At 69.7% G+C, this 55,406-nt stretch carries 54 protein-coding genes and 3 tRNA genes (1 of these 57 running past the window's edge); 36 read left to right on the top strand and 21 right to left on the bottom strand.

Going from position 1 to position 55,406, the window contains the following annotated elements; translation table 11 throughout:
* Positions 1–345 carry the 3' portion of an MmcQ/YjbR family DNA-binding protein gene (locus tag VKQ35_RS17165; protein ID WP_324363805.1) on the top strand. Its footprint begins 33 nt before the window's first position, so the window shows 345 of its 378 coding nt (coding positions 34–378); its start codon lies beyond the left edge, outside the window; its stop codon occupies positions 343–345.
* Positions 346–348: 3 nt separating this feature from the next.
* Here VKQ35_RS17165 and VKQ35_RS17160 read toward each other — a convergent pair whose 3' ends face one another.
* The 3 genes from VKQ35_RS17160 to VKQ35_RS17150 form a co-directional block, all read right to left on the bottom strand.
* Entirely contained in the window at positions 349–906 is a 558-nt protein-coding gene (locus tag VKQ35_RS17160) for a DUF2059 domain-containing protein (protein WP_324363803.1), read from the bottom strand.
* A gap of 76 nt (positions 907–982) precedes the next feature.
* Positions 983–1,606: a PEP-CTERM sorting domain-containing protein gene (locus tag VKQ35_RS17155; RefSeq protein WP_324363801.1), complete on the bottom strand. Its 624-nt coding sequence runs from the start codon at positions 1,604–1,606 to the stop codon at positions 983–985.
* A 91-nt stretch (positions 1,607–1,697) separates the two neighbouring features.
* Complete coding sequence (locus VKQ35_RS17150) at positions 1,698–2,972, bottom strand: amidase (protein WP_324363799.1); 1,275 nt, start codon at positions 2,970–2,972, stop codon at positions 1,698–1,700.
* A 92-nt stretch (positions 2,973–3,064) separates the two neighbouring features.
* Here VKQ35_RS17150 and ppc point away from each other — a divergent pair, with 92 nt between their 5' ends.
* From ppc to VKQ35_RS17100, 10 genes are read left to right on the top strand one after another with little or no spacing between them, the layout of a single operon-like run.
* Entirely contained in the window at positions 3,065–5,770 is a 2,706-nt protein-coding gene (ppc, locus tag VKQ35_RS17145; RefSeq protein WP_324363798.1) for a phosphoenolpyruvate carboxylase, read from the top strand.
* A gap of 37 nt (positions 5,771–5,807) precedes the next feature.
* Complete coding sequence (locus VKQ35_RS17140; protein ID WP_324363796.1) at positions 5,808–6,935, top strand: NAD-dependent epimerase/dehydratase family protein; 1,128 nt, start codon at positions 5,808–5,810, stop codon at positions 6,933–6,935.
* Between the two features lie 6 nt (positions 6,936–6,941).
* The gene (locus VKQ35_RS17135; protein ID WP_324363794.1) at positions 6,942–8,351 is read left to right on the top strand and encodes an AMP-binding protein; all 1,410 of its coding nucleotides are present in this window, start codon (positions 6,942–6,944) and stop codon (positions 8,349–8,351) included.
* Between the two features lie 12 nt (positions 8,352–8,363).
* Complete coding sequence (locus tag VKQ35_RS17130; RefSeq protein WP_324363792.1) at positions 8,364–8,588, top strand: GDCCVxC domain-containing (seleno)protein; 225 nt, start codon at positions 8,364–8,366, stop codon at positions 8,586–8,588.
* A gap of 22 nt (positions 8,589–8,610) precedes the next feature.
* On the top strand, positions 8,611–9,381 hold the full coding sequence (locus VKQ35_RS17125; RefSeq protein ID WP_324363790.1) for an SDR family NAD(P)-dependent oxidoreductase: 771 nt from the start codon (positions 8,611–8,613) through the stop codon (positions 9,379–9,381).
* 10 nt (positions 9,382–9,391) lie between these two features.
* Positions 9,392–9,967, top strand: coding sequence for a hypothetical protein (locus VKQ35_RS17120; protein ID WP_324363788.1), 576 nt, complete (start codon positions 9,392–9,394; stop codon positions 9,965–9,967).
* Between the two features lie 13 nt (positions 9,968–9,980).
* Entirely contained in the window at positions 9,981–11,639 is a 1,659-nt protein-coding gene (locus VKQ35_RS17115) for an FAD-dependent oxidoreductase (RefSeq protein ID WP_324363786.1), read from the top strand.
* A gap of 47 nt (positions 11,640–11,686) precedes the next feature.
* The gene (locus VKQ35_RS17110) at positions 11,687–12,874 is read left to right on the top strand and encodes a CoA transferase (RefSeq protein WP_324363784.1); all 1,188 of its coding nucleotides are present in this window, start codon (positions 11,687–11,689) and stop codon (positions 12,872–12,874) included.
* Positions 12,871–13,623 carry an enoyl-CoA hydratase/isomerase family protein gene (locus VKQ35_RS17105; RefSeq protein ID WP_324363782.1) on the top strand — a complete coding sequence of 251 codons (753 nt, stop codon included), beginning with the start codon at positions 12,871–12,873 and terminating at the stop codon, positions 13,621–13,623. Before VKQ35_RS17110 ends, VKQ35_RS17105 begins: the two co-directional genes overlap by 4 nt.
* A 12-nt stretch (positions 13,624–13,635) precedes the next feature.
* Positions 13,636–14,736, top strand: coding sequence for a pyridoxal phosphate-dependent aminotransferase (locus VKQ35_RS17100; RefSeq protein WP_324363780.1), 1,101 nt, complete (start codon positions 13,636–13,638; stop codon positions 14,734–14,736).
* Here the strand turns inward: VKQ35_RS17100 and VKQ35_RS17095 are convergent.
* The gene (locus VKQ35_RS17095) at positions 14,733–15,608 is read right to left on the bottom strand and encodes a pirin family protein (RefSeq protein WP_324363778.1); all 876 of its coding nucleotides are present in this window, start codon (positions 15,606–15,608) and stop codon (positions 14,733–14,735) included. The genes VKQ35_RS17100 and VKQ35_RS17095 overlap by 4 nt on opposite strands.
* A 173-nt stretch (positions 15,609–15,781) precedes the next feature.
* Between VKQ35_RS17095 and VKQ35_RS17090 the strand changes: the two genes are divergently transcribed.
* From VKQ35_RS17090 to VKQ35_RS17080, 3 genes are all read left to right on the top strand, one after another.
* Complete coding sequence (locus tag VKQ35_RS17090) at positions 15,782–16,348, top strand: glycine zipper 2TM domain-containing protein (protein ID WP_324363776.1); 567 nt, start codon at positions 15,782–15,784, stop codon at positions 16,346–16,348.
* A 107-nt stretch (positions 16,349–16,455) separates the two neighbouring features.
* A complete protein-coding gene (locus VKQ35_RS17085) occupies positions 16,456–17,274 on the top strand; it encodes an acyl-CoA thioesterase (protein ID WP_324363774.1) in 819 nt (272 codons plus the stop codon).
* Positions 17,271–18,212, top strand: coding sequence for a 2OG-Fe(II) oxygenase (locus tag VKQ35_RS17080; RefSeq protein WP_324363772.1), 942 nt, complete (start codon positions 17,271–17,273; stop codon positions 18,210–18,212). The genes VKQ35_RS17085 and VKQ35_RS17080 overlap by 4 nt, the downstream gene beginning before the upstream one ends.
* Positions 18,213–18,233: 21 nt before the next feature.
* Here the strand turns inward: VKQ35_RS17080 and VKQ35_RS17075 are convergent, their stop codons facing one another.
* Complete coding sequence (locus tag VKQ35_RS17075; protein ID WP_324363770.1) at positions 18,234–19,511, bottom strand: cytochrome P450; 1,278 nt, start codon at positions 19,509–19,511, stop codon at positions 18,234–18,236.
* 101 nt (positions 19,512–19,612) lie between these two features.
* Here VKQ35_RS17075 and VKQ35_RS17070 point away from each other — a divergent pair, with 101 nt between their 5' ends.
* Together VKQ35_RS17070 and VKQ35_RS17065 are read left to right on the top strand one after the other, a co-directional pair.
* Positions 19,613–20,431 (top strand): RNA methyltransferase, encoded by an 819-nt coding sequence (locus VKQ35_RS17070; RefSeq protein WP_324363768.1) that lies wholly within the window; start codon positions 19,613–19,615, stop codon positions 20,429–20,431.
* A 123-nt stretch (positions 20,432–20,554) separates the two neighbouring features.
* Positions 20,555–22,930, top strand: coding sequence for an ATP-binding protein (locus VKQ35_RS17065; RefSeq protein ID WP_324363766.1), 2,376 nt, complete (start codon positions 20,555–20,557; stop codon positions 22,928–22,930).
* A gap of 3 nt (positions 22,931–22,933) precedes the next feature.
* Here VKQ35_RS17065 and VKQ35_RS17060 read toward each other — a convergent pair whose 3' ends face one another.
* Together VKQ35_RS17060 and VKQ35_RS17055 are read right to left on the bottom strand one after the other, a co-directional pair.
* Complete coding sequence (locus VKQ35_RS17060) at positions 22,934–23,725, bottom strand: class III extradiol ring-cleavage dioxygenase (RefSeq protein WP_324363764.1); 792 nt, start codon at positions 23,723–23,725, stop codon at positions 22,934–22,936.
* A gap of 5 nt (positions 23,726–23,730) precedes the next feature.
* Positions 23,731–24,288 carry an NAD(P)H-dependent oxidoreductase gene (locus tag VKQ35_RS17055; protein WP_324363762.1) on the bottom strand — a complete coding sequence of 186 codons (558 nt, stop codon included), beginning with the start codon at positions 24,286–24,288 and terminating at the stop codon, positions 23,731–23,733.
* Positions 24,289–24,403: 115 nt separating this feature from the next.
* Here VKQ35_RS17055 and VKQ35_RS17050 point away from each other — a divergent pair, with 115 nt between their 5' ends.
* Positions 24,404–25,321, top strand: a complete 918-nt coding sequence (locus VKQ35_RS17050) for a LysR family transcriptional regulator (protein WP_324363760.1) — start codon at positions 24,404–24,406, stop codon at positions 25,319–25,321.
* Here VKQ35_RS17050 and VKQ35_RS17045 read toward each other — a convergent pair.
* Both VKQ35_RS17045 and VKQ35_RS17040 read right to left on the bottom strand, forming a co-directional pair.
* Positions 25,318–26,106, bottom strand: coding sequence for an enoyl-CoA hydratase (locus tag VKQ35_RS17045; protein WP_324363758.1), 789 nt, complete (start codon positions 26,104–26,106; stop codon positions 25,318–25,320). The genes VKQ35_RS17050 and VKQ35_RS17045 overlap by 4 nt on opposite strands.
* A gap of 48 nt (positions 26,107–26,154) precedes the next feature.
* Positions 26,155–26,685 (bottom strand): hemerythrin domain-containing protein, encoded by a 531-nt coding sequence (locus VKQ35_RS17040; protein WP_324363757.1) that lies wholly within the window; start codon positions 26,683–26,685, stop codon positions 26,155–26,157.
* A gap of 131 nt (positions 26,686–26,816) precedes the next feature.
* Here VKQ35_RS17040 and VKQ35_RS17035 point away from each other — a divergent pair, with 131 nt between their 5' ends.
* From VKQ35_RS17035 to VKQ35_RS17025, 3 genes are read left to right on the top strand one after another with little or no spacing between them, the layout of a single operon-like run.
* The gene (locus VKQ35_RS17035; RefSeq protein WP_324363755.1) at positions 26,817–27,845 is read left to right on the top strand and encodes an FAD-dependent oxidoreductase; all 1,029 of its coding nucleotides are present in this window, start codon (positions 26,817–26,819) and stop codon (positions 27,843–27,845) included.
* Positions 27,842–29,011, top strand: coding sequence for an acyl-CoA dehydrogenase family protein (locus VKQ35_RS17030; protein WP_324363753.1), 1,170 nt, complete (start codon positions 27,842–27,844; stop codon positions 29,009–29,011). Before VKQ35_RS17035 ends, VKQ35_RS17030 begins: the two co-directional genes overlap by 4 nt.
* Positions 29,012–29,025: 14 nt before the next feature.
* Positions 29,026–31,149, top strand: a complete 2,124-nt coding sequence (locus VKQ35_RS17025; RefSeq protein ID WP_324363751.1) for a S9 family peptidase — start codon at positions 29,026–29,028, stop codon at positions 31,147–31,149.
* Between the two features lie 38 nt (positions 31,150–31,187).
* On the opposite strand, the gene VKQ35_RS17020 is transcribed toward VKQ35_RS17025, so the two are convergent.
* Entirely contained in the window at positions 31,188–31,883 is a 696-nt protein-coding gene (locus VKQ35_RS17020; RefSeq protein WP_324363748.1) for a TonB family protein, read from the bottom strand.
* A 207-nt stretch (positions 31,884–32,090) separates the two neighbouring features.
* On the opposite strand from VKQ35_RS17020, the gene VKQ35_RS17015 reads away from it, so the two are divergent.
* From VKQ35_RS17015 to VKQ35_RS17000, 4 genes are all read left to right on the top strand, one after another.
* Positions 32,091–33,866: a hypothetical protein gene (locus VKQ35_RS17015; protein ID WP_324363746.1), complete on the top strand. Its 1,776-nt coding sequence runs from the start codon at positions 32,091–32,093 to the stop codon at positions 33,864–33,866.
* Between the two features lie 61 nt (positions 33,867–33,927).
* The gene (locus tag VKQ35_RS17010; RefSeq protein WP_324363744.1) at positions 33,928–34,455 is read left to right on the top strand and encodes a sigma-70 family RNA polymerase sigma factor; all 528 of its coding nucleotides are present in this window, start codon (positions 33,928–33,930) and stop codon (positions 34,453–34,455) included.
* Positions 34,452–35,027 carry a hypothetical protein gene (locus VKQ35_RS17005; RefSeq protein WP_324363743.1) on the top strand — a complete coding sequence of 192 codons (576 nt, stop codon included), beginning with the start codon at positions 34,452–34,454 and terminating at the stop codon, positions 35,025–35,027. Before VKQ35_RS17010 ends, VKQ35_RS17005 begins: the two co-directional genes overlap by 4 nt.
* 91 nt (positions 35,028–35,118) lie before the next feature.
* Entirely contained in the window at positions 35,119–35,949 is an 831-nt protein-coding gene (locus tag VKQ35_RS17000) for a transglycosylase SLT domain-containing protein (RefSeq protein ID WP_324363741.1), read from the top strand.
* A gap of 164 nt (positions 35,950–36,113) precedes the next feature.
* Here the strand turns inward: VKQ35_RS17000 and VKQ35_RS16995 are convergent, their stop codons facing one another.
* From VKQ35_RS16995 to VKQ35_RS16985, 3 genes are all read right to left on the bottom strand, one after another.
* On the bottom strand, positions 36,114–37,310 hold the full coding sequence (locus VKQ35_RS16995) for a CoA transferase (protein WP_324363739.1): 1,197 nt from the start codon (positions 37,308–37,310) through the stop codon (positions 36,114–36,116).
* A 340-nt stretch (positions 37,311–37,650) separates the two neighbouring features.
* Entirely contained in the window at positions 37,651–38,520 is an 870-nt protein-coding gene (locus VKQ35_RS16990) for an ice-binding family protein (RefSeq protein ID WP_324363737.1), read from the bottom strand.
* Between the two features lie 373 nt (positions 38,521–38,893).
* Complete coding sequence (locus VKQ35_RS16985) at positions 38,894–39,268, bottom strand: response regulator transcription factor (protein ID WP_324363735.1); 375 nt, start codon at positions 39,266–39,268, stop codon at positions 38,894–38,896.
* A 283-nt stretch (positions 39,269–39,551) separates the two neighbouring features.
* On the opposite strand from VKQ35_RS16985, the gene VKQ35_RS16980 reads away from it, so the two are divergent.
* From VKQ35_RS16980 to VKQ35_RS16970, 3 genes are all read left to right on the top strand, one after another.
* Positions 39,552–40,700 (top strand): DUF2336 domain-containing protein, encoded by a 1,149-nt coding sequence (locus tag VKQ35_RS16980; protein ID WP_324363733.1) that lies wholly within the window; start codon positions 39,552–39,554, stop codon positions 40,698–40,700.
* 64 nt (positions 40,701–40,764) lie between these two features.
* On the top strand, positions 40,765–41,562 hold the full coding sequence (locus tag VKQ35_RS16975; RefSeq protein ID WP_324363731.1) for an NUDIX hydrolase: 798 nt from the start codon (positions 40,765–40,767) through the stop codon (positions 41,560–41,562).
* Between the two features lie 89 nt (positions 41,563–41,651).
* Entirely contained in the window at positions 41,652–42,221 is a 570-nt protein-coding gene (locus VKQ35_RS16970; RefSeq protein ID WP_324363729.1) for a GIN domain-containing protein, read from the top strand.
* A gap of 185 nt (positions 42,222–42,406) precedes the next feature.
* Here the strand turns inward: VKQ35_RS16970 and VKQ35_RS16965 are convergent, their stop codons facing one another.
* The 3 genes from VKQ35_RS16965 to VKQ35_RS16955 form a co-directional block, all read right to left on the bottom strand.
* Positions 42,407–42,868 carry an Hpt domain-containing protein gene (locus VKQ35_RS16965; RefSeq protein WP_324363728.1) on the bottom strand — a complete coding sequence of 154 codons (462 nt, stop codon included), beginning with the start codon at positions 42,866–42,868 and terminating at the stop codon, positions 42,407–42,409.
* A 132-nt stretch (positions 42,869–43,000) separates the two neighbouring features.
* Complete coding sequence (locus VKQ35_RS16960) at positions 43,001–43,768, bottom strand: NAD kinase (RefSeq protein ID WP_324363859.1); 768 nt, start codon at positions 43,766–43,768, stop codon at positions 43,001–43,003.
* A 51-nt stretch (positions 43,769–43,819) separates the two neighbouring features.
* Entirely contained in the window at positions 43,820–44,926 is a 1,107-nt protein-coding gene (locus VKQ35_RS16955) for a DUF2336 domain-containing protein (RefSeq protein WP_324363726.1), read from the bottom strand.
* 178 nt (positions 44,927–45,104) lie between these two features.
* Here VKQ35_RS16955 and VKQ35_RS16950 point away from each other — a divergent pair, with 178 nt between their 5' ends.
* Positions 45,105–45,878 carry a class II aldolase/adducin family protein gene (locus VKQ35_RS16950; protein WP_324363724.1) on the top strand — a complete coding sequence of 258 codons (774 nt, stop codon included), beginning with the start codon at positions 45,105–45,107 and terminating at the stop codon, positions 45,876–45,878.
* Between the two features lie 259 nt (positions 45,879–46,137).
* Here the strand turns inward: VKQ35_RS16950 and VKQ35_RS16945 are convergent, their stop codons facing one another.
* The 3 genes from VKQ35_RS16945 to VKQ35_RS16935 all read right to left on the bottom strand — a co-directional run bounded on the left by VKQ35_RS16945 (position 46,138) and on the right by VKQ35_RS16935 (position 47,331).
* Positions 46,138–46,638, bottom strand: a complete 501-nt coding sequence (locus VKQ35_RS16945; RefSeq protein ID WP_324363722.1) for a cytochrome c family protein — start codon at positions 46,636–46,638, stop codon at positions 46,138–46,140.
* Positions 46,639–46,702: 64 nt separating this feature from the next.
* Positions 46,703–47,155, bottom strand: a complete 453-nt coding sequence (locus tag VKQ35_RS16940; protein ID WP_324363857.1) for a YaiI/YqxD family protein — start codon at positions 47,153–47,155, stop codon at positions 46,703–46,705.
* 100 nt (positions 47,156–47,255) lie between these two features.
* Positions 47,256–47,331: transfer RNA gene (locus VKQ35_RS16935), tRNA-Thr, on the bottom strand.
* 161 nt (positions 47,332–47,492) lie between these two features.
* Between VKQ35_RS16935 and VKQ35_RS16930 the strand changes: the two genes are divergently transcribed.
* The 5 genes from VKQ35_RS16930 to metG all read left to right on the top strand — a co-directional run bounded on the left by VKQ35_RS16930 (position 47,493) and on the right by metG (position 53,361).
* Positions 47,493–48,179, top strand: a complete 687-nt coding sequence (locus tag VKQ35_RS16930) for a DUF6134 family protein (protein WP_324363721.1) — start codon at positions 47,493–47,495, stop codon at positions 48,177–48,179.
* Positions 48,180–48,284: 105 nt separating this feature from the next.
* The gene (locus tag VKQ35_RS16925) at positions 48,285–49,688 is read left to right on the top strand and encodes an amidase (protein WP_324363855.1); all 1,404 of its coding nucleotides are present in this window, start codon (positions 48,285–48,287) and stop codon (positions 49,686–49,688) included.
* Between the two features lie 245 nt (positions 49,689–49,933).
* Positions 49,934–51,025: a PEPxxWA-CTERM sorting domain-containing protein gene (locus VKQ35_RS16920; protein ID WP_324363719.1), complete on the top strand. Its 1,092-nt coding sequence runs from the start codon at positions 49,934–49,936 to the stop codon at positions 51,023–51,025.
* An 89-nt stretch (positions 51,026–51,114) separates the two neighbouring features.
* On the top strand, positions 51,115–51,471 hold the full coding sequence (locus VKQ35_RS16915; protein ID WP_324363717.1) for a DMT family protein: 357 nt from the start codon (positions 51,115–51,117) through the stop codon (positions 51,469–51,471).
* Between the two features lie 75 nt (positions 51,472–51,546).
* A complete protein-coding gene (gene metG, locus VKQ35_RS16910) occupies positions 51,547–53,361 on the top strand; it encodes a methionine--tRNA ligase (protein WP_324363715.1) in 1,815 nt (604 codons plus the stop codon).
* Between the two features lie 3 nt (positions 53,362–53,364).
* Here the strand turns inward: metG and VKQ35_RS16905 are convergent, their stop codons facing one another.
* Together VKQ35_RS16905 and rlmB are read right to left on the bottom strand one after the other, a co-directional pair.
* A complete protein-coding gene (locus VKQ35_RS16905; RefSeq protein WP_324363713.1) occupies positions 53,365–54,087 on the bottom strand; it encodes a TerC family protein in 723 nt (240 codons plus the stop codon).
* Positions 54,084–54,896: a 23S rRNA (guanosine(2251)-2'-O)-methyltransferase RlmB gene (rlmB, locus tag VKQ35_RS16900; protein WP_324363712.1), complete on the bottom strand. Its 813-nt coding sequence runs from the start codon at positions 54,894–54,896 to the stop codon at positions 54,084–54,086. Before rlmB ends, VKQ35_RS16905 begins: the two co-directional genes overlap by 4 nt.
* Before the next feature lie 134 nt (positions 54,897–55,030).
* On the opposite strand from rlmB, the gene VKQ35_RS16895 reads away from it, so the two are divergent.
* From VKQ35_RS16895 to VKQ35_RS16885, 3 genes are all read left to right on the top strand, one after another.
* Positions 55,031–55,116, top strand: a tRNA-Tyr gene (locus VKQ35_RS16895).
* A gap of 37 nt (positions 55,117–55,153) precedes the next feature.
* A tRNA-Gly gene (locus VKQ35_RS16890) sits at positions 55,154–55,227 on the top strand.
* A gap of 38 nt (positions 55,228–55,265) precedes the next feature.
* The coding region (locus tag VKQ35_RS16885; protein WP_324363853.1) for a GTP-binding protein at positions 55,266–55,406 on the top strand (141 nt) is incomplete at its 3' end.

Genomic DNA, 55,406 nt, shown 5'->3' with positions numbered 1-55,406 from the left:
GCCGCGATCGAGGGCGCGGTCGACACCTCCGACGATCGGCGTCTGGCGTTCACCGCGCCGGGATCGGACAAGGGCTTCGCCTGGAGCTTCAACGAGCGTGTGGACCCCAAGAAGCCGCGCGTGCCACGGCTCGATATCCTGGCGGTGCGCTGCCCGATGGCGCGCAAGGAATTCCTGATCGAGGTCGCGCCCGACCGCTTCTTCGACGACCCGCACTACCGCGGCTATCCGGCGGTGCTGGTGCGGCTGGATGCCGTGGAGGCGGACGAACTGGCGAGCCTGCTGGCCGAAGCCGCGCAGATCGTGGCGGCGCAGAAGCCGCGGCCGAAGCGGAAGGCCAGGTAGCGCCTACTGCGGCGCCAGCGCCTTGTCGACCAGGGCCGCCATCTGCTGGCGCTGGGCGGCGGTGCATTTGGCCTCGTCGCAGGCGCGGTCGATGGTCTTGCGCATAATCTTCGGCATGGCCTGTTTGATCAGCGGCAGTTCGCCGGCGATGACCTGCTGATTGAGCTGCACCGTCTTCGCCCGGATCGACCGGCCGCTCTCGCTGTTGGTCCAGGCGAGCATGTCGCGCAGCTCTTTCTCCGTCAGCGTCTGGGCGTAGGCGTTGGCGCTGACGTCGAGGATCGCGGGGATCAGCTTCACGAACTCGTCCTGCAGATCCTGCTGGGCAAGCTTGGCGACCTTGGACTGTTCCGCGGGCATGCCGTCGAACAGCTTGCTGACGCCGGCGAACATGGCGTTGACGCTCGTCTCGGCCTGTTTGGCGCCGCCGTTGGCCTCGATCAGTTCGTGCGCCAGGGACAGCTTCACCGGATCGGCCGGCGGCGGCGCGGTCTGCGCCTGGGCGAACGTCGCGGCGGACAGCAGGGCGGCCGCCGCGACGGCCGAGACCAAGAGCTTCATCGCAATTCCCCAGGGTTTCGTCGGGTAAGTCTGCGATGAGACGCCGGTCGCGGCAATAGCTCGCCCGACCGCCGGGTCAGGCGGCGAGCGCCCGCCGTCGGCGCAGTGTCGCGCCGGCGCCCAGGAAGCCCACGGTCATCAGCGCCCAGCTCGTGGGCTCCGGAACCGCGAAGGCGGCGAAGTGGGCGTGGGTGAAGTCGTCGATGGTCACCTGGACGGTCTCGCCGTCGACCCGCACCCGGAAGGGTTTCATGAAGTCCGCACGCACGGGGGTCCGGGCCACGCTGGTCGACCCGTCGTAGCCGTCGAGGCCGGGGCCGCCGAAACGCACGGTCGGCACAAAGCCCGACATGCCGACGCGGCCGAAGGCGGCCTCCCCGTCGAGCGGGTCGACGCCGAAGATCTCGGTGGCCGGCAGGACGAGATGGCCGGTCACACCATCCACGCGCAGGCGGCCGCTGTCGATCGGGACGATATCGTCGCCGCCGACGTCTGCGCCCGGCAGGTCGCCGGCGAAGACGAACCGGAAGTGAATGTCGTCGAAATCCTGGGCGACCGCAGTGGGATCGCCGAGCACGGTGTAGTCGCCGGTGGCGAAGCCGGAGAGCACATAGTCGATCGTCGCCGCGGACGCGGAGGTCGCCGAAACGGTCAGGAAAAGGCCAGCGAGAACGATGGCCGGGGTGTCAAACGTCTTCATGGGTGGTTCCCCAAAGACGTCCCTCAGCTGAGAGTTCGCGTTACGCCGGCGTCCCTGTCAAGCTTGCTCGCCTGCGAGGGGTGTCTGACCGCTAGCTCTCGAAGCCGCTGATATCGGGCGCGCGACCGTTCCAGCCGCTGACCTTTTCGAACGCCTCGCCCAGGGCGACGACAGTCGTCTCGTCGCGCGGGCGGCCGACGATCTGCAGGCCGGCTGGCATACCCTCTCCGGTCAGGCCGCAGGGCACGCTGATCCCGGGCAGATCGAGGTAGTTGGCGGCGCGGGTGAGCCGGCTGAGCGGCGAGACGGTCTCGTCGACCTCGCTCATCGGCGGCCCCGGAATCGGGCAGGTGGGCGTGACCAGGCCGTCGTAGCCCGCCAGCCAGGCGTGGAACTGGGCCTGATCCTCGGCGCGCTGGGCGTGGGCCTCCGCCAGGCGTTCGTCGGGGACGTCGCGGCCAACCTCGAAGCGGCGCACGATCCACGGGTCCATGACCTTGCCGTGGGTCTCGATCCGCTCGCGCCAGATGCGCCAGCCCTCCGAGGCCATCAACAGGCCGTTGGTGGCGAAGCTGTCGTCGACCACCTTCGGCGGCCGCACCATCTGGACGGTGACGCCTGTGCGGCGCAGGCGGTCCAGCGCGGCCAGATAGAGGCGGCCGATGTCGGGATCGACCTCGCCAAGGTGCTCCAGCGGAATGGCGGCCAGGCGGCGGCCCTCGACCTCCATGGTCAGGGCAGCCTCGGCGTCGAAGGGGCCGCGCACGGCCAGGTCGCCGTCCGGCCCCGAGATGATCGCCAGCATCCGCGCCGCGGTCGCCACGTCCTTGGCGAGCGCGCCCACCGTATCGAGCGAGGGCGCCAGCGGATGGACGCCCTTCAGGCTGACCAGGCCGCGCCCGGCTTTCAGGCCGACGACGCCGCAGGTGGCGGCCGGGATGCGCACCGAGCCGCCGGTGTCGCTGCCCAGCGCCGCGTCGACGAAGCCGGCGGCGACGGCGGCGGCCGAGCCGGAGGACGATCCGCCCGGCGCGCGGTGGACCTTGCTGTCCCAAGGATTCCACGGCGCGCCGACCGCCCGGTTGGTGCCCCAACCGCCGTAGGCCAGCTCCACGGTCTGGGTTTTGCCGACCGCCCGCCAGCCAGCGTCGAGCAGGCGCTGGACGACCTCGGCATTGGCCTTGGGCTCCGCGGACAGCGGAACCTGCGCGCCGCCGCCCGTCGGGACGCCCACGACGTCGAACAGGTCCTTGATCGCGAAGACCGGCCCGTCACCATGCCCCAACGCGGGCTCGAACAGCCGAACGAAGGCGTTCAGGCGGCCGTCGTAGCGGCGGATGCGGGCGAGCGCTTCGTCGGGGGACATGGGCTTCCCTTGGCGGAAGGCGCGACTATGGCGCATCGGCGTCAGGAAACCAGATGACGCGCGCGCCTCGCTGTGGCTTTTCGTAGGCCGACATGACCGCCTCGCTGCCCGATCAGCTTCGCTCCACCGTCCGGTTCCTCGGCCGGGTGCTGGGCGACGTGATCCGCGCCGAGGACGGCGAGGCGGTGTTCAACCAGATCGAGGAAACGCGGCAGGCGTCGGTCGCCTTCCACCGCGAAGGCACGGCCAAGGCGGCCAAGGCGATGGCCGACCGGCTGGGGACCTTGAGCCTGCCGGACACGGTGCGCTTCGCCCACTCCTTCGCCTGCTTCCTGCAGATCACCAACATCGCCGAGGACCAGATCCAGCGCGACCGCGGCCGGGGCGGCGACAGCCGGGCCGACACCCTGGCCGGCGCGCTCCGCACGCTTTCGGTCGAGGGCGTGGCGCGGGACGAGGTGGTCGCGATGCTGCGCCGCGCGCTGATCGCGCCGGTGATCACCGCGCATCCCAGCGAGGTGCGGCGCAAGAGCGTCCTCGACCGCACCGGCGCCATCGCCGACGACCTGGACGCTTACGGCCGCGCGCGCAGCGACGGCGAACGCGCCGCCATCGAGCGCGAGCTGGTGCGGCAGGTCTCGATCTTCTGGCGCACGCGGCTGCTGCGGTCGGTGAAACTGGGCGTCGGCGACGAGATCGAGAATGCGGTCTCCTATTTCGAGCGCAGCTTCCTGCCGGCGCTCCCCAAACTCTACGCCCACTGGGTCGAGGTGCTTGGGAACCCTGAGAACCTAACCAGCTTCCTGCGGGTCGGCTCCTGGGTCGGCGGCGACCGGGACGGCAATCCCTTCGTGACCGCCCAGGTGCTGCATCAGGCCATGCAGCGCCAGTCACAGGCGGCGGTCCGGACCTATCTGGAGGACGTCCACGCGCTGGGCGCGGAGCTGTCGCTGTCGGCGCGGCTGGCCAAGGTGACGCCGCAGCTGCAGGCCCTGGCCGACGCCGCCCACGACGCCTCGCCGCAGCGCGCCGACGAGCCCTACCGCCAGGCGCTGACCGGCATCTACGCGCGGCTGGCGGCGTCCTATCAGCGCCTGACCGGCGAGCCGCCCTCGCGCCCGCCGGCGGCCGTCGCGGCGCCCTACGACAGCCCCGACGACCTGAAGGCCGACCTGGAAACGGTGCTGGCGAGCCTGCTGACCCATCACGGCGAGGCCTTCGCGCGCGGACCGCTGCCGGACCTGATCCGCGCGGTGGACACCTTCGGCTTCCACCTGGCCCGCATCGACCTTCGCCAGAACTCCTCGGTGCACGCGCGCACCTGCGCCGAACTCCTCAAGGTCGCCGGCGTCTGCGACGACTACGAGGCGCTGGACGAGGACGCGCGGCGCAAGCTCTTGGTCGCCGAGCTCGGCCACGGCCGGCTGCTCTGGTCGCCCTTCGCCGCCTACAGCGAGGAGACGCGGCGCGAATACGAGGTGCTGACCGCCGCCGCCGACATCAAGCGGCTCTACGGCAAGGACGCCATCCGCGCTTACATCGTGTCCAACACCCAGACGGTCTCCGATCTGCTGGAGGTCTATCTGCTGCTGAAGGAGGTGGGCCTCTATGCGCCGGGCGACGCCGACCATCCGCCCAGTACGCAGGTCTTCGCCGAGCCGCTGTTCGAGACCATCGGCGACCTGCGCGCGGCGCCGCAGACGTTGAAGGCCTATCTGGCGCTGCCGCTGATCCGCCAGCTGGTCGAGCCGATCGGCCTGCAGGAGGTGATGATCGGCTATTCGGACAGCAACAAGGACGGCAGCTACCTGACCTCGACCTGGGAGCTCTATCAGACCTCCCGCGCCCTGGGCGGCGTCGCGCGGGACGAGGGGCTGCGGCTGCAGCTGTTCCACGGGCGGGGCGGCGCGGTCGGGCGCGGCGGCGGCTCCAGCTACGAGGCGATCCTGGCCCAGCCCGGCGGTACGGTGAACGGGCGCATCCGCATCACCGAGCAGGGCGAGGTGGTGGCCAACAAATACGCCGATCCCGAGCTGGCGCGGCAGAGCCTGGAGACGCTGACCGCCGGCATGGTCCTGGCCTCGTTCCGCAGCGGCGCGGACACCGACGTCACCGCGCCGCACGCCAAGGTGATGGAAGCGCTGTCGCAGGGCTCGATGGCCGCCTACCGGGCGCTGGTCCACGACACGCCAGGGTTCGTCGACTACTTCTATGCCGCGACCCCGATCACCGAGATCGCCGACCTGAACATCGGCAGCCGGCCCACCTCGCGGCAGGCGAGCCGCAGCATCGGGGGCCTGCGCGCCATCCCCTGGGTGTTCTCCTGGTCGCAGAGCCGCACCATGCTGCCCGGCTGGTTCGGGTTCGGATCGGCGGTGAGCGGCGCGGGCGTCGACCTCGCGGAACTGGCCGATCTGCACGAGACCTGGCCGTTCTTTTCCTCGGCGCTGGCCAACATGGAGATGGTGTTGGCGAAGTCCGACATGGCGATCGCCGAGCGCTACGCGGGCCTGGTCGAGGACCGGGCGCTGGCTGACGACATCTTCGGCCAGATCAAGGCGGAGTGGGAGCGCACCACCGAGGCCCTGCTGAAGATCACCGGCCAGTCGGCGCTGCTGGACAAGCATCCGGACCTGGCCGCCGCCATCCGCTCGCGCCTGCCCTATATTGACCCGCTCAATCACCTGCAGATCGAGCTGATCCGCCGCCGCCGGCGCGGCGATGCGGACGAGGCGGTCAAGGAGGGCATCCACCTGACCATCAACGGCGTGGCCGCGGGCCTGAGAAACACAGGCTGAGAAACACCGGCTGAAGCCGGGGAGGAAAGAGACGACCATGACCACCCGACGCGACTATCTCGCGCTTTCCGCCGCCGGCCTGGCGCTGGCGGCCTCCGGCGCAAGAGCCGCCGACAAGCCCAGGAAGACGCTGAAGATCCTGATCCTCGGGGGCACCGGCTTCATCGGCCCCAACCAGGTGCGCTATGCGCTCAGCCGCGGCCACGAGGTGACGATCTTCAACCGCGGAAAGCAGAAGGAAGACTGGCCCGGTCATGTCGAGGAACTGCTCGGCGACCGCAACACCGGCGACCTCAAGTCGCTGGAGGGCCGCGAATGGGACGTCTGCATCGACAACCCCACGACCCTGCCGTTCTGGGTGCGCGATGCGGCCAAGGTGCTGAAGGGCAAGGTCAGGCAGTACATCTTCGTTTCGACCATCTCGGTCTATGCGGCCAACGACAAGCCGGCCGACGAGACCGCCGCCACCGATCCCTACAAGGGCGCCGACCCCATGGCCGAGACCCAAGCGACGGTCGCCAAGAACCCGGCGCTCTACGGCCAACTGAAGGCGGTGAGCGAGGCCGAAGCGCGGAAAGCCTTCGGCGAGGCGGCCACGACGGTGGTGCGTCCCGGCCTGATCGTCGGGCCGGGCGACGAGACCGACCGCTTCAGCTACTGGCCGGTCCGGCTGGCCAATCCGGGCGGCAAATGGGGGCCGGAGGTGCTGGCGCCCGGCGACGGGACCGATCCGGTGCAGTTCATCGACGCCCGCGATCTCGCCGAGTGGATCGTTCGCCTGGCCGAGACCGGCGCGACCGGGACGTTCAACGGAACCGGCAAGCCCGTCGCCATGAAGGCGTTCCTGAGCGGCGTGGCGGCGGGCGTCCACGCCGAGCCGAAGCTCACCTGGGTCTCGACGAAGTTCCTGGATGACCACAAGGTCCATGCCTGGAGCGATCAGCCGGTCTGGGTGCCGAACCAGGGCGAGACGGCGGGCTTCCACCACCGCAGCATCGCGCGTGCGCTGAAAGCCGGCCTGACCTACCGGCCCCTGCCGCTGACCGCCGGCGACACGCTCGCCTGGTTCAAGACCCAGCCGGCGGAGCGGCAGGCCAAGCTGCGGTCCGGCCTGACGCCGGAGCGGGAGACCGCACTCCTGGCGCAATGGAAGGCGCAGGCTTAGGCGCCCATGGCCAATCTCTACGACATCCTGGCCGCGGGCTTCCCCGCCGACCGCAGGAAGTCCGCTTTCATCCTGAGCGACGGCTCGCAGGTCAGCTATGCCGAGCTGGAGGCGGGCGCGGCGCAGATCGCGGGCCATCTGGTGGCGTCCGGCGTGGCGCCCGGCGACCGGGTGGGCCTGCAGGCCGAGAAGTCGGTCGAGGCGGTGATGGTCTATCTGGGCGTGCTGAAGGCCGGCGCGGCCTTCCTGCCGCTCAACTCGGCCTACACCAAGGCCGAGGTGGACTACTTCATCGGCGACGCCGCGCCGCGCGTGTTCGTCACCGATGCGCAAGCCTTCCGCGCCGAGGCCGACGCCGCCGATCCGCTGCTGACCACGGTCGAGCGGGCCGATCATCACCTGGCCTCGCTGATCTACACCTCCGGCACCACGGGGCGTTCCAAGGGCGCCATGCTGAGCCATGGGAACCTGGCCGCGAACGCGCGCGCCCTGCATCAGATCTGGGGCTTCACCCCCGACGACGTGCTGCTGCACGCGCTGCCGATCTTCCACGTCCACGGCCTGTTCGTCGCCATGCACTGCGCCTTCCTGTCCGGCGCCCCGATGGTCTGGCTGCCGAAGTTCGACGATGCGCAGGTGATGGCGGGGCTGGCCAAGTCGACGGTGATGATGGGCGTGCCGACCTTCTACGTGCGCCTGCTCGCAAACCCGGCGTTCAGCCGCGAGGCGGCGGCGCACATGCGCCTGTTCATCTCCGGCTCGGCGCCGCTGCTGGAGTCGACCTTCGCCGAGTTCGAGGACCGCACCGGCATGCGCATCCTGGAACGCTACGGCATGAGCGAGGCGGTGATCATCACCTCCAACCCGCTGGAGGGCGACCGCATCCCGGGCAGCGTCGGCTATCCGCTGCCCGGCGTGGACCTGCGGATCGGCGCCGGCGAGGTCATCGAGATCAGGGGGCCCAGCGTCTTTTCGGGCTACTGGGAGATGCCGGAGAAGACCGCGCAGGAGTTCACCGCCGACGGCTGGTTCAAGACCGGCGACGTCGGCCGCCAGGACCCGGACGGCCGCGTCTGGATCAGCGGGCGGGCCAAGGACCTGATCATCTCGGGCGGCTACAACGTCTATCCCAAGGAGATCGAGCTGATCCTCGACGAGCTCAGCGGCGTCACCGAAAGCGCGGTGGTCGGCGTGCCGCATCCGGACTTCGGCGAGGGCGTGGTGGCCGTGGTGATCGGGACCTTTGGTCCTGAGGGGGGCGATGAGGCGGCGATGATCGCGCAATGCCGCCGCCAGCTCGCGCCCTACAAATCGCCTAAGCGCATCGTCTTCGTCGACGAGCTGCCCCGCAACGCCATGGGCAAGGTGCAGAAGAACCTGCTACGCGACCGCTACGGCGACCTGTTCAAAACCTAGGGGAAGCTCGCGGTGGCTGACGGAAATCAACTGAGGCTGCAGTCCACGCTGACCTGCCCGGTCTGCGGCGCGCGGACGACGGAGACCATGCCCACCGACGCCTGCCAGTATTTCTACGATTGTCCGGCGTGCCAGACGGTGCTGAAGCCGAAGGCTGGCGACTGCTGCGTCTTCTGCTCCTACGGAGACACGCCCTGTCCACCGGTGCAGGCGGACGGCAAGGGATGCTGCGGATGACACATAAACCGGGAGAGCGACTTTGGACCTGCAACTGAAGGGCAAGACGGCGGTGGTGACCGGCGGCACGCGCGGCATCGGCCGCGCCATCGCCGAGTGCTTCGCCGACGAGGGCGCCAATGTCGCCATCTGCGCCCGCAACGCCGACCAGGTCGCCGAGACGGTGGCCGCGCTGCAGGCCAAGGGCGTCAAGGCCTGGGGCGATGTGGTCGATATCGCCGACGGCCCGGCGCTGCAGGCCTTCGTCAAGGCGGCGGCGGGAAAGCTTGGCGGGCTGGATGTCCTGGTTTCGAACGCCAGCGCGCTGGTGCAGGGCAATGCGGAAGCCGACTGGCAGGCGATGTTCGACATCGACATGCTGGGGGCGATCCGCACCTGGGAGGCGGCCAAGCCGCTGCTGGAAGCCGCCGCGGCCAAGAGCGGCGACGCCTGCTTCATCATCACCTCGTCCGTCTCGGCGGTGAATTCCGACAACCCGTCCTCCTACGGCGCGATGAAGGCGGCGCTGATCCACTTCTCGAAGGGCGTCGCGCGGTCGATGGCCGCCAGCAAGGTGCGCTGCAATGTCGTGTCGCCCGGCACGGTCTATTTCGACGACGGCGTCTGGGGCCGGGTGAAGGTCGGCATGCCCGGCTTCTTCGACCAGATGATCAAGCGCAATCCCACCGGCCGCATGGCGACGCCGGAGGAGATCGCCGCGGCGACGGTGTTCCTGGCGAGCCCGCGCTCGGCCTTCACCACCGGGATCAATATGATCGTCGACGGCGCGATCACCCAGCGCGTGAACTACTAGGCCCAAAGCCATGGAATATAACTATTTCGAGCTCCGCCTGAACCGTGATCGCGCCAGTCAGCGGGCGGTGGCGGAGCACGTCCGCACGGCGCTGGGGCCGCAGGCCGTGGCGGTGTTTTCGCCGCTGTTGGGCTTCGCCTCCAATCAGCTGCTGGTGTTGACCGACGCGCGCGCTCCGGTCGAGGCGGTGATGCGGGCGCCGGGCGTGGTCTCCGCCGAGCGGCATCCGCTTAGCCCCACCATCCGGCCGGCGGATGGCGCGAAGCCGGCGGCCATGGGCGTCTATGTCCACAACTGGTTCACCATCGACGCCGGCGGCTTCGATGAGTTCGTCAGGCTGTCGGGCGAGGCCTGGCCGGACTTCGAAGGCCATTTCGAGACCAGGATCTTCGGCCTGTTCGCGGCCCATCCGACCAAGGACGACATGATGGAGGGCGCGCGGCGGCTGCTCTTGATGACCGGCTACCGCGACCTGAACGAATGGCAGAAGAGCCGCAATCCGGCCGAGACGGCGCGGGCCGCCTTCGCGCGCCGCCGCGATCTGACCCGGGTGTCGCTGGCCAGGGCCACCGTGCTGGCGAGTTGAGGAGGGGGCGGCGATGAGTTTGATGGAGACCCGCCGCGCTCAGATTTTCCCGGTGCTCGACGCGGCCCAGGTCGAGACGGCGAAGCGGTTCGCGAGCGGCCCGGCGCGCGCCTTCGCCGCCGGCGAGCAGCTCTATGAGGTGGGCGACCGCGGCGTGCCCGCGTGGCTCCTGCTGGAGGGCGCGATCGAGCTCGTCCGCCATGACGGCCTGGCGCGCAGCGGGGCGATCAATGTGCTCGGTCCCGGTCAGTTCACCGGCGAGGTGAGCCAGCTCGGCGGGCGCGGCACGCTCGCCGCCGCCCGCGCGGGGCCCAAGGGCGCGACGGCCCTGCCGTTCGACGCGGCGCATCTGCGGGCGCTGCTGATCGGGGCGGCCGAACTCGGCGAGATCGTCATGCGGGCGCTGATCCTGCGCCGCATGAGCCTGCTGGAAGCGGGCGACACGGGCTCCATCCTGGTCGGGCCCGCGGACCATCCGGACGTGGTGCGGCTGGAGGGCTTCCTGTCGCGCAACGCCTATCCGCACACGCGGCTGGATGCGCTGGGCGAGGGCGAGGGCCACGCGATCGTCGAGCGCCTCGGGGTCCCGCCGGAAGCGCTGCCGCTGATGATCTGCCCGAACGGGACGGTGCTGCGCCGGCCGACCAATTCCGAGGCCGCCAACTGCCTGGGGATCCTCCTGCCGCTCGACCCCGACAAACTCTACGACGTGGCGATTGTCGGCGCCGGTCCCGCGGGTCTGGCGACCGCGGTCTATGCGGCGTCCGAGGGGTTGTCGGTGCTGGCGCTCGACCAGCGCGCCACCGGCGGCCAGGCCGGCGCCTCGGCGCGGATCGAGAACTATCTGGGCTTCCCGACCGGCATCTCCGGCCAGGCGCTGGCCGGCCGGGCCTGGAACCAGGCGCAGAAGTTCGGCGCCGAGATCGCCGTGCCGATCGAGGTGGTGCGGCTCAACTGCGACTCGCCCTGGAAGACTGGCGATCCACTGCGCCTCGACCTGAGCGACGGGTCCAGCGTACAGGCGAAGACCGTGGTGATCGCGTCCGGCGCCCGCTACCGCCGCCCCGACATCCCCAACATCGAGGCGCTGGAGGGCGCCGGCGTCTCCTACTGGGCGTCTGCGGTGGAGGCCAAGCTCTGCGAGGGCGAAGAGGTGGCCCTGATGGGCGGCGGCAACTCCGCGGGCCAGGCGGTGGCCTTCCTGGCGCCGAAGGTGAAGCGCCTCAATCTGATCGTCCGCGGCCCCGGCCTGGAGGCGACGATGTCGCGCTATCTGATCGAGCGGATCGCCGCCCTGCCGAACGTCGAACTCCACGCCCATACCGAGATCGTCGCGCTGGAGGGCGACCGCAGCGGCGGGCTGACGGCGGCCACCTGCCGCAACCGCGAGACCGGCGTCGAAATCCGCCGGCCGCTGCGCCACCTCTTCCTGTTCATCGGCGCGGACCCCAATGCGGGCTGGCTGCAGGGCTGCGTGGAGACCGACGCCAAGGGCTTCGTGACAACGGGGGCGGATCCGAGGCTGCCGCTGCAGACCGCGCTTGCGGGCGTCTTCGCCATCGGCGACGTGCGCGCCGGTTCGACCAAGCGGGTGGCCGCCGCGGTGGGCGAGGGCGCCGCGGTGGTGGCTCAGATCCACGCCTTCCTGGCCCAAGCCGTGACGGGAGCCTAGGCGCCTGGGCCCCTGGCCCTCTATCGTCGGTAAAACGAGGGGACCCCATGGCGGCTCTGTCAGGCCTGAAGGTGCTGGACTGCACCCACGTCATCGCCGGCGCCTATTGCTCGCTCGTGCTGGCGGACCTCGGCGCTGACGTGATCAAGATCGAGCCGCCGGCCGGGGAGTCGACGCGGGCCTTACGCGGCGATGGCTTCCGCGCCTACGACTTCGTCAACCGCAACAAGCGCGCCATCGCGCTGGATCTCAGCACGAAGGGCGGCGCGGACGTGGTGCGAACGCTCGCCAAGACCGCCGACGTCTTCGTGGAGAACTACCGGCCGGGATCGCTGGATCGCATGGGCCTGGGCTATGCCGAGCTGTCGAAGATCAATCCGCGGCTGGTCTATTGCTCGGTCTCCGGCTTCGGCGGTGACGGCCCCTATCGCGAGCGCGGCGGCTTCGACCTGATCGCCCAGGCGATGAGCGGGTTGATGAGCTTCGTGGGCGAACCGGGGAGCGAGGTTCCATGCTCCACAGCCGTCCCGATCAGCGACCTGAACGCCGGCCTGTTCGGGGCCATTGGGGTGCTGGCTGCGCTGCAGAGCCGGCAGACCACGGGCAAGGGCCAGCACGTGGAGAGCTCGCTGTTCGAATCCGCCATGGCGGCGACGATCTGGGAGACCGGCCGATTCCTCACCAGCGGCGACCTGCCGTCCCGTACCGGCACGCGCCACCGGCTCGCTGCGCCCTATGAGGCGCTGAAGACAGCCGACGGCCATATGGTGGTCGGGGTCAATTCTCAGCGGCTGTGGAAGCGGTTCTGCGAGGCGCTTGGGGAGCCGGACCTGGCGGGAGAAGCGGGTTTCGACAGCCCCGCCGCACGGATGCAGAACCGCGACGCCCTGCAGGCGCGCCTGGAGGGAATCTTGGGGCGCGATACAAGCGCGAACTGGGTTCTGAAGCTGGAGGCGGTCGGCGTGCCGGCGGGCCCGCTCAACAACCTCGCCCAGGCCTGGGACGACCCGCAGATCAAGGCGCGAGGCCTGCTGACTGAGGTCGCCGGCCGCCGCTTCGTGCGCACCCCGATCAAGCTGCACGACACCCCCGTCGAACTCACCCGCGGCCCGGCCGAGGTCGGCGAACACACCCGCGAGGTGCTGGCCGAGGCCGGCTTCTCGCCAACCGACATCGACGCCCTCGTCTCCCAGGGCGCGGCGGCCACAGAACGCAAGAGCGAGGTTTCCGCATGAGCGGCGCGGTCCATGTGCATCCGGTCAGCGAGGCGGTCGTCCTGCTGGAGATCGACAACCCGCCGATGAATCCGCTGGGCGTCGAGATGCGCCAGACCTTCATGGAGGCGCTGGACCAGGTGGAGACCAACGACGCGCTCCGCTGCCTGATCGTCACCGGCAAGGGCCGCGCCTTCTGCGCCGGCGACGACCTGAAGAACGTCGGGCCGGGCGGCGAGGACCTGGCGGGGTTTGGGCGGCTGCTGGACCGGCTGGAGGCGACGCGGGTCCCGGTGGTGGCGGCGGTCAACGGCTGGTGCGTCGGCGGCGGGTTCGAGCTGGCCTGCTGCTGCGACATCCGGCTGGCCTCGACCGAGGCGAAGTTCGTCTGCGCCGGCGTCAATGTCGGGCTGATGGCCTCGACCTACCGGCTGCCCCGGCTGATCGGCGTCTCCCGCGCCAAGGCCATGCTGCTGACCGGCCTGCCGCACGACGCCGAGACCGCCGAGCGCTACGGCCTGGTGACCGGCCTGCATGCGCCGGGCGACCTGCGCGGCGCCGCCATCGCGCTCGCCGAACGCATCGCCAGCCGCGCGCCGCTCTCGGTCGAAGCCACCAAGCGCACGTCGAACCGCGCGCTGGACCTGTCGCCGCAGGACTGGGGCAAGATCGCCGCGCCGGAGCTTAGGGTGCTGCGCAAGTCCAACGACCACCACGCCGCGGTCGCCGCCTTCCGCGAACGCAAGGCCCCGGTGTTCACCCGAAGCTAGGAGACTGAAGTTTTGCGCTACGTCCGAATGCCGATCGAGGTGGAGAGCCCGGAGGAGTACGGCTACGCGCGTATCCGCTACAATCTGTCGGAAAGTTCGGTGGCCGATCAGTCGCTGTCGGACCTCGGCCTGACCATCCCCGACATGCCGCTGCTCTATGGCGAACACCGCGGACGCGCGCGGCTGCGTGAGCTGATCGCCGCGGACGGGCAGGGGTTGTCGGCGGACGATGTGCTGGTGACCACGGGCGCGGCCGGGGCGCTGTTCATCATCGCGACCTCCCTGCTGGGTCCGTCGGACCACTTGGTGGTGATCCGGCCCAACTACGCGACCAATCTGGAGACGCCGCGCGCGATCGGCTGCAAGACCACGCATATCGACCTGGCTTTCGAGGAGGGCTTCCGTATCGACCTGGATAGGGTGGCCAAGGCGCTGACCCCGGCGACCAGACTGATCAGCGTCACCTGTCCGCACAATCCGACCGGGGTGATGCTGAGCGAAGCGGAGCTGCGCGGGCTGGTCGACCTGTCGGGCCGCCACGGCTGCCGCCTGCTGGTGGACGAGACCTACCGCGATCTGTCGTTCGAAGGGCCGCTGCCGCCGGCGGCCTCGCTGGGCGAGCATGTGATCGGCGTGTCGTCGCTGTCGAAGGCCTATGGCGTGCCCGGCATCCGCATCGGCTGGCTGATCACCAAGGACAAGGCGCTGCAGGAGATCTTCCTCGCCGCCAGCGAGCAGATCAGCATCTGCGGCAGCGTCATGGACGAATGGGTCGCCGAGCAGGTGATGGAGAAGCGCGCCACGATCCTGGCGCCGCGCCTCGTCGAGATGCGGCGGCGCCTGGCGACGGTCAGCGCCTGGATGGAGGGCGAGGACGGCCTGGAGTGGGTGAAGCCCAGCGGCGGCGTGGTCTGTTTCCCGCGGATGACCGCCGAGCCGGCCGGCGGGACGGAAGGCTTCTATCGCCGCCTGCTGGAGGACCACGGCGCCTATGTCGGCCCCGGGCATTGGTTCGAGCAGCCGGACCGCTATTTCCGGGTGGGCTACGGCTGGCCGACGGCGCAGGACCTCGAAGCCGGCCTCGCCGCCATCTCCGCCGCCCTGAGGGACTAGGCGCTCACGTTGTCGAAGAGGCCGGCGTTGTAGTCGCGAATCGCCTCGACGATTTCCTCGCGCGTGTTCATCACGAAGGGGCCGTGCGCGAAGACCGGCTCGCCGATCGGCTCGGCGTGACCGAAGAGCACCCGCGCGCCCGTTTTGCCCGCTTCGATCTCCAGCCTGTCCCCGGCCAGGTCGAGTTCGGCCAGCGTCCAGGCCGGCGTCGGTTGGCCGTTCACCCGCACTTCGCCGGAGATCACGTAGAGGAAGACGTTGCGCCCGCTCAGCGAGCCGAACCCGGCCTTGCCGCCGGCGGCGAGTTCGATGGTGCTCATGAAGACGCCGGTGAGCGAGGGGATCGGGCCGGTGTGGCCGCCCCACGTCCCCGAGATCAGCCGCACCGTCGCCTGGCCCTTGTCGACGGCGACAGCGGGGATCTGATCGGCCTGCAGGCCGACATAGCGCGGCGGCGTCATCTTCAGATGGCCCGGCAGGTTGACCCACAGCTGCAGCAGCTCCAGCGGCCCACCGTCGCGCAGGAAGCCCTCCGGCGAGACCTCGGCGTGGACCAGGCCGGAGCCCGCGGTCATCCACTGCACGCCGCCGGCCTTGATGATGCTCTCGTGGCCGGCGCTGTCGCGGTGCGCGAGTTCGCCTTCCAGGATGAAAGTCACGGTCTCGAAGCCGCGATGCGGGTGCGGCCCGAACGGCAGGCCGGCGTTGTTCGGCCCGTAGGTCTGCGGACCGTGGTGGTTGAGGAACAGGAACGGGTCGACCTGCGCCAGGCCGGGGCCCGGCACCGGGCGGCGGGTGACCAGGTCGCCGATGTCGTCGCGCTGAGCGGTGTGCAGGGCCTTGAGGGTCTTGGAGGAGGCTTGGGCGTTCATGGCGTCCATATAGGGTCGTTCGCGGTCTTGCGAAGGCGGCGGGCGAACGACCGCGGCGTCTGAACCGCAGATAACGGGCGCCTCAGACCCGGTTCAGCGCCGCAGGTTCAAATTCCAGTCCATGAGCGGCGCCGACCCTTCGGCCTCGCCCTCACAAAGGACTGGAGTCAGATATGAAGACCGCCGCAATTTCCGGCGCCGTGATCGCCGCCCTGGCGGCCGGCGCCATCGCCACCCCCAGCTTCGCCCAGCCGGGCTATGGCTACGCCAACGACTGCCGCCAGGTTGAGCGCAGCAACGGCGCGGCCGGAACGATCCTCGGCGGGATCGCCGGCGCTGTGCTCGGCTCCAACCTCGCCGCCCACCATGGCGGGCGTGCAGGCGGTGCGGCCATCGGCGGCGTCGCCGGCGCCCTGATCGGCAACAGCATCGGCCGCAGCTCGGCGCAGTCCTGCGGCGACCAGGGCTACCGCCAGGGCTATGCCGCCCCCGTCTACGCCCAGCCGGCCTACGCCAGCGGCTACTACGCCGAACCTGCTTACGTCGAGCCCGCCTATGCCGAACCCGCTTACGTCAGCGGCTATTACGCCGCGCCGGCCTACTACGGCGGCGGTTACGAGACCCGCTACGCATACCGCGGCGGCGACCGGGACCATCGCGATTGGAATCGCGGCCAGGACCAGGGCCGCGGCCGCGACGGGGGCCGCGATCGGGACCAGGGGCGATCGAACTACCGCTAGATCGCCGCGCCTGACCTAGGGCTGGGCCGCGTCCGCTTCGGCGGGCGCGGCCATCGGCGTTTTGAGGGCGCCTTGCGAAGCTAAGGCCCGCGGGGCCATGAAGGCGGATGCAACCGCTCTTCTTCGACCTGCGCGCCACGCACAATCCGCACCGTTGGTACCTGCCGCTGACGCCCGACGTCTGCGTGGGCCGCCAGGACGACCTGTTCATGTTCGGCGGGATCGGCCTGGCCTCGGCCATCGCGGCCATGGAAGGCACCACCGGGCGCCCGGTGATCTGGGCGACAGCCCAGTACCTCTCCTACGCCAAGCCGCCGAGCGTGGTGGACCTGGACGTCTGGGTCCCGACCGCGGGCAAGTACAACAGCCAGGCCCGGGTGATCAGCCACGTGGGCGACAAGGAGATCGTCACGGTCAACGCCGCCTTGGGTTCGCGCCCGAGCGAGATCTCGCAGCAGTGGCTGGCCATGCCCGAGGTTCCGCCGCCGCAGGATTGTGAGCCCGGCGAGCACTGGCGCCAGGCCGGCTATGGCCTGCACAGCCGCATGGAGATTCGGGTCGCCAAGGGCCGTTACGGCTTCGACCGGGCCGGCGCGCCGGAGCCGGACGGCCGGCTCCTGCTATGGATCAAGCCGATCGGCGACTTCGCCATCGATGCGCCGATGCTGGCGATCATCGCCGACCACGTGCCGTCCGGAATCGGCAACGCGCTGGGCAAGAACGCCGGGGGCAACAGCCTGGACAACACGCTGCGCATCCGCCGGATCGTGCCCACCGAATGGGTGCTCTGCGATATCCGCATCCTGGGCGTCCACGGCGGCTTCGGCCACGGGGCCATGTACCTGTTTGCCGAGGACGGCGAACTGATGGCCACGGCCAGCCAGTCGGTGATCGTGCGCGTGCGCGAGACCCTGGAGGACAGGTGAGCGAGATCGACGCCCTGACGCTGCGTGGGACGCAGCTGCTGACCGGCCGGGACGCCCCGCTCGCGCCGAGCCAGGGTATCGCCGAGCTGTCGCGGGCCAGCGAGCTGGGCGGGGCCGACGCGACGGCGATCCTGGCGGCCCTGGCCGGCATGGGCGTCGACGCGCCGCCGAACTGGCCCCGGGCGCTGGAACTGCTGGCGCTGGCGGCCGAGCGGGGCTCGGAGGGCGCGCGGGGACAGCTGCGGTTGCTGGGCGGCCAACCGGACGCGCAGGACGGCTGGGCCAGGCTCGCGCAGGGAATAGATATCGCCGCCTGGACCGCGCCGCCCGTCCGGCGGCCGATCTGCGAGGCGCCGCGCATCCGCATGCTCGACGGCTTCGTCTCGCCCGAAGTTTGCGCCTGGCTGATCGGGATCGGCAGGGCGCGGCTGACCCAGGCGCAGGTCTATGACGCCAGGACCGGCGGCGCGGCGATCGACGCGGCGCGCACCAACTCCGCCTTCGAGCTCAGCATCGTCGACGTCGACCTGGTCACCGTGCTGGCGCGGGCGCGGATCGCCGCCGCCGCCAATGTTCCGCTCGGCGCGCTGGAGCCGCCGCAGCTGCTCCACTACGCCGTCGGTCAGACCTTTGGGCGGCACTACGACTACCTGGATGTCTCCCAGCCGGGCTATGCGAAGGACGTGGCCGCGCACGGCCAGCGCGTCCTGACGGCGCTGATCTACCTCAACGACGGCTACGAGGGCGGCGAGACCGCGTTTCCAAGGGCCGGGATCGAGGTGCGGGCGCGCACGGGCGATGGGGTGATGTTCGCCAACGTCGACCGCGCCAACGCCGTCGATCCCATGAGCCTGCACGCCGGCGAGCCGCCGACCTCGGGGGAGAAATGGGTCTTCTCGCAGTGGATCCGCGACCGCGCCCAAGGCTCCGGCGGCTAAGGACGCGCTGGCTGACGGCGCTTAGTTCCGCGTCGGGATGATCACCGGCAGGGTCTCGTAGCCCTTCACGAAGGTCGAATAGACCCGCTTGGGTTCGCCCACGACCTCGATGGTCGGGAAGCGGGCCAGGATCTCTTCCCAGATGATCTTCAGCTGCAGTTCGGCCAGCCGGTTGCCGACGCAGCGGTGGATGCCGAAGCCGAAGGAGATGTGGGTGCGTGGCCGCTCGCGGTCGATGATGTAGGCGTTCGGATTGTCGATCACCTCGTCGTCGCGGTTGCCCGAGACGTACCACATGATGACCTTCTCGCCGGCCCTGATGGTCTTGCCCCGGAACGCGACATCCTCGATCGCGGTGCGGCGCATATGGGCGAGCGGGGTCTGCCAGCGGATGGTCTCGGAGACCATGGACGGGATCAGGCCGGGGTCGGCGCGCAGCTTGGCGTATTGATCGGGGTTCTGGTTGAGCGCCAGGACCGAGCCCGAGATGGTGTTGCGGGTGGTGTCGTTGCCGCCGACGGTCAAGAGCACGATGTTCCCGAAATACTCGCGCGGCTCCATGTTCCGCGTCGCCTCGCCGTGCGCCAGCATGGAGATCAGGTCGCCTCTGGGCGGCGCGTTCACCCGCTGGTTCCAGAGCTCGGTGAAATAGGCGTGGTACTCGACGAAGATCGCCATCTTCTGCTCGAGGCTGTCGATCAGGCCCTGGCCGGGGGCGGCGGTGACCACGTCGGACCAGTAGACCAGCTGGCGGCGGTCCTCCTGGGGCATGTCGAACAGCGTCGCCAGCGTCATGCCGGTGAGTTCCTTGGAGACCAGGTCGACCCAGTCGAACTCTTCCCCGATCGGCAGGCCGTCGAGGATCTTGGCGGCCCGCTCGCGGATCAGGGGCTCCATGACCTGCAGGTTCATCGGCGAGACCGCGGGGCTCACCACCTTGCGCTGCACGTCGTGCTTGGGCGGGTCCATGGCGATGAACATGGGCAGCGGGTCCATGTTCGACTGGCCGCCGGCGATGTTGATGCCGCCGATCTTGAAGTCCGACGAGAACTGCTGGTGGTTGGTGTCCACCGCCATGATGTCGTTGTACTTGGTGATCGACCAATAGGGCCCGAACTCGTGCTCGGCGGTGTAGTGCACCGGGTCCTCGGCGCGCAGGCGCTCGAAGATCGGCCACATGGCGTCGGCCTGGAAGAGCTTCGGCTGGGCCGGGTTCAGGAGCTCCAGCGGGGTCGCATAGGCCTCGTCGCGGGCTTGGCCCTGGATCTGGGCGAGGTTCGCCAGGTTGCCGTCAGCCATGATGCGCTCTCCGATTTTAGCAGTGTATAGATCGCGAAATGACGGGAGCGTCAACTTCGCGGGCGCCTGGAGCCGCACACGCTGACGTGACAGAAGCGGCCATGGTCCCCGCCACCGCCATCGACGATCCCGACGACCCGCGGCTGGCCGACTACCGCCAGGTGCGCGAGCGTGACCTAGTGGGCCGAAACGGCGGCTTCATCGCCGAGGGCGTGGTGGTGCTGGAAAAGCTGATCGCGCGCGGCCGCCACCCGCTGCGCTCGGTGCTGGTCGCGCAGAAGCGCGTGGCGGCGCTGGAGCCCCTGCTGGCGGCCCTGCCGCCGGGAGTCGAGGTCTATGCGGCGGGGCAGGCGGTGATGGATGCGGTGGTGGGCTTTCCGATCCACCGAGGCGTGCTGGCGGCCGGTGTGCGGGCGGAGCCGGGGCTGGACGCAATGCTGGCGGCGCTTCCGGAGCGGGCGCTGGTGGTCGGGCTCTGCGGGATCGCCAATCATGACAACATGGGCGGCCTGTTCCGCAACGCCGCCGCCTTCGGCGCCGACGCCGTCCTGCTCGACGACGACTGCTGCGATCCCCTCTACCGCAAGGCCATCCGGGTCTCGGTCGGGGCGGCGCTGACCACGCCCTTCGCCCGCGCCGGATCAGCAGGCGCGCTGGCGGCGCGGCTGGTGGCGGAGGGGTTCGCGGTCATGGCGCTTTCGCCCGGCGGAGCTGTCGAATTGTCGCAGGTTGGGGCCGCGCCGCGCCGGGCCGTGCTGTTCGGCGCGGAGGGGCCAGGATTGCCGGCCGCGGTGCTGGCCCAGGCGCAGACCGTGCGCATCGAGATGGCCGGCGGCTTCGATTCCCTCAACGTCGCCACAGCCAGCGGCATCGTCCTGCACCAGATGGTTGCATCGGCCCGCGTAGTCGCCGGCGGTTAGAGCCCTTTCTTAACCCGTCGCGGGGCAACGTTCTGGGAAAGCGGAATAATCCGGGTCCCCGGGGGAAGCATGGCCGTCGAGAGCCGTCCCTATAGGTCGAGTGGTTTGGAGCAGTCCGGGCCGGTGTTCGATCGCGCGCGGCGGCTTGCCCGCACGCTGTTCCGCGACGTCGAGGCGTCCGTCGTCCTGGTGAACGGGGGCGAAGCCTGGCGCAGCCACAACCCGACGGGCGAGGCGCCGGCCGACGCGCCGGTGGCGCAGCTGATCGTCGACAGCGGCGAGGCGATGTGGGTCGCCGACGCCAGCCAGGATCCCCGCTTCCGCGAGCGCCGCAACGTCAAGGGCCCGCCCCACGTCCGCTTCTACGCCGCCGCTCCGATCCGCCTGGAAGACGGCTCGATCCCCGGCGCCTTCGCCGTGGCCGGGTTGACGCCGCGGCCGTTCGATCAGGAGCTCGCCGACCGGCTGCAGGATCTCGCCGATGGGGTCGCCGACGAATGGAGCCGGGTGCAGGCGAAGATCGCCCGTGAAGCCGCCCGCCGCGAAAACGATGTCGCCCAGCGCATGGTCACCCAGATCATCCAGACCGCGCCGCTGTCGCTGGTGATGACCGATAAGGAGATGCGCGTCGTCTCCGCGAGCCCCCGCTGGATCGAAAGCCGCCAGTTCACCGACCGGGAGGTGATCGGCCACTCGCTCTACGAGTTGTTCCCCACGACCTATGAGAAATGGCGCCCGGTCTACGACCGCTGCCTGGCCGGGGAGGCGGTGCGCGCCGACCGCGTGGAATATCTGCGCGGCGACGGCTCGGCGATCTGGCTGCAGGTCGAGCTGACGCCCTGGCGCGACGCCGCCGGCGACGTCGGTGGGCTGATCATCACCTCGCACGATGTGACCGACATGGTCTCCGCCCTGGAGCGCACCGAGCGGTCGGAGGAGCGCCTGCGGCTGGCGATCGAGATCGCCAACATGCATGTATGGGAACTGGATTTCCGCCGCCACGAGCTGATCACCATCGGCGCGGAGGCGGACTTCTACACCGATCCCTTCGACTACAAGAAGCTCGCCGGCGACATCTGGTCGACGATCGACGAGCGCGACCTGCCGCGGGTCAGGGAGGAGTGGCGCCGTCACCAGGAGGAGGGCGCGCCCTACCGCCCCGAATACCGGGTCCGCCGTTCGGACGACAAGGAAGTCTGGGTGCAGGGCGCGGTAAGCTACCTGACGACCGACGAGGGCAAGCCGCTGCGGATGATCGGCGCGCTGCAGAACATCACCGACCGCAAGGCCGCCGAGCGGGCGCTCGTCCAGGCCAAGGAGGAGGCCGAGGCCGCCACCCGCGCCAAGTCGGCGTTCCTCGCGACCATGAGCCACGAGATCCGCACGCCGCTGAACGGCGTGCTCGGCATGGCCCAGGCCATGGCGACGGGAACCCTAGACACCGAGCAGCGCGATCGGCTGGACGTGATCCGGCAGTCGGGCGAGAGCCTGCTGGCGATCCTCAACGACGTGCTGGACCTCTCCAAGATCGAGGCCGGCAAGCTGGAGCTGGAACACGCCGAGTTCGACCTGGAGGAGACCGTGCAGGGCGCGCTGAGCGCGTTCGCCGCCACCGCCCAGGCCAAGGGGCTGGGGCTGACCCTGAACATCCAGCCGGCTGCGCGCGGCGTCTACATCGGCGACAGCGTTCGGGTTCGTCAGATTCTCTACAACCTGATTTCCAACGGCCTGAAGTTCACCGGCAAGGGCGGCGTCAAGGTGACCCTGTCGCGGCGCGGCCGGCGCCTGCGGCTGCGCGTGGCCGACACCGGCATCGGCGTCGCCCCGGAGAAGCTCGCCGGCCTCTTCCGCAAGTTCGAGCAGGCCGACGCCTCGACGACGCGGCGCTATGGCGGCACGGGCCTGGGGCTCTCGATCTGCCAGGACCTGGCGGCGATGATGGGCGGCGAGATCGGCGTCGAAAGCGCGCCGGGCCAGGGCGCGACCTTCACCGTCGAGCTGCCGCTGGAGCGGATCGCCGACGCGCCGGAGCGGACAGCGCGCGTCGCCGGGGAGCCGACGGCGATGATGGACGACGCCGCCGCGATCCGCATCCTCGCGGCCGAGGACAACGGCATGAACCAGCTGGTCCTGCGCACCCTCCTGGCGCAGGTCGGCATCGAGCCGACGATCGTGGGCAACGGCCGCGAAGCCGTCGAGGCCTGGGCGAGCGAGCCCTGGGACATGATCCTGATGGACGTGCAGATGCCCGAGGTGGACGGGCCCACCGCCACAGGCATGATCCGCGCCCGCGAGCGGGCCGCAAACCTGGCGCGCACGCCGATCATCGCGCTGACCGCCAACGCCATGGCCCACCAGGTGGCGGAATACTCGGAAGCCGGCATGGATGGCTTCGTCGCTAAGCCCATCGAGGCCGCGCGCCTGTTCGAGGCGATCGAGGCCGCGCTGGACGCCCGCCGCAAGGCGGTCGCGGAAGCCTCGGCCTCGGCCGCGGCCTAGGGCTCAGCCGAATTCGTAGCCGCTGAGCGCCACGTCCATCGCCACATCGCGGAAGGCTGTGCGTCCGGGTTCGCCCTCAGCCGCGCCGGCGGCGACGAACAGCGGGGCCAGGTGTTCTTCGCGCGGGTGAGCCTCGCGGGCGTAAGGCCCCTGGTCCCAGTGGCGCAGCGCTTCATCGCGACGGGCCGGGTCGGCGATGGCCTCGCCCAGCCAGGCGTCGAAGGCCTGCGACTTGGCGGTGAAGGCCGGGCTGAAGCCGCGCATGTTGTGCCAGCTCATGCCCGACCCCACGATCAGCACGCCTTCGTCGCGCAGGGGCGCGAGCGCGCGGCCGGCGGCCAGGTGCGCCTGCGGATCCAGATCGGCGCGCAGGGACAGCTGGACCACCGGAATGTCGGCCTCGGGGGTTGAAAGCAGCAGAGGCACGAAGACGCCGTGGTCGTAGCCGCGCTCGCCGTCCTGCGCCGTCGGGAAGCCTGCGGCGCCCAGCAGCTGGCGGACCCGCGCCGCCAGAGCCGGCGAGCCGGGCGCGTCGAAGCGCAGGCGATAGGTTTCCTCGGGGAAGCCGTAATAGTCGAACAGCATCGGTGGCTTAGGTGAGGATCCTACGGTGAACACCGGCTCTTCCCAGTGGCCGGAGACCACCAGGATCGCCTTGGGCCGCTCGGGCAGGTCCGCCACCAGGCCTTTCAGCCAGGCGGCGGTCTTGTCCCAGGTGTCGGCCGGCCCGCGGGTCCAGTCCATGAAGAAACAGGGCCCCGCGCCGTGCGGGATGAACAGGGTGGGAAGCGTCATGGCGCCTAGGCCGCGTAGCGCTCGATGCCGTCGGCGAAGACCTGGCCGAAGCCGATGAGGAACTCGCGCGTCGCCTCGTTGATCAGTTCGCCACCCTCGTCGAACATCGCCGCCACGCCGCCGACATAGGTCTCCGGCTGGTTCACGGTGGGCATGTTCAGGAACACCAGCGACTGGCGCAGCTGGTGGTAGGCGCCGAAGCCGCCGATGGCGCCCGGCGAATTGCTGACCACCGCGGCCGGCTTGCCGTTCCAGACGCTGGCGCCGTAGGGGCGCGAGCCCACGTCGATGGCGTTCTTCAGCACGCCCGGCAGGCCGCGGTTGTACTCCGGCGTTACGAACAGCACCGCGTCGGCGGCCTTCACCTGCTCGCGGAAGGCGGTCCATTCGGCGGTGGGCGTCGCCTCGAGGTCCTGGTTGAAGTGCTGCAGGGCGCCGATCTCGACGAAGTCGAAGCTGAGGTTCGCCGGCGCGGTGGCGGCGATCGCCTTGGCCAGCTTGCGGCTGAAGGATTCCTTGCGGAGGCTGCCGACGATGACGGCGACTTTGCGGGGCTTGGACATGGCGTTGGTCCCTTCTGAATGGTGTGACCGTTAAGTGCGCCCATCCTCCGGCGTTGATAATCCGGCTTGAACGCACAATTATGTTTCCGATCAGGAAGTAATCCGCGAGCGCCCCATGGACCGGTTCGATGAGATCAACGCCTTCGCCGCCGTGGCCGACGCGCGCAGCTTCACGCAGGGGGCGCGGCGCCTGGGCGTCTCCAGCGCCCAGGTGTCGAAGCTGGTGGCGCGGCTGGAGAACCGGCTGGGCGCGCGGCTCTTGAACCGCACCACACGGGACGTCTCGCTGACCGACACCGGCCGCGCCTATCTGGAACGCTCGCGCAGCCTGATGGAGGACTTCGAGGCCCTGGACGGCTCGGTGCGCGACCAGAGCGGGCCGCGCGGCCTGCTCAAGATCTCAGCCCCGGTCTCGTTCGGCGTGAACCAGCTGACGCCGGCCCTGCTGGATTTCGCGGCGGCCTATCCGGAGGTGTCGCTCGACGTCTCCTCCACCGACCGGATGGTCAATCTGGTGGAAGAGGGCTTCGATGTCGGCGTGCGCATCGGTCAGTTGGCGGACTCCTCGGTGATCGCGCGCAAGCTGGCGGCGGTGCGCCTGGTGACCTGCGCCTCGCCGGACTACCTGCAGGGCGCCGGCATGCCGCAGACGCCGCAGGACCTGGCGAAGCACGAGGCCATCCTCGACAACAACATGCGCGACCCCACCGTCTGGACCTACGGCGAGGGCGGCGAGAGCTACGACGTCCGGGTGCACGGTCGGTTGAAATTCGGCGGCGCCGACGCCTGCGTGGCGGCGGCCAGGCGGGGCCTGGGGATCACCCGCACGCCGGCCTTCGCGGCGGCGGAGGACCTGCGGGCCGGGCGCCTCACGCCGCTGCTCTGCGCCTACGAGGCCCAGCTGATCCATGTGCACGCGGTCTATCCGCACGCGCGCCACCTGGCGGCCAAGGTGCGGGTGTTCGTGGACTTCCTGGCCGAGCGCTACGCCGGCGAGCCGGAATGGCACCAGGGCTGGGGCGCGGCGGCCTAGCTGGGCTTGGCCGCCGCGCGCGCGGCCAGGAAGCGGGCCATGGCGTCCCGGGGCCCGTCGGTGGTCCAGGCGTCCTCGAAGGCGTCGACGCCGGCGGCGATGGCCTGGCTGAGCGGCAGGTCCTCCCAGGCGCGGATCAGGGCCTTCTGGATCTGCACGGCGCGGGGTTCGGCCTCCAGCAGCTTGTCTAGCAGGTCCTCGATCGCCGCGAACAGCAGGGCGGGCGAGTGGACCTCCTCGACCAGGCCCCAGGCCAGCGCCTCGGCGGCCCCGAAGGTCTCGCCGGTCATCAGGATGCGCCGCGTGCGGCCCCAGCCGATCAGCGAGGGCAGCAGGGCCGCCTCCACCACCGAGGGGATGCCGAGCTTGACCTCCGGCATGCCGAACCGGGCGGTGTCCGCGGCCAGCCGCATGTCGCAGGCCGCGGCGACCTCCAGCCCCGCGCCCAGGCACCAGCCGTTGATCGCCGCGATCACCGGGACCGGCGTGTCGCGGATCGCCTGGCAGCAGGCATGCACCTTCTGGATGAAGGCGCGGCCCTGCGCGGGGCCTTCGATGGCGGCCATCTCGTCGATGTTGGCGCCGCCGATGAACGCCTTGTCCCCGGCGCCGGTCAGCACCACGGCGCGCAGGGCCAGGTCCGCGGCCAGACCGTGGAACAGGTCGACGAACTCGCCCATCACCGCTGACGACAGGGTGTTCAGCTTCCTGGCGTTGTCGACGCAGACATAGGCGATGCGTCCACGGGCGTGCTGTTCGTAGCGGACGGTGACGAGAGCGGTCATGCGCCCATCAAGGGCCGCCGGGCGTGCAACTGCAAGCCGCGCAGGCGCCTAATGCACCGCGCTGATCTGGCCGGCGTCGATCTTGGCCAGGAGCTGTTCCTTCAGCGCGGCCATGCGCGTGCCGACGGCCTTCAGGTCCATGTCGGTCTTCTTGACCTTGGGGAAGTAGTCCTCTTCCTCCTCCTCGACATGGTGCTCGATCTGTTCCTCGAGCACGGTCATCTTGGCGTCGTAGAGTTCCTCGCCGGGCCGCATGGCTTCGATCTCGTCCATCAGGTCGCGGGCGGCGGCGTGCTCGACCACCGCCTCGTCGACGATGTCCTCGTTTTTCAGGTACTCGCGGCTGACGGGATAGAAGATCTGTTCCTCGATCTGCATGTGCACGCGCAGCTCCAGGCAGATCCGGTCGGCCAGCGCCTTGCGGCGCTCGTCGTTCTTGGCCTTCTCGAACTGGCTGAACAGCTTTTCGACCGCCCGATGGTCGGCCTTCAGCAGCGCGACGGCGTCGGGCCCCTTGGTGGACTTGGCCTTGGCCGCGGGGGCCTTCTTGCCGGCTGCGGAAGGGGCTGCGGTGGCCATGGGGATGCTCCGTTGACGGGGTTCGGGGCGATGCGCCCCTCGTTCCAGCCTGAACCCCTCCACGCGGCCCCGGTTCCGCTTGATTTTCTTCAGCCGGGCGGCTCGTTAGACGGATGAATAGGGGCCCCAAGGTGACCGTGGCCGGCGCCGGCGCGCTGGGACTGGCGAGCGCGCTGGCGCTGGCCGACGCCGGCTGCGCGGTGACGGTCTGCGATCCGGCGAACGCGCCGCAAGCGTCCTCGGTGGCGGCCGGCATGCTGGCCCCGGTGTTCGAGGCGGCGCTGGACGACGGGACGGCCGGCGACCTCGACCTGCTGCTGGCGGCGCGCAACCTCTGGCCGGCGCTGGCGCAGCGCGCGGGCGTCGCGCTCGACCGCTCGGGGACGGTGGCGGCGGGCGGCGAGGCCTGGCTGGCGCTAATCAGGGCGAGGCTCGCCGGGCTCGGGATGCGCGGCGCCGACATGCCGCGCGCCATGCTGGAGGAGATGGCGCCGGGCGTGGCGCCAGGGCTGGAAGGCGTGCTGGTGCGCGAGGACTGGCGGCTGGAGCCGCGACCGGCGTTGGCCGCCCTGCGCGCGGCGGCCGAGGCCGCGGGCGTCGTGTTCCGCACGGAAGCCGCCGATGGGCGCGGCGAGGCCGACTGGCTGGTGGTCGCCAGCGGCGCGGGGCAGGGCCTCGCGGGCGTGGCGCCGGAACTTTCGACGCTGACGCCGATCAAGGGGCAGATCCTGGCGTTCCTGGCCGAACGCGGCGGCCGGATGAGCTTGCGCGGCGAGGCCTGCTACGCCGTGCCGGGCGCGGACGGCCTCGCGGTCGGGGCGACCATGGAGGCTGGGCGCAACGACACGGCGATCGATCCGGCGAGCCTCCAGCCCCTGGTCGAGGCGGCCGGTCGGCTGTTCCCGGGCTTGGCGGACGCAACCTTCGCGATCTCCGCCGGGGTGCGGGCGGCGACTGCCGACGGCCTGCCGATGGTCGGCCCCTCGCAGGCGAGCGGCGTCATCCTGGCGGTGGGCGCGCGGCGCAACGGCTGGCTGTTGGCGCCGCTGGTCGCCCGGGTCGCGACCGCTTGCGTGACGGGCGCTGACTCTGGTCCCTATGCGGCGCGGCTCGATCCGGGCAGGTTCGGCGCGGCCAGAGAGAGGACGACGGCGCCATGAACGGCTTCTGGTTCACCGACGAGCAGGAGGCGATTCGGCAGGGCGTGCTGCGCCTCTGCGAGCGCTTCGACGCGGCCTACTGGCGGCGCACCGACGAGACCGGCGAGTTCCCGGAGGCCTTCGTGGCGGCGATGGCGCAGGCCGGCTGGCTGGGCGCCGCCATGCCGGTGGAGCTGGGCGGCTCCGGCCTGGGCGTCACCGAGGCCGCGATCGCCATGCAGGCTGTGGCCGAGAGCGGCGCGGGCTTTTCGGGCGCGAGCGCCCTGCACCTGAACATCTTTGGCCCCATGCCCTTGGTGAAGTTCGGGACCGCCGAGCAGAAGCAGAAGCTCATTCCCCGGCTGATCGCCGGCGAGGACAAGATGTGCTTCGGCGTCACCGAGCCGGACGCCGGCCTCGACACCACCAGCCTCACCACCCAGGCCACGCGGACCAACGAGGGCTATGTCATCCGCGGCCGCAAGATGTGGACCACCATGGCGCAGCGGGCGACCAAGATGCTGATCGTGGCGCGCACCACGCCGCGCGCCGAGGTGAAAAAGGCCACCGACGGGATCAGCCTGTTCTACGTCGACTTCGACCGCGAGAAGATCACCGCGACGCCGATCCCCAAGATGGGGCGCAAGGCGGTGGAGTCGAACTCGGTGTTCATCGACGACCTGACCGTGCCGGCCGACGCCTTGGTGGGCGAGGAGGGCAAGGGCTTCTACTACCTGCTGGAGGGGCTCAACCCGGAGCGGGTGCTGATCGGCGCCGAGGCCGTCGGCCTGGGCCGCGCGGCGCTGAAGAAGGCGGCGGCCTACGCCAAGGAGCGCGTGGTGTTCGGCCGCCCGATCGGTCAGAACCAGGGCGTGGCGCATCCGCTGGCGCGCTGCTGGGCCGAGCTGGAGGCCGCCAACCTGATGGCCTTCAAGGCCGCCGCCCTCTACGACGCCGGCCGCGAGTGCGGGGCCGAGGCCAACGCGGCGAAATATCTGGGCGGTGAGGCGGGTTTCCGGGCCTGCGAGGCGGCGGTGATGGCGCACGGCGGCATGGGCTACGCCAAGGAATATGACGTCGAGCGCTACTTCCGGGAGGCGATGATCCCGCGCCTGGCGCCGGTCAGCCGCGAGATGATCTTCAACTTCATCGCCGAGCGGGTGCTCGGCCTGCCGAAGAGTTATTGAGGGGGAACAAGAAGATGCGTGGATATCTTGCGGCGGTTTCGGCCGCGGCGCTGTTGTGGGCGCCGGCCGCCCGGGCGGCGGATGGCTTCAGCGTCGCCGACGCCATCGCCTATCCCTTCACGCTGGGCCTGGTGAGCGCGCAGAAGGCCGACGTCATCGCCTGGGTGCGGGTGGAGAAGGGCGTGCGCAACGTCTGGGCGGCGTCCGGCCCGGCGTTCACGCCCAGGCAGGTGACGCAGTTCACCCAGGACGATGGCCAGGAGCTGACCCAGCTCACCTTCTCCCCGGATGGCAAGACGCTGGTCTTCGTGCGCGGCGGCGACCATGACGCCAACTGGCCGGCCGCCGGCAACCTGGCGCCCGATCCGGCGGAGGGGACCGAGCAGCCGAAGGTCACCCTGTGGCTCGCCGACCCGACGGGCGGCAAGCCCGCCGCGAAGATCGCCGAGGGCGACGAGCCGGCGGTCTCCGTCCGGGGCGAACTCGCCTATGTGAAGGAGGGCGCGGTCTGGACCGCCAAGCTGGACGGCACGGCCGCTAAGAAACTGTTCTTCGACCGCGGCAAGGACAGCGAGCTCGCCTGGTCGCCGGACGGCGGCAAGCTCGCGTTTTCCTCGGCGCGCGACGGCGACCATGGGTTTATCGGGGTGTTTTCCGGCGAAGCGCAGCCGCTGGAATGGCTGGCGCCCTCGACCGGCGTCGACCGCGAACCGGTCTGGGCGCCGGACGGCAAGGCCATCGCCTTCACGCGTCAGCCGGGCCGGGGCGGCGAGCCCGGGCCGATCCTTGAGCGCCAGCCGCGGCCCTGGTCGATCTGGACGGCCGAGGTGGCGACCGGCGCCGGCAAGCGGGTCTGGAAGAGCGGCGAGGACCTGCACGGCTCCTATCCCAACGTCGCGGGGCAGGCGAACCTGGCCTGGTCGGGCAATGGCAAGCTGGTCTTCCTGTCGGAAGCCGACAACTGGCCTCATCTGTATTCGATCCCCGCCGCCGGCGGCGAGGCGAAGCTGCTGACGCCCGGCGCCTTCATGGTCGAGCACGTCGCCATGGCCCGCGACGGCAGATCGATCATCTATTCCGCCAACACCGGCAAGGATCCCGACGACAACCAGCGCCGCCACCTCTATCGCGCCAGCTTCGACGGCGGCCCGCCGATGGTGCTGAGTAGCGGCACGGCGATCGAATGGAGTCCCGCGGCGCTGTCCACCGGTGTGGCCTTCATCAAGGCCGACGCCAAGAACCCGCCGGTGGTCGACGTCATGACGGCCTACAGCGCGGCTGCCCGCCAGCTGGAGGGCCAGACCCCGCCGCCGGAGTTCGCCGGCGCGAGGTTCGTGGTTCCGAAGAAGGTGACGTGGAAGGCGCCGGACGGCCTGACCATCGAGGGCCAGTTGTTCCAGGCGCCGGGCGTCAGGAACCAGCCCGGGGTGATCTTCGTCCACGGCGGGCCGCCCCGGCAGATGATGCTGGGCTGGTCCTACATGGACTACTATTCGAACAGCTACGCGATGAACCAGTACCTGGCGGCGCACGGCTTCACCGTGCTGTCGGTGAACTATCGCCTGGGCATCGGTTACGGCTGGGATTTCCAGCACGCCGAGCATGGCGGCGCGGCCGGGTCGTCGGAGTACCAGGACGTGGCGTCCGGCGCGCGGTTCCTGCAGGCGGTCCCCGGCGTCGACGCCAAGCGGATCGGCATCTGGGGCGGCTCCTACGGCGGCCTGCTGACCGCGCTCGGCCTGGCGCGCAACTCCGACATCTTCAAGGCCGGCGTCGACTTCCACGGGGTCCACGACTGGTCACGCACGGTGGCCCGCCAGTACGGGGCGCGCAGCGACCGCTACGAGAAGGGCGATCTCGACAAGGCGCTGGAGACGGCCTTCAAGGCCTCGCCCGACGCCGACATCGCCAGCTGGACCTCGCCGGTGCTGCTGGTCCAGGGCGACGACGACCGCAACGTCCACTTCGCCGAGACCATCGACCTGGCGCGCCGGCTGCAGAAGAAGGGCGTGGACTTCGAGGAACTGGTGATCCCCGACGAGATCCACGGCTTCCTGCGCTACGACTCCTGGCTGAAGGCGGACACCGCGACGGCGGAGTATCTGACGCGGAAGCTGGGCGCCGCGGCTGGCAAATAGCCGCGACGCCCAGCCCCGGGGGACCGTGGACGGTCAGGTCACTTCAGGGCGAACCGGATTGGGATATTGACGGTCGCGCCATCCACGGCCTGGCCGTCCATGGTCTGCGGGCTCATGCGGAAGAAGCGGGCGAGCTTCAGGGCGGCGGGGCCGAAGCCGGCCTCGACGGGGGTTTCGGCGGCGACCTGGCAGTCGCGCACCGCGCCGCTGGCCGTGACCGCGCAGGTGAGGGTGGCCACGCCGCTCAGGCCCATGCGCTGGGCGCGGTCCGGATAGACGTTGGCCATCTCCTCGCCGGTCGGCTTGCGGATCCAGGTCGGGCTGCGCAGGTCGTGGCGGACGGAGGGCGGCGGATCGAGGGGCGGCGGCTGAAGGGGGGTGATGGCCTCGGCGACCTTGAAGCTGTCGGGCGCGGTGCGGGAGGGCGGCGGATCGACCGGCAGGGTGGCGATCGGCGGCGGATCGCCGATCGTGGGCGGGTGCAGCACGATCTTGGGCTTCTCGACCGGCTGCGGCGGCTCGGGCTTTACCGGGTGGAACATGTCGATGACCACAGGCGGCGTCTCGTCCGGTTGGGTCAGGTGCGGCGGGCTGAACTTCGCGTAGGCGAGATAGCCGGCGACCGCGAGGTGCAGGGCGATCGAAATGCCGATCGCAGGCCGCAGATGCGGCGGGATGCGGTTGGTCGGTCCGCGCGCCTCGAAGCCGAAGGGGATGACCTGACGGATGACCATGCCTTGCTCCCTGACGTCGCCCGGGTTCATGTCTCGGGCGAGAAATAATTTACATTCGTGATATTCACCTGAAAACTACAGCTGTCAATCACGCTGTTTCCGCCTCTCGATCTCGTGATGACCAGAGGGGGCGGCCCGCTGGTCCGGTCCCGTTCATGTTGAATAAGTGATGTTGTCGACGCCGCGTTTGGAACGGCGAAGCTTGTGATGGGTTTCAGCACTATGTCGTACCGCCACATCCTCCTGACCGCCGCCGCCACGAGCCTGATGCTCGCCGCGTGCAACCAGCAATCCGCCGCGCCCGCCACCGGCGCGCCGATCGCCAGCCTGCCGCTGGCTGATGCGACGCCGCCGCCGGAAACGCCGGCCCCCTACGCCAATGCGCTGCCGGCGGCGCCGCCGATCCGGCGCGTGTCGACCCCGCCGCGTCCGGTCTACAGCTATATCGACGACGCCTATCTCGTGGGCGACACCCTGGGCGACAGCCCGCCGGACTACACCGTCGACTATGAGGGCGTTCGGCCCTGGGTGTGGCGCACCAACGGCGGCGACTACCGCGTGGTCGAGGACACGCCCGACGGCGAGCGGAGCTACTACTACCGCGGCGACGGCGACTATCCGTACCTGATCCAGGACCCGCAGTACGCCTATGCCTATGACAACGGCGGCGAGCTGGTGGAGGTCTACGACCACTACGGCCGGCCCTATCCGAACTATGCCGGCGCCCTGCTGGAGATCGCCGCGCGCTATCTGGATCGCGGCCGCCACCTGCACTATGCGGCGATCCACGACCAGCGTCAGGCGGCCTACGCGTCCGACTGGCGCGCGCGCCGCGACATCGTGCTCGCCCCGCAGCGGCAGTGGGCGACGGCGCAGCAAAGCAATCCCGACTGGCGGCGCGTCCACGACGAGCGCGTCCAGCAACAGCAGCCGCAGCTGGCGGCCTTCCAGCAGGAACGCGCCCAGCGGCAGGCCTATGCGAGCCGGCTCGCGCCGGTGATCGCCGCCGCGCCGCAGGTCCCGCCGCGCCGTGAGGGCGCGCCGCCAGCCGGCCCCGGCTTCGGCGGCGACCGCGGTCAGCCGGGCTTCAACGCCCAAAATCGCGATGTGGGCCGCGAGCAGGCCGCCCAGCAGCAGATCCAGGCCAACACCGCCGCCCGCGTCCAGGCGCAGGCTCAAGCCCAGGCCCAGGCTGGCGCGCAACAGCGCGCCCAAGCCGAGGCGGCGCAGCGCCAGCAGGCGCAGGTGCAAGCTCAGGCTCAGGCGCACGATCAGCAGCAGCGGGCTCAGGCCGAGGCGGCTCAGCGTCAGCAACAACAGCAGGCCCAAGCCCAGGCTCAGGCCCGGGCGCAGCAGGTGCAGGCCGGGCAGCGCGCCCAGGCCGAGGCCGCTCAGCGCGGGCAGGCGCTGATCCAGGCTCAGGCCCACGATCAGCAACAGCGGGCTCAGGCCGACGCGGCTCAGCGTCAGCAGCAACAGCAGGCCCAGGCCCAGGCCCAGGCCCGGGCGCAGCAGGTGCAGGCCGGGCAGCGCGCCCAGGCCGAGGCGGCTCAGCGCGGGCAGGCGCTGATCCAGGCTCAGGCCCGCGATCAGCAACAGCGGGCTCAAGCCGACGCGGCTCAGCGTCAGCAGCAGCAGGCCCAGGCCCAGGCGGCGCAGCAGCACCAGCAGCAAGCCCAGGCCCAGGCTCAGGCGGCTCAGCAGCATCAGCAGCAGGCGGCGGCTCAGGCCCAGGCGGCGCAGCAGCATCAGCAGCAGGCTCAGGCCGCCGCGGCGGCGCAGCACCAGCAGGAGGCCGCCGCCCACGCCGCGGAGGCTCAGCAGCACGCCCAGCAGGCCGCCGCGCAACAGGCGCAGGCCGCGCAGCATGCCCAAGCCGCCGCCGCGCAGCAGCACGCCGCTCAGGCCGCCGCCCAGGCTGCCGCGCAGAAGCCGCACCCGCAGCCGCAGACGGAAAAGAAGCCCGATCAGCAGAAGCAATAGGGCTCGGCTGTAAGTTTTCCCGCGCCCGTTCGACTATCTGTTCGAACGGGCGGGGACGGCGTTGGACGAAGCGGCTGGACAGGACGAGCGCTACACGGCCGCCGCCGCGGAATTCGGCGGCGCGATCGAGCGCTTGGCGCGGGCCTACGAGGCCGACGCCGATCCGCGCCGCGACCTGATCCAGGACATCCACGTGGCGCTCTGGCGCAGCCTGGGCGCCTTCGACGGCCGCTGCTCGCTGCGCACCTGGGTCTACCGCGTGGCCCACAACACCGCCGCCAGCCACGTCCAGAAGCGCCGCCGCTCGCGGCCCGAGCGCGGCGCGACGTTGGAGGCCCTGTCCGACATCGCCGACGCCGACGACCCCGAGGCCGCGGCCGGCGAGCGCCAGGCGCTGTCCCGGCTAATGGTCATCATTCAGGCGCTGGGTCCGCCCGACCGGCAGGTGGCGCTGCTCTATCTCGAAGACCTCGACGCCGCCGCCATCGGCGAGATCACCGGCCTCTCGGCCGGGGCGGTGGCGGTGCGCATCCACCGCCTGAAGGCGCTCCTCGCCCGACGGTTCGCAGAAGGGAGCGCCAAGGCATGACCCAGTCTCCCGACGACCACCTGAAGGCCCTCTGGCAGGGGCAGGAGAAGGAAACCCCGACCATGACCGCGATCGCCGTCCGCGCGCTGGCGCGCAACTATGTCGAGAACATGCGCGGCCGCATCTGGCTGGCCTTCACCTTCGGGGTCTTCGAGGTGCTGCTTTTCGGTCTCCAAGCCTGGCGGGCGCCAAACGGCTTCATGCGGGCCGGCGACGTGATCATGATGGCCGGCGGCGTGTGGATGATCTGGCGGATTATCGCCAAGCGGCCCGGACGGTTGCCCCCGCCCGAGGCGTCGATCGCCACGCTGATCGACTTCCACCGCGCCGAGCTGGAGCGCCAGCCGACCAACGCGTCGTGGATGGCGGTGACCGCCGCGCCGATCTTTGCTGGGATGTTGGTTGTCGTGGTCGGCATGCAAAAGGCCCGGCCGAATATGAGCTTGGCGAACGTCGCGCCATTTCTCAGCCTGATCATTGTCTGGTGGATCTGGGCGTTCGTCCTGCAGAAGCGCCAGGCGAAGCGGCGGGCCGAACAGATCGCCGAGATGGATCAGCTGCGGCGGGGTTAAGGTGTGAGCAGCGAAGCGCCAGCCAAACCCTGACGGCTCTTCGTCGGTATGGTTAGCGGCGCATTAACCACGATCGTTCAGACCTGATGGCATGGCCGCGATCGAGGGCATCAAGGGAGTCGTTGAGGGCGCGATCCAGCGCGCTTCCCAGGCGACGGGAGTCGATTTCTCGTTCCTGATGAAGACGGCCCATCGCGAGAGCGGCCTTAATCCCAATGCCAAGTCGGGATCGTCCTCCGCGGCCGGCCTCTTCCAGTTCGTGGGCCAGACCTGGCTGTCGACGCTGAAGGCGCACGGCGCCAAGCACGGCTACGCCCGTTACGCCGACCTGATCCAGAAGGGTTCCGACGGCCAGTACCATGTGTCCGGCGGCTCCGAGGCGCATCGCGCGGTGATGGACCTGCGCCTGGATCCGCACGCCGCCTCGATGATGGCCGGTGAGATGACCTCCGACTCGGCGGCCTATCTGAAGGGCCGCACGGGCCGCAGCCCCACGGCCGGCGAACTCTACGCCGCCCATTTCCTGGGGCCGCAAGGCTCGGCCAAGCTGATCGAAGCGGCTGAAAAGCACCCCGGCGCGACGGCCGCTCACCTGTTCCCCGACGCCGCCCACGCCAACAAGGCGATCTTCTATCCGGGCGGCCAGGCGGCGACGGTCGGCCAGGTCTACGCCAACCTCACCAAGACCGCCGGCTCTGCGGCGCCGATCGATCCCGCGCCCGCCGCGCCGTCGGAAGACGGCGGTTTCATCCAGTACGCCTCGGCCCGCTCCGCCGACCACCGCCTGCAGCAGGAAGAGCTGATCTCGCTGATCCTCAAGGGCGGCCAGGTCTCCGACCAGCTGGGGCCCGGCGCGCGCCTGACCGGCTCGCTGTTCACCAGCGAGATGCTCAAGGTGCTGTCGGAAGCCCGGAAGAGCTGATCCTCCCCCAGCGCGCAGCGCGATTGAGGGGGAGGTGGCGCGAAGCGCCAGAGGGGGTTTCACCCGCCGAGTCCGCGACAGCCGACATCCCCGACGCTGGAGATGTAACCCCCTCAGTCAGTCTGCGCTGACAGCTCCCCCTAAGGGGAGCATCTAGCGGCGCTCTAAGCCGCCGCCTCGGCCGCGAACATCGCCGCGATCTCGCCCTCGGAATAGCCGATCTCGCCCAGCACCTCTTTTGTGTGCTCGCCCAGGCGCGGCGCGCGCGGGCGAGGGGCCTGCGGCTCGCCGGGGAAGACGGCGGGGCTGGCGGGAGAGCGGTAGGTGCCGCCATTGCCGTCGTCGACCTCCACGAAGGCGCCGGCGGCGGCGACCTGGGGATCGGCGTCCACGTCGGCCGGCGTCTGGAACGGCGCCCAGACGAGGTCGGCTTCGTCCAGACGGCGTGCGATCTCCTCGAAGGGCAGGGCCGCGAAGGCGGCCTCCAGCTCGACGGCGAGCTCGCGGGCGTTGGCGCGGCGCTCCTTGCCGGTGGCGAAGCGCGGATCGGTGACCAGGTCCGGCCGCCCGGCGACGCCCAGGAACTTCTCCCAGCCGCCGGAGCCGCCGCGCGGGTTGTGCACGAACCAGCGGCCATCGGCGCTCTTGAAGTGGTTGGCGACCGCGTTGATCGGGTTTTCCCGCGGGCGGATCGAGGCCACGCGCCCGAGCTTCAGCTGCACCGCCAGGTCCGACCCCCAGAGATAGACGCCGGTGGCCAGCAGCGAGGTCTGCACCATGCGCCCGACGCCCGTCCGCTCGCGCTCGTAGAGGGCGGCCAGGATCGCCGAGACGGTGGCGAGCGAGGTCGAGTGGTCGCCCATGCCCGAGGTGCGCATGAACGGCTCCACGCCCTTGGGCGCGGTCATGTAGCCGATGCCCGAGCGGGCCCAGAAGGCGGTGACGTCGAAGCCCGGCAGGTGGGCGTCGGGCCCCTCCAGGCCGTAACCGGTGATCACGGCGTAGACCAGCCTGGGGTTCGCCTGGCGCAGCGTCGCCTCGTCCAGGCCGTACTTCTTCAGCGATACCGGCCGGGTGTTGGTCAGGAACACGTCGGCGGTCTCAGCCAGCTTCGCCAGCGCGTCGCGGCCCGCGGGCTTGGTGATGTCCAGCACGATCCCGCGCTTGCCGCGGTTGTCGAGCTCGAAGGTCGGGTTGGCGCCGATGTCGTTCTTCAGGTCGGCGAACACGTGGCGCATGCTGTCGCCCTCGCGCCGCTCGACCTTGATCACGTCTGCGCCCCAGTCGCCCAGGATGGCGGCGGCGCCGGGCCCGGCGATGTAGGCGGTGAAATCGACGACCTTCAGGCCCTTGAGCAGCACGCGTTAGGTCTCCCGCTTTTGCCGCCATGCTAAAGCATCCCGCCCGGCCCAAGGGAAGAAGCTATGGGACCGGCGATCAAGGTCCGACAGCATCGTAAGATCTGAGGCGCCGGCCATTGCAGGAGGCCAAGGTCCGAACGGCAAGGTTCTCCACTGGCCCTGACATCGGTTCTTCGCGCAGAACCCAATTGCCGGGTTCGACCCATAGCGGGCGTTGAACGCCAAAACCCCCATAACCACGAAACGAGAGCGTGGCCGTCGAGGCCCGTTCCGAATGCGGACCTTCAGCGGCCTGCCAGGCCGCCGTTGTGGAGATCGCTCACTGGGCCCGCGCGCCGGCTTATACGGTCGCCTTCGCCCGGCGACGAAGGGCCGCGCCGGCCAGGCCGAAGCCGCCGACCATCAACGACCACGCCGCCGGCTCGGGAATCCCGCCGCCTGCGGTCTCGTCGAGGCCGGCGAATCCGTGGCTGCCGAAGTCCGTGGCTCCGGACCCGAGGGCGCCGCGGCCGGCGCAGTTCGAGGAAATGGCGTTGTTGTCCATCGTCACGGCGGCGTTCAGCGCGATGGCCCGCCCGCAGAGGATCGTCGCGCCCGTGTTCAAGGTGATGCTCTGATCGGCCAGGATGTTCCCGGCGAAGGCCGTGCCTGTGCCCAGCGTCGCCGAGCTGCCGACCTCCCAGAAGAGTCCGCTGCCCGGGCCGCCGTTCAGCACAGAGACCGACGATCCGTTCTCGGTCGTCAAGGTCGAGCCGATCTGGAAGACGAACGATCCGCCCGGGTCGCTGGCGAAGTCGAGGACCAGGCCCCCGGTGAGCAGGGCGGACGAGTCGAAGGTGTAGACACCGGGGGCGAGCACGCCGACCGAGCCCAGGTCGAACCCGGTCAGGTCGGTGGTGGAGTGCAGCGCCGCGAGCGTGGCGAACCCGGTCGCAGCATCGGTCTGCGCCTGCTTCGCGACGGCGTCGGTCTGGTGGGTGGCGCCGTCCAGGATGATGGTTCCGGCGCCGGTGATCGAGGAGCCCGGATAGACGCCCAAGTCGCCGGAGATGGTCGTGGCGCCGGTATTGGTCACCGCCGACGCGCCGAGTACGGCGAAGGCGTCGGCCGATCCGAGGATTTCGGCGGCGGAGGCGGGCGCCGCGATCCCGAGGATCAGCGCGCACGGCGCCGCGAACGCCCACTGGCGCAGGTTAGACCGGATTGTCATCGATAGGCTCCGCCTCATCGTGGCCGCGCGGCAGGGAGCCGGGGATCCACGGTTCGTAACGCTTGCTCTGCAGGATTCACGCTTCGCGGCCGGCAGTCGGCGAACGAAGGCCTAACCCCAGGTTGCGCACTGCATGGTTGTGACGTCAACCAAACGCACGGCTTGCGGGTTCACGTTTCCGTTGCTGGCGCGAGGCGCGATTGGAAATTTCTCACGCGCGTGCTTGGCGACGGCTCACCCGAGCCTTGTGGGTCCCTTGACGGAGAATTCCCCATGCAAGGCCTTCTAGGCCTGCGCGCCCATCGCCACGGCGGCGGCCAGCCCGAACCCGACCGCGGCTATGGCGAGCACCAGCAGGCGCCAGAGGTCGGGGTTAAGCGGCTTCAAGGCGGATCACCCGGGCGAGCGCGTCGGCGACCTGCTCCGGGCGGAACGGTTTGGCGATGAATTCCGAGTCGGTCACGCCGTTGAACTCGTGCCGCGGGTCGGCGGCGGCGGAGATGAACACCACCGGCAGATGGGGCGAGAAGGCCCGGGCGTAGCGCGCGACATCGACGCCGTCGGGGCCGGGCCCCAAGTCGATGTCGGTCAGCAGGGCGAGCAGGCGGTCGTGCCGATCGATGACTTCGAACGCCGCCTGTCCGCAGTAAACAGGCCTAACATCGTAGCCGCCTTCAATCAGAAATTCGCACAGACCCTGGTTCATGATGAAGTCATCTTCGACGATCAGAATTCTATTGATATTCATTGCTTTTCATCCCGTAGTTTATGACAACTCCTGGATGGCATAATGTTTCCATGCAACCTGCAATTATTATAATTTGGACCGTGAATACTTGTTCAATTATTGTCGGGGACCTGTCTGAATTGAGGCGGCGGGGTCCGCTGGCGGGCCGGAGATCCTCCCCATGCCTGAGGCGGCGGCGTCCACAGATTCGATCCCTAACCCGCCGTTAAGCATGATCACAGAAACTCAGACTCGTGGGATTTGACGAGCCAAGGGTGGCTCCACAGGCCCACTCAGGGGCACTATGGCGACGACACGCTCAGCGCTGACGGAAGAGGACATCCGCACGCTGGTGAGGGGTGTGAGCGCCGACGAGCGCGCCGCCGCCGCCTACAAGCTCTGCCGCACGATCGAGGCGACGCCGCTGTCGGACCAGGACCGGGAGACGGCCGCCGAAATCCTGCGGGTCATGGCCGCCGACGCCGCCGAGCTGGTCCGCCGCGCGCTCGCCGTGACCCTGAAGGAATCCCCGCTGGTGCCGCGCGACGTGGCGCTGAAGCTGGCGCGGGATGTCGAAACGATTTCCCTGCCGCTGCTCAACTTCTCGCCGGTGTTCCTGGATTCCGACCTGGCGGACATCGTCCGCCTCGGCGGCCCGGTGCGCCAATTGGCCATCGCGCGCCGGCCCAGGCTCTCGCGCACCGTCACCGACTCCATCGCCGAGCATGGCGGCGAACGGGCCGTGGCCGCGGCCTGCGCCAACGACAACGCCGACTTCGCCGAGAGCGCGCTGCAGCAGGTGATGGCGCGCTTCGAGACCCACGAGAAGGTGCTGGCCGCGGTCGCCTACCGCAACGTGCTGCCGCTCTCGGTGGCCGAAAAGCTGGTGACCCTGGTCGGCGACCAGCTGCGCGACCACCTGATCGCCCACCACGCCGTGGCGGCCGAGCTGGCGCTGAACCTGGCGGTGGGCGCCACCGAGCGGGCGACCGTCGACCTGGTCGACCAGGCGGGCCGCGCCGCCGACGTGAAGGCCTTCGCGGCGCACCTGTCCGACGAGGGGCGGCTGACCGCCTCGCTGCTGCTGCGCGCCATCGCCCAGGGGCACATGACCTTCTTCGAGTGGGGCGTGGCCGAGCTCGCCGGCGTGCCGCACCACCGCACCTGGCTGATGATCCACGACGCGGGGCCGCTCGGCCTGCGGGCGATCTACGAGCGCGCCGGCCTGCCCGCGCGCCTGTTCCCGGCCTTCCGCGCGGCGGTCGATACCTATCACGCCATGGAATACGACGGCGGCGCGCGCGATCTGGAGCGCTTCCAGCAGCACATGCTCGAGCGGTTCCTGACCCAGCCGCAGACCGCCGCCCGCGAGGACGTCGACTACCTGCTCGACAAGATGGACCAGCTGTCGGGCGAGGCCCGGTCAGGGATCTCGGCCGTCGAAAGCGCCTAGCGCCCGATCGGGCCAAGGCGACCGCGCGCTTGCGCAAGCGGTAGGCGCGTCCCAAGCTCGCGCCATGTCCGAAAAGCCCGCCCCCCAAGCGCCTTCTGGCGAGATCAAGCCCGCCGCCACCATCCTGCTGCTGCGTGACGAGCCCACCTTCGAGGTGCTGATGGTCAAGCGGCACCACCAGATCGACTTCGCGTCGGGCGCCCTGGTGTTTCCGGGCGGCAAGAGCCACGCGGGCGACCACGATCCCAACTGGGAAATCCATACCGTCGGCTGGGAGGCCTATGACGCCGACCAGCGCGCCATGCGCATCGCGGCGATCCGCGAGGTGTTCGAGGAGGCCGGCATCCTGCTCGCCCGCCGCCGCGACGGTCTGCCGATGAGCGGCGAGGCCTGTCCCATGGCGGTCCGCCAGGCGGTGGACGCCGGCGCGACGCGGTTCATCGACGTCGTGTCGCGCCTCGACGCCTATCTGGACCTCGACGCGCTGACGGTGTTCGCCCGCTGGATCACCCCGCCCTTGACGCCCAAGCGCTTCGACACCTGGTTCTACGCGGTGACCGCGCCGGCCGAGCAGCTGGCGGCCTGCGACGGGCGCGAGACGGTGGACGCCGAATGGATCGCGCCTTCCGAGGCGCTGCGGCTGGCCGCGGCCGGCGAGCGCAAGGTGATCTTCCCCACGCGCATGAACCTGCAGCTGCTGGCCGAAGCGAGCGGCGCCCAGGATGCGGTGGCGCGCGCGGCGGCCCGCAAGCTGGTCACGGTGCAGCCGCAGATCCAGCAGCGGGACGGCGGTCGCGTGCTCGTGCTGCCGCCGGACGCCGGCTATGGCGCGGTCGCCGAGCCGTTGGAAAACGTCATGTGACGACCGCCTGCGGCCAAGCATGACCAAAGCTTAAGTTGTGCCGGCGCGGCGCGGCTGGTGTCCTTGGGGAGAACCGAAGGAAGTCATCCATGCGCCTTGCCATTTTCGCCGCCGCTGCCGCTGCCCTGGCCATCGCGCCCGGCATCGCCTCCGCCCAGACCGTCGAACAGGTCGGCAAATTCACCGGCGTCGAGCTGCATGGCGGCGGGACGATCACCATCCGCCAGGGGCCTGCCCAGCGCGTGACCCTGGTCCGCGGCGATCCGGCCGAGGCGCGCTTCGAGGTCGACAGCCGCGGGCATCTGATCGCCAGCCCCTGCCGTGGGAGCTGCTGGGGAATCCGTCACTTCGACGTGGAGATCGAGACGCCGGACCTGAACGAAGTCGCCATCTACGGCGGCGGGCATATCTCGGCGAAGGGCGCCTTCCCGGCGACCGGCGCCATGTCCGCGGAGATTCACGGCGGCGGCGACATCGACGTGAGGGACGTGCCGGCGCAGGCGACTTCGGCCGCCATCCACGGCGGCGGCAAGATCTTCGTCTCGGCGCAGAACCGCCTGGAAGCGGCCATCCACGGCGGCGGCGCGATCCACTACGTGGGCCACCCGACGGTCAATTCAGAGATTCACGGCGGCGGATCGATCTCGCCGATCCAATAGCGGCGTTTCCCTTTTTGACCGTCATTCCCGGGCTCGTCCCGGGAACCCATGATCGCAGGCGCTGCAGGCAGATCAGGGGCGCGGCCACGGCTTTCACCCTGGCTCGGAGTTCATAGGTTCCCGGCACCAGGCCGGGGATGACGAACAGAATGATGGAACGACAAAGGGCTCGTTAGGTCTTCAGCCTAGGCGGCCATCGCCTTCACGCGGCGTTCCAGCTCTTCGACCAGGACGCGGCCGACCGGGTGTTCGTCGGACTTGATGTCGTCGCGGACGGCGGCCTTGATCGCGTCGATGTGGGCGTCGACCAGTTCCAGCGGCGTCGAGGCGCGCTTTTCCTTGTCGTCGATCATCCGGCAGAGCGAGCCGGCGATGCGGGTGATCAGCTGATAGCCGTAGGTCGTGCCCAGGCCCTTCAGGTCATGGGCGCGCAGGTAGAGGTTTTCCATGCTCTCGGCGGTGATGCCGTCGGTCTTCACCTGTTGGCGCGCGCCTTCGAGCTTGACGATCTCGTCGTTCAGCCACTGGGAGAAGTTGCTGGCCAGGCTCTTGAGAGCCGCCTCGGCCTTGGCGATCGCGGCCGGATCGATCATGCCCAGACGACCGCCGCCGACCTTCAGGCGCAGCGCGTTGTTCGGCTGGATCATTTGACCGGAATTCTGTTGGCTCACGGGACGCCCTCCAGGTGACTACATCCCTGTTACAGGCAACCCGTTAATAACCGGTGAGAAGCAACCCACAGTATTGTCACGGTTTCCGAACGATACCGCGTGGGCTCATCAAGCGGAGAATTGCTCGGCCAGCACCCGTTCCTCGAGACTGCGGCCCTCGTCGAACAGCATGTGCAGGGCGACGCTGCGGTCCTCGGCGATGTGCACATCCATGACGTCGCGCACCTCGATATTGTCGGCCACCGCGCTCACCGGCCGCTTGCTGGCCTCCAGCACCTCGAAGGTCACCTTGGCGGTGTGGGAGAGGAGCGCGCCCCGCCAGCGCCGGGGCCGGAACGCGCTGATCGGGGTCAGCGCCAGGACGTGGGCGTCCAGGGGAATGATCGGGCCGTGCGCCGAGAGATTGTAGGCGGTCGAGCCGGCCGGCGTGGAGACCAGGGCGCCGTCGCAGGAAAGCTCGCCCAGCCGCAGTTTGCCGTCGATCGACACGCGCAGCTTGGCCGCCTGGCGGGTCTGGCGCAGCAGCGAGACCTCGTTGATGGCCAGCGCCACGTGGCTCTTGCCGTGGACGTCGGTGGCGGTCATGCGCAGCGGATAGATCGCCGCCTTCTCCGCCGCGGCGATGCGCTCCACCAGGCCGAACTCACTGTAGTCGTTCATCAAAAATCCGACCGAGCCGCGGTTCATGCCATAGATCGGCAGGCCGCGCTCCATGTGGTCGTGGAAGCATTCCAGCATGAAGCCGTCGCCGCCCAGCGCGACGATGACCTCGGCCTCCTCGACCGGGGTGTCGCCATAGCGGGTGGCGAGGCGGGCGCGGCCCTCCTGCGCTTCGGGGCGTTCGCTGGCGGTGAAGGCGATGCGCGTCACGGAAATAGGCCCTGGCTGTGCTCGTCAGCGCCAGAAGCAGTCAAGCTTTCGAGCTTGTCAAACCGAGAGCGCGGCCTGCCGGAAAGCGGTCGCGGCGACCTCGGCGCTGACCGGACCGAAGGCGCCGATGGCGCGGCGCGCGCCATCGACCCCGCCGCCGGGACGCCCGGCGTTCAGCCCACGGATCATCTCCAGGATCGAGGGGAAGACGCTGCGGTCGATGCCGATGGCGGCGCAGGCGAGGCCCAAAAGTTCGGGGCGGTCGCTGTCGATCACCCGCTGCACGTGGCCGGTTTCGAAGCGGCCAAGGGTCGCCAACGCCACGGTGAACAGCGAGAGCCGGCCTTCCTGCAGGGCGCGAACCAGGTAGCCCGGGCGCAGCTGGCCGGCGGCGTGCAGCTTTTCGATGAGGCGTTCTTCCATGGCCTCGCGCTCGCCGTCGCGCGCCATGATCACCGCGCCGTGGCCGGTGGGCGCGCCGACGTGGGATTCCTGGACCGATTGAGCGAGCGCGGCCTCGATCTGCTTGGGGTCCAGCCGGAAGCGCTCGGCGAGCGACTGGCGAAGCGCCTGGCCGACCCAGACGTAGAGCTGCAAGGCCAGGTCGTCGGTCAGCCTGGGATGGCGCGACAGCGGCATGCGCAGGGCCGCGATCTGGCGGGCGGACTCGACCAGCTGCTTCATGTCGGCGGGCCCGAGCTCGGCGGAAGGATTGCCGGCCAGCGCGGCCATCACGGCGGGCTCGGCGGCCTGAAGAATGGCGGCGACGACGCTGGGCCCCAGGTTCGGGCGGCGCGCGACCTCGATCTGATGCTCGACCGTGGCCTCGACCAGCAGGCGGATCAGGTCGGGATCCTTCAGCAGGGGGCTGGCGGCGATCACCGGCCGCGCGATCTCGATCTCGTCCAGCGCCAGCACATTGATCAGCGCCGGCGGCGCCCATTCGGCCGTCGACAGCTTCTCGGCCAGGCGCTTGCGGATATCGCGCTCGGCCTGGGCCACGAGCCCCAGGAAGATCGAATTCAGCAGGGCGTGAATCTGCGGCGAGACCTTGGCCGCGTCGCCGTCGCCGGCGTCGCAGAGTTCCACAATGCCCAGCAGCAATCGCTCGCGGTCCGCGGGGACGCGGCTCTTGGCGAGTTCCAGCAGGCTTTCGCTGCTCATCGCGACGCTCAAGCCTGCCCCTCCGTTCTGTAGGTTTGGCTTCAAGCCTGACCATATGGCCGGAGGGGGTGAAAACATGTTTAAGCCGTCGAAAGGCTTACCGGCGCCGGCCGCGCCAACTTGACGCGGTCGCCCGCGGAGCGGACTCTAGGGCGTTCAATAGGATCAGGAGAGACCCATGGCGGATGGATCGGTTGCCGGCGTCGCGGCCCTGAAGGGCAAGGTCAGCGCCGAGGAGTGGCAGGCCCGCGTGGATCTCGCCGCCCTCTATCGGCTGGTGGCGCTCTACGGCTGGGACGACCTGATCTACACCCACATCTCCGCCCGCATCCCGGGACCGGAGCATCATTTCCTGATCAATCCCTACGGCATGCTGTTCGAGGAGATCACGGCCTCCTCGCTGGTGAAGATCGATCTGGACGGCAACATCCTCCAGGAGACGCCCTATTTCATCAATCCGGCGGGCTTCACGATCCACTCGGCGATCCATGCCAACCGCGAGGACGCGCATTTCGTCATGCACCTGCATTCCGACGACGGGGTGGCGGTGGCCGCGCAGGCCCAGGGGCTGATGCCGATCTCGCAGCACGCGCTGATCGTGCTGCCCAGGCTCGCCTACCACGACTACGAGGGCATCGCGCTGAACCACGACGAGCGCGAGCGCCTGGTCGCCGACATCGGCGACAAGACCCTGATGCTGCTGCGCAACCACGGCACGCTCGCCGTCGGCGACACCGCCGCCAACTGCTGGGTCGGGATGTATTATCTGGAGCGCGCCTGCACCATGCAGGTGAAGGCGCTGAGCGGCGGCGCGGAAGGCATCCGGATCGCGCCTGAGGCCTCGCAGGCCGAGGTCCGCAGTCAGGTCGGCGATCGCGGCATCGGCGGGGCGCTCGCCTGGCCGGGCAGCCTGCGCAAGCTCGACCGCGAACTGCCGGGTTACGACTCCTAGCGTTCGGTCCCGCCTCGCGACCCCCGCACGAAAAGGGCCTCCCCCGTCGCCGGGAGAGGCCCAAAGGTAGCGCGCCAGGAGGACGTGGGGGACGTCGTGCCTATTTCGCGCAAGACCGGCGCAAATGGGGTTGCGCCGGGTGGGGCGCTGCCTGGATCCAGGGTCGAGCCTGACCAAGCGGCGCAGTAAGAATGCGCGCTTAAGGCCTACCCGTCAAGGTTGAGTGAACGGGATTCACTCTACCGGCCTGGTCAGGACCCTAGGGTTTGAAGCCGGTCATCACCATCAGATAGGCGATCGCGTCGGTGCGGTCCTTGGGGTCCTTCATGCCGGCGAAGGTCATCTTGGTGCCGGGCAGCGCGGCCTTCGGATCGGTGATCCAGGTGTCGACGCGCGCCGCGTCCCAGGTCCAGCCGCTCGCCTTCAGGACGTCGGAATATTTGAAGTCGGGCGAGGCGGCGGCCTTGCGTCCGAAGACCCCGTGCAGGTTGGGGCCGGTCATGTTCGGACCGCCCTGCACCACGGTGTGGCAGGTCGAGCAGAGGGCGAACTTGGATTCGCCGTTGGAAAGGTCGGCGGTGTTGTAGGGCGCGGGCAGGGCGGCCTGCGCCTTGGCCTTGTCGGCGTCGCTCATCGGCGTCGGCGCGGCGGTCGAGGCGGACTGATCGGCGGCCGGCGGCGGGCTCGCCGACTTGTTGCAGCCGGACAGGGCCGCGGCGGTGAGCGCCAGGGCGGTGAGCGTCAAACCGGGATGGCGCATGGACGAAAGGTCTCCTCGAAGCGGCAGGGCCACGCCATACCCGCGCAGGGCGGTCTTGGGCAAGCTAGCGCCGCTTGCGCCGCTCGCGGTTCACCGCCTCGTCCAGCGCCTGCAGGAAGCGCGAGCGGTCGGCGGGCGCAAACGGCTTTGGGCCGCCGGTGATCTCGCCCATCGAGCGGATGTGCTCGGCCACGGCGCGGGAGGCCAGCGCCGAGCCGATGCTGTCGGGCGTGAACAGCCGCCCGTTCGGCGCGATCGGCGTGCCCTGCGCCTTCAGCACCCGGTCGGCCAGCGGGATGTCGTTGGTCACCACGATGTCGCCGGGCGCGCACCGCTGCGCGATCCAGTCGTCGGCGACGTCGGGGCCCGCGTCGACGATCATCCGCTCGATCAGCTTCGACGGCGGAATGGCGATGAAGCTGTTGGAGACCACCGTGGTGGTCAGTCCATAGCGGGCGGCCACCTTGTAGGTCTCGTCCTTCACCGGACAGGCGTCGGCGTCGATGAAGATGCGCATGGCGTTCCGGCGGCCCTCCTTCGCCAAGGCTTCGAAGGGCATCCTGCTTCGCCTTCAATGCCGGGACTTGTCCTGCGAAGCCCGTGAGGGCGAAGCAGGATGGTGCCGGATGCAGGACTCGAACCCGCGACCTTCGGTTTACAAAACCGCTGCTCTACCAGCTGAGCTAATCCGGCGCCTCAGGCGAGGCCTTTAGCCAGGAATGGCGGCGATGTCAGCCACAGGCCGCGAGCGCCCGTATAAGGAACGGTAACGCTGATTGGGCGAACTTGGGTTGCTAGGGGGCTGGGCGCGGTCTAGCTCTCACGGTGAAGCTGGGTTTGGGGAGGGCTGTCGAATGACGTCTTTTGATCGTCGCACTTTGATTGCGGGCGCCATCGCCGCCGCGGGCGCGGCGAGTCTGCCGCGCGCCTCGGCCGCCGCGGCGGCCCCGGCGATTCCGCTGCCGGCCGGCAGCGCCCTGCATTTCGACGTCTACCGCAATGGCAAGCCGTTCGGGAAATACCAGACGCTCTTCAATGTCGTCGGCAACGTCATGACCATCACCTCCGACGTGGCCATGAGCATGAAGATCGCCAACATGACGGTCTTCGACTACCAGCATCACTGCGAGGAGATCTGGCGCGACGGCCGCTTCGCCGAGATGCGCAGCCACAGCCTGCGCGACAAGGGCAAGACCGAGGCCGACACGGTCACCGCCGTCCGTGGCGACTTCGACATCCGGGTCACCACCAATAAGGGCCCGCTTTCCATACCGATCGAAGCCAATCCCCTGACCCACTGGAACCAATCGACCCTGCAGGGGAAACTCTTCAACCCGCAGGATGGCCTGCTGCTCGACCTGTCGGCGCATCCCATGGGCCGGGACGCGGTGACCATCGCCAAGGGAAGCCAGATCACCGCCAACCATTGGGCCCTGCGCGGCGCCCAAACCCTGGACGAATGGTACGACGACGGCGGCATCTGGGCGGGGCTGAAGGCCATCTTCCCCGACAAGTCGATCATCGAGTACCGCCGGGTCTGATTTATCGCCGCCCGCGCCGCGGAGGGCCGCCGGACGCAAGGCCGGGGTTGGTTCGCGCGCGGCCCTGTGCTTTGCCTTGAGGTCTGAGCATCCGGGGTGATCCGCATGGACTTCGACGACTATCGCCGCCACGACGCCGTGGGCCTGGCCGAGCTGGTGGCGCGCCGCGAGGTGAGCGCCGGCGAACTGCTGGACGCGGCGACCGCGCGGATGGCGCAGGTCAATCCGCAGATCAACGCGGTCACCCTGGACCTGACCGGGCGCGCGCGGGGCGAGACCCACGCCTCCGGCGCGCTGGGCGGGGTCCCGTTCCTCTTGAAGGACCTGGGCGCCTCGCTGGCCGGGACGGTGACCAGCATGGGCTCGCGGCTGTTCTCGCAGGTGACGGCCGACGCCGACAGCGCCCTGACCACGGCCTACAAGGCGGCCGGCCTGACCATCTTCGGCAAGACCAACACCCCGGAGTTCGGCCTCTGGCCCTTCACCGAGTCCGAATACCTCGGCGTCTGCCGCAATCCCTGGGACCTGTCGCGCACGCCGGGCGGCTCGTCGGGCGGCGCGGCCGCGGCGGTGGCGGCGGGGATCGTGCCCGCGGCGCACGCCAGCGACGGCGGCGGCTCGATCCGCACGCCCGCGTCCTGCTGCGGTCTCTTCGGCATGAAGCCGTCGCGCGGCCGAGTGTCGTTCGCGCCGGCGGGCGAGGGCTGGGCCGGCGCCTCGATCCAGCATGCGGTCACCCGCTCGGTGCGCGACTCGGCGGTGCTGCTCGACGTCAGCTGCCGCCCGCAGCCCGGCGATCCCTATTTCCTGCCGGCGCCCGAGCGGCCCTTCGCCGAAGAGGCGGCGCGCGAGCCCGGCCGGCTGAAGATCGCGGTCTTCGCCGGCGCCATGCAGGCCCCGGGCATCGACCCGGAATGCGAGGCGGCGGTGCGCGAGACGGCGCGGCTTTGCGAAAGCCTCGGCCACGATGTGGAGGAGGCGACGATTCCCGGCGATGTGGCCGCCATGCAGGCCGCCGCCGGGGCGGTGATCTCCGCGAGTATTGCCGCTAATCTCGATTCGGAAGCCGACCGGCGGGGCAGGGCCATCGAAACCGGCGAAATCGAGGCCATTACCTTCGCGACGTATCGCCGCGGCGGCGCCGTTACTGCCGCGGCCTATGTGCGCGGCCTGCAGGCGCTGCACGCCTACACGCGCGCGGAGGCGAAATTGTTCGAGACCTACGACGTTCTGCTGCTCTCGACGCTGGGCAGTCCGGCCATTCCGATCGGCTCGGTCCTGGCCGACGCCAAACAGATCACAGAGCGGCTGTTCGCCTTCATGCCCAATACCCAAGCCTTTAATAATACAGGACAACCGGCGATGACCGTGCCGCTGGCCTGGAGCAAGTCAGGCCTGCCGATCGGCCTGCAGTTCGTGGCGCGCATGGGGGCGGAGGCGACGCTCTTCCGGCTGGCCGGGCAGCTCGAACAGGCCCGCCCGTGGTTCGACCGGGTCGCTCCCCTGTAAGGGGAATTCGATCCCTGGCATTCCCCTCTGGCGGGAAATATTTCGGCGTGAAACAAGGTTAATTTTGGTAAAAATGAGCAATTTGAAGCTCATCTGAAGTCTAGCATAATCGCCGTATAATTGAATTTTTCCCCTTTCTGCACGACACTTGCAGCGTGCGCGCCATGGTTCCGACCCGTTCCAGAACGAGACACGCGAAGCGTCTCTTAGCCACCGTCTTTGCGACCTTCGTCGCGGCCGGCGCCATGGCCTATTCGACGGGCGGCAGCCAGCATCCCCACCAGGACGAAGCGCCCCACAACACCCAGTACGCGAGCAACGGCGGCGGCGGCGGCGCCGACACGGTCCTCGAGACCCAGCAGACCGAAGGCCAGGGCAGCGATGGCGGCTCCAGCGGTGGCGGTGCCAGCGGCGGCGGCGCCGGTGGCGGGTCCCAGACTGTGACGCCTGACGCGCCGCATGGCGCCTACGGCCCGGGCGACGGCCACGACAGCGGCGGCTCCAGCGGCTTCATGCCGAACGGCGAGAACGGGCTGATGACGCTTGCCGCCTACGCCGCCGGACCGGCTGGCCATGGCGCCAACCGCATGGACAACAGCGATCACGCGCCGGGCGCCCCGCCGACCGGCGGCGATGGCGGACAGACCGGCGGTGCGGGAGGGCCCGGCGGCGGCCCCGCGGCCGGCGGCTCGACCCAGGTGGCTGACGCCGGCAGCTCCGCTGGCGGCGGCTCAGGCGGCGGCTTCGGCTTTGGCGGCGGGGGCGGCGGTTCCGGCTCGTTCGGCGGCGGCATTGGCGGATTCGGCGGCGGCGGCGGTATCGGCGGCTCGACAGGGGGGTCGAGCGGCGGTTCGACCGGCGGCGTGGACGGCCCCGGCGGTGGTTCCACCGATCCCGGCCTGCCGGGCTCCGGACCGACCGGCGGCGGCCCGACGACCCCTGGCCTGCCGGGCGGCGGTCCGATCGGCGGCCCAACCCCTGGCGGCCCCACCCCCGGCGGCCCGATCTCCGGCGGCGGGACGATTCCCGGCTTCAGCTTCCCGAACCCCGGCGGTCCGACGGACGGCGGCGGCAAGATCTGCGTCGTCAGCCTGCTGACGAGCTGCGGTCAGGCGCCCGCAGAGACCGGCGGCGGCCAGAATCCGGTCACGCCCGGCGGCGGCGGGACCGGCGGCGATCTGCCCGATCCCGGCCCAGGCGATCCCCCCGGTCCTCCGCCGGGCGGCGGCGATGTCGCCGGCGGCGTGCCGGAACCGGCCAGCTGGCTGCTGATGATCCTGGGCTTCGGCGCGCTCGGAACCGCGGTGCGCGGCCAGCGCCGCAAGGCCGCGGCCTGACGGCCTGGACTGAGTTCGCCGCGCGGCTGGCGTGATCCGGCGGGGCAGGGGATGCTTGGCGAAGCCTTGCGTTTCCGGAGCTTCCGCCGATGTCCCCAACCTGGACCGCCGTCCTGCCGATCCTGCTGCTGGTCGCGTCGAACGTCTTCATGACCTTCGCCTGGTACGGCCAGCTCAGGGTTGAGCATCGGGCCATGTGGCTGATCGTGCTGATCAGCTGGGGCATCGCCTTCTTTGAATACTGCCTGGCCGTGCCGGCCAACCGCATCGGCCGCCTCGTCTACGACCCCGCTGAGCTGAAGGCGATGCAGGAGGTGATCACGCTGGCCGTCTTCGCGGTCTTCTCGATCCTGTGGCTGAAGGAGCCGGTGACGATCAACCATGCGGTCGGCTTCGCCTTCATCGCGCTGGGCGCCTTCTTCGTCTTCAAGGGCCCGTTTCACTGATTTCGCAAAGCCGGGCTTTGGCGAACAGGGCGGCCAGCCTATAAGCCGCGCCTTCTCCTCATTTCGAGAGCCGTCATGTCCCGCATCCTGATCACGTCCGCGCTGCCCTACGCCGCCGGCGCCAAGCATCTCGGGAACCTGGCGGGCTCCATGCTGCCGGCCGACGTCTACGCGCGGTTCCAGCGTTCGCGCGGCCGCGAAACCCTCTACATCTGCGCCACCGACGAGCATGGCACGCCCGCGGAGCTGGCCGCCGCCGACGCCGGGATGGCCGTGTCGGAGTTCTGCGCCCAAGCGCATACCAAGCTTCACGCCATCGGCCGCGGCTTTGGCCTGTCGTTCGACCATTTCGGCCGCTCGTCCTCGCCCCAGAACCACAGGCTGACCCAGCGGTTCGCGCAGCAACTGTGGGAGGCCGGCTTCATCGAGGAGCGGGTGACTCAGCAGGTCTACTCCAACGCCGACAAGCGCTTCCTGCCGGACCGCTACGTGATCGGCACCTGCCCGCACTGCGGCTACGAGGCGGCGCGCGGCGACCAGTGCGAGAACTGCACCCGCGTGCTGGACCCCGCCGACCTGATCCATCCGCGGTCGGCGATCTCGGGGTCGACGGAGATCGAGATCCGCGATTCCAAGCACCTGTTCCTTCGCCAGAGCCTGTTCGCCGGCAAGCTTCGGACCTGGATCGAGGCCAAGCGCGACCGCTGGCCGCTGCTGGTCACCTCGATCGCGCTCAAGTGGCTGGACGAGGGCCTGCAGGACCGCGGCATCACCCGCGACCTGGAGTGGGGCGTGCCGGTCAACGCCTTCGAATGGGGCCCCAACCCGGACGGCCAGACGCCGGACATCGAGGGCCTGGCGGGCAAGGTGTTCTACGTCTGGTTCGACGCGCCCATCGAATACATCGCCGCCACCTGGGAATGGGCCGACGCACAGGCCGCCGAAGCGGGCCGCGACCCGCCCGCGGACGAGGCCTGGGAGCGCTGGTGGCGCCAGCCCGCGGCGGCCGACGTCACCTATGTGGAGTTCATGGGGAAGGACAATGTGCCGTTCCACACGGTCGGTTTCCCCTGCACCCTGTTCGGGATCAACGAGACGCTGGCTTCCGACGGGACCTTCACGCCGTCGAACAACGCGCCCTGGAAGCTGGTCGATCAGCTCAAGGGATTGAACTGGCTCAACTATTACGGCGGAAAGTTCTCGACCTCGCAGAAGCGCGGCGTGTTCATGGACCAGGCGCTGGACCTGTTGCCGGCGGACTACTGGCGCTGGTGGCTGACTGCCAACATGCCGGAGAGCGCCGACAGCTCGTTCACCTGGGAGCAGTTCCAGGACCAGACCAACGCTGACCTGGCCGACGTGCTCGGCAACTTCGTCAATCGCATCCTGAAGTTCACCGAGACGCGTTTTGATGGCGCCGTTCCGGCGGGTGGGCTCGATGGGCCGCTGGAGGCCAGGCTGGACGCCGATGTGCTCGCCAAACTGCGCGAGCTCACCGAGAATCTGGAGAGCCGCGAGTTCCGCAAGGCCTGCGCCTCGCTGCGCCAGCTCTGGGTGCTGGGCAACGGCTATTTGACCGAGGCCGCGCCCTGGACCGCGCTGAAGACCGATCCGGAGCGGGCGGCGGTGGCCGTGCGCACAGGGCTGAACCTGGTGGCCCTGTTCGCCAGGGTCTCCGAACCCTTCATTCCGTTCGCGTCGGAGACCGTGGCGCTGTCGGTCGGCGAGGCCTTCCCGGGCCGGTGGCCGAGCCTCGACGGCAGCCGGGTCCTCGACATCCTGCCGCCCGGCCGCGCGGTGAAGGCGCCCGACGTGCTCTTCCGCAAGGTCGAGGATGCGCAGGTCGCCGAATGGCGCGAACGGTTCGGCGGCCCGGAAGGCGCGGCCTAGGCGCTACTGCGCCTTACGCTTCACCACCTCGGAGGGGTGGATGTCGAGCGCGTCGGGCATGGCGCGGTTGTACAGATGCGTCTGGCCGGTATCGATGGCCACCGTTCGCGTGCCGTCCCAGATCATGTGGCCGGCCACCCAGATGACGATCACCAGGCCGATGTAGCCGATCCAGCGGAAGCGGTGCAGCAGCTTGGCGATCCAGCTGGCCGCGAGGCCGGTGATCGTGATCGACAGCAAAAGGCCCACCGCCAGGACGACGAGGTGTCCCTTCGCCGCGGCGGAGACCGCCAGCACATTGTCCAGCGACATGGCCAGGTCGGCGAGCAGGATCTGGCGCAGCGCCTGCGCGAGGGTGGTCGCCGGCGGTCCGTGGGCGGCGATCGCCTCGCCCTCCAGGGCCGCTTCGCCCTCGGCGATCCGCCGCTGGCCCTGTTCGCGCAGGTCGCGCCACATCTTCCAGCAGACCCAGAGCAGGATGAAGCCGCCGGCCAGCGACAGGCCGACGACCTTGAGCAGCTGGGCGGCGATCAGCGCGAAGCCGATCAGCATGACCACCGCGCCGCCCAATCCCAGCACGATAGCCCTGCGGCGCTCGGCCTTGGGCAGGCCGGCCGCGACGATGCCGACCGCCATGGCGTTGTCGCCGGCCAGCGCCAGGTCGATGAATACGACCTGCACAAAGGCCGTGGCGGCGCCGGTCGTCAGAAACTCAGGAAACGTCATGCGGTGCGGGGCCTCGACGCTTCATATAGGGCGACGGCGGCGGCGGCCGAAACGTTCAGGCTCTCGAAACCACCCGGCATGGGGATTTTCGCCAGTTCGTCGCAGTGTTCGGCGACCAGCCGGCGCAGGCCTTCGCCTTCCGAACCCATCACCAGGACCGTGGGCGTCCCGTCGAGCACGTCGCCCAGCGTCCGCTCGGCCTCGCCCGCCAGGCCCACGGCGCGCCAGCCGGCGGCGGTGAGCTCGTCGAGCGCGCGGGAGAGGTTCACCACCCGGGCCACCGGGACCTTGTCCACCGCGCCGGCCGCCGCCTTGGCCAGCGCGCCGGTGAACCGCGGGGCGTGGCGGTCCTGCAGCACCATGCCCACGGCGCCGAAGGCGGCGGCGGAGCGCAACATGGCGCCGACGTTCTGCGGGTCGGTGACGGAATCGAGCATCAGCAGCACCGCGCCGCGCTTCGGCTCGAAGTCGGCGAGGTCGGCGGGCTCCAGCACCGCGCCCCGCACCGCCACGCCCTGGTGGACGGAGCCCTGCGGCAGGCGCTGGGCGATCTGCTGGTTGTCGGCCTGCTGCATGACCGCCTGGCGGCCGAACCGCGCCTCGATCTGGCGGATTCGCTCCGGCGTCGCCAGGATCAGCTCGGCAGGCCCGCGCAGCGGATTGGCCAGCGCCGCCTCCACGGCGTGCCAGCCCCAGATCCAGTCGTCGGCCACCGGCTCCGGACGCCGCGAAAAGTGTCCGTGTGGCCGCTTGTTGCGGCCCCCTCGGAGCCCCTTGCGGGCGTCGTTGCGTTCGGGGTTCGAGGCCACTATAAGACGCGCTCCAAATTGGGGCCCCGGACGGGTTGCCGCCTGTAAGGACCCTGCGATCGGCGGTCTTATGCCGCTCGCAACCTTCAGCGGAAGCCTTTTGTTCGACGGCCTTGAGGTGGCTCCGAGCGCGAGGGGGAATGTCCCGAGCGGCAAAGGGGGGGGACTGTAAATCCCCTGGCGTACGCCTTCGTAGGTTCGAGTCCTACTTCCCCCACCACGCTCGGCGGCCCGAAATTGAGAGAGACTAGTATTTGGCGGGTATAGCTCAGTGGTAGAGCAGCAGCCTTCCAAGCTGAATATGCGGGTTCGATTCCCGCTACCCGCTCCAAGTTACCGTTCCACATGAACCAATGCCGGTAGGATCCGATGGCCAAAGAAAAGTTCGAACGCAATAAGCCGCACTGCAACATTGGCACGATCGGCCACGTTGACCACGGCAAGACGACGCTGACGGCGGCGATCACCTACACGCTGGCCAAGACCGGCGGTGCGAAGTCGATGAGCTAT

Origin of the sequence: Phenylobacterium sp., assembly GCF_035309685.1 — a bacterium.
Classification (GTDB): domain Bacteria; phylum Pseudomonadota; class Alphaproteobacteria; order Caulobacterales; family Caulobacteraceae; genus Phenylobacterium.
This window is presented reverse-complemented; position numbering and strand designations above follow the sequence as displayed.

Bases quoted from the DNA above. Each gene is read 5' to 3' on its own strand.
- VKQ35_RS17160 (WP_324363803.1), bottom strand. From the start codon at position 906: ATGAAGCTCTTGGTCTCGGCCGTCGCGGCGGCCGCCCTGCTGTCCGCC.
- VKQ35_RS17155 (WP_324363801.1), bottom strand. From the start codon at position 1,606: ATGAAGACGTTTGACACCCCGGCCATCGTTCTCGCTGGCCTTTTCCTG.
- VKQ35_RS17150 (WP_324363799.1), bottom strand. From the start codon at position 2,972: ATGTCCCCCGACGAAGCGCTCGCCCGCATCCGCCGCTACGACGGCCGC.
- ppc (WP_324363798.1), top strand. From the start codon at position 3,065: ATGACCGCCTCGCTGCCCGATCAGCTTCGCTCCACCGTCCGGTTCCTC.
- VKQ35_RS17140 (WP_324363796.1), top strand. From the start codon at position 5,808: ATGACCACCCGACGCGACTATCTCGCGCTTTCCGCCGCCGGCCTGGCG.
- VKQ35_RS17135 (WP_324363794.1), top strand. From the start codon at position 6,942: ATGGCCAATCTCTACGACATCCTGGCCGCGGGCTTCCCCGCCGACCGC.
- VKQ35_RS17120 (WP_324363788.1), top strand. From the start codon at position 9,392: ATGGAATATAACTATTTCGAGCTCCGCCTGAACCGTGATCGCGCCAGT.
- VKQ35_RS17115 (WP_324363786.1), top strand. From the start codon at position 9,981: ATGAGTTTGATGGAGACCCGCCGCGCTCAGATTTTCCCGGTGCTCGAC.
- VKQ35_RS17110 (WP_324363784.1), top strand. From the start codon at position 11,687: ATGGCGGCTCTGTCAGGCCTGAAGGTGCTGGACTGCACCCACGTCATC.
- VKQ35_RS17105 (WP_324363782.1), top strand. From the start codon at position 12,871: ATGAGCGGCGCGGTCCATGTGCATCCGGTCAGCGAGGCGGTCGTCCTG.
- VKQ35_RS17095 (WP_324363778.1), bottom strand. From the start codon at position 15,608: ATGAACGCCCAAGCCTCCTCCAAGACCCTCAAGGCCCTGCACACCGCT.
- VKQ35_RS17090 (WP_324363776.1), top strand. From the start codon at position 15,782: ATGAAGACCGCCGCAATTTCCGGCGCCGTGATCGCCGCCCTGGCGGCC.
- VKQ35_RS17085 (WP_324363774.1), top strand. From the start codon at position 16,456: ATGCAACCGCTCTTCTTCGACCTGCGCGCCACGCACAATCCGCACCGT.
- VKQ35_RS17075 (WP_324363770.1), bottom strand. From the start codon at position 19,511: ATGGCTGACGGCAACCTGGCGAACCTCGCCCAGATCCAGGGCCAAGCC.
- VKQ35_RS17070 (WP_324363768.1), top strand. From the start codon at position 19,613: ATGGTCCCCGCCACCGCCATCGACGATCCCGACGACCCGCGGCTGGCC.
- VKQ35_RS17060 (WP_324363764.1), bottom strand. From the start codon at position 23,725: ATGACGCTTCCCACCCTGTTCATCCCGCACGGCGCGGGGCCCTGTTTC.
- VKQ35_RS17055 (WP_324363762.1), bottom strand. From the start codon at position 24,288: ATGTCCAAGCCCCGCAAAGTCGCCGTCATCGTCGGCAGCCTCCGCAAG.
- VKQ35_RS17050 (WP_324363760.1), top strand. From the start codon at position 24,404: ATGGACCGGTTCGATGAGATCAACGCCTTCGCCGCCGTGGCCGACGCG.
- VKQ35_RS17045 (WP_324363758.1), bottom strand. From the start codon at position 26,106: ATGACCGCTCTCGTCACCGTCCGCTACGAACAGCACGCCCGTGGACGC.
- VKQ35_RS17040 (WP_324363757.1), bottom strand. From the start codon at position 26,685: ATGGCCACCGCAGCCCCTTCCGCAGCCGGCAAGAAGGCCCCCGCGGCC.
- VKQ35_RS17030 (WP_324363753.1), top strand. From the start codon at position 27,842: ATGAACGGCTTCTGGTTCACCGACGAGCAGGAGGCGATTCGGCAGGGC.
- VKQ35_RS17025 (WP_324363751.1), top strand. From the start codon at position 29,026: ATGCGTGGATATCTTGCGGCGGTTTCGGCCGCGGCGCTGTTGTGGGCG.
- VKQ35_RS17020 (WP_324363748.1), bottom strand. From the start codon at position 31,883: ATGGTCATCCGTCAGGTCATCCCCTTCGGCTTCGAGGCGCGCGGACCG.
- VKQ35_RS17015 (WP_324363746.1), top strand. From the start codon at position 32,091: ATGGGTTTCAGCACTATGTCGTACCGCCACATCCTCCTGACCGCCGCC.
- VKQ35_RS17005 (WP_324363743.1), top strand. From the start codon at position 34,452: ATGACCCAGTCTCCCGACGACCACCTGAAGGCCCTCTGGCAGGGGCAG.
- VKQ35_RS17000 (WP_324363741.1), top strand. From the start codon at position 35,119: ATGGCCGCGATCGAGGGCATCAAGGGAGTCGTTGAGGGCGCGATCCAG.
- VKQ35_RS16990 (WP_324363737.1), bottom strand. From the start codon at position 38,520: ATGACAATCCGGTCTAACCTGCGCCAGTGGGCGTTCGCGGCGCCGTGC.
- VKQ35_RS16985 (WP_324363735.1), bottom strand. From the start codon at position 39,268: ATGAATATCAATAGAATTCTGATCGTCGAAGATGACTTCATCATGAAC.
- VKQ35_RS16980 (WP_324363733.1), top strand. From the start codon at position 39,552: ATGGCGACGACACGCTCAGCGCTGACGGAAGAGGACATCCGCACGCTG.
- VKQ35_RS16975 (WP_324363731.1), top strand. From the start codon at position 40,765: ATGTCCGAAAAGCCCGCCCCCCAAGCGCCTTCTGGCGAGATCAAGCCC.
- VKQ35_RS16970 (WP_324363729.1), top strand. From the start codon at position 41,652: ATGCGCCTTGCCATTTTCGCCGCCGCTGCCGCTGCCCTGGCCATCGCG.
- VKQ35_RS16965 (WP_324363728.1), bottom strand. From the start codon at position 42,868: ATGATCCAGCCGAACAACGCGCTGCGCCTGAAGGTCGGCGGCGGTCGT.
- VKQ35_RS16955 (WP_324363726.1), bottom strand. From the start codon at position 44,926: ATGAGCAGCGAAAGCCTGCTGGAACTCGCCAAGAGCCGCGTCCCCGCG.
- VKQ35_RS16950 (WP_324363724.1), top strand. From the start codon at position 45,105: ATGGCGGATGGATCGGTTGCCGGCGTCGCGGCCCTGAAGGGCAAGGTC.
- VKQ35_RS16945 (WP_324363722.1), bottom strand. From the start codon at position 46,638: ATGCGCCATCCCGGTTTGACGCTCACCGCCCTGGCGCTCACCGCCGCG.
- VKQ35_RS16940 (WP_324363857.1), bottom strand. From the start codon at position 47,155: ATGCGCATCTTCATCGACGCCGACGCCTGTCCGGTGAAGGACGAGACC.
- VKQ35_RS16930 (WP_324363721.1), top strand. From the start codon at position 47,493: ATGACGTCTTTTGATCGTCGCACTTTGATTGCGGGCGCCATCGCCGCC.
- VKQ35_RS16925 (WP_324363855.1), top strand. From the start codon at position 48,285: ATGGACTTCGACGACTATCGCCGCCACGACGCCGTGGGCCTGGCCGAG.
- VKQ35_RS16920 (WP_324363719.1), top strand. From the start codon at position 49,934: ATGGCCTATTCGACGGGCGGCAGCCAGCATCCCCACCAGGACGAAGCG.
- VKQ35_RS16915 (WP_324363717.1), top strand. From the start codon at position 51,115: ATGTCCCCAACCTGGACCGCCGTCCTGCCGATCCTGCTGCTGGTCGCG.
- metG (WP_324363715.1), top strand. From the start codon at position 51,547: ATGTCCCGCATCCTGATCACGTCCGCGCTGCCCTACGCCGCCGGCGCC.
- VKQ35_RS16905 (WP_324363713.1), bottom strand. From the start codon at position 54,087: ATGACGTTTCCTGAGTTTCTGACGACCGGCGCCGCCACGGCCTTTGTG.